The following is a 57,671-nucleotide window of genomic DNA, read 5'->3' as shown; positions in this document are numbered from 1 at the left end:
AATGGTGGCGAGAAGGTAGCAAAGAGTTTTTGTAGTCGGAGAACAATAATGATTTTAAAAAAAGATGCAGAAAAATTAAAGAAGGCGCGTGGTGTGTCAATTAGATACCACAACAATCTGTCATCAGCAATTCAATTGGCTTTTACTTATAAGGGAGTTCAATGCCGAGAAACCGTTGGATATCAAGTTAACCAGCAAGGCTTGAATGCTGCAAGCAACTTGCTGGGTGAGATTAAAAATAAAATTGCGAAAGGCACTTTTTTCTATGCTGATTATTTCCCAAAATCAAAAAGGCTTGAATTATTTGGTGGTGCAGTAACTGGCGCGACTGTAAAAGATTATGTTGATAGATATATTGAAAATTCTGAAGAGCGCGGGTTAGCGCCATCAACTGTGACAGGTTATAAAAAATCACGAAATGGTTTAAAACCTTTATGGTTGGTTAAGGTTACAGAATTGGACCAATTGATGTTGGTGAACTTTGTAAAGGCTTCAAGTGCCAAAGTAAAGGCAAAGACGATCTCTAACCGACTGTCAGTTCTTCGCTCTGCACTTGATGATGCAATTATCGATAAATTGATTGCTCAAAACCCCGTTGCAGGATTTAAGGTTAGCAAGCATATTAAAGTTGAAAGTAATGTGAATGCTCGTAAACAACATAATGCTGTGACTCCATTTTCTCCGAATGAAATCGATAAGATTGTTGGAGCTTCCGAAGGAACCGTAAAAGCAATTATTCAGTTTTGCAATGAAACTGGTGTTCGTTCCAGCGAATGGGTTGCACTAAAAAAGCAGGATGTCTGTTTAATATCTCGTGAGGTTACTATTTACGAAGCTGTGGTTGAAAAACAAACAAAGGGAACGAAAACAATTAGTGGGAGGCGTTCAATTCCGATTTCTCAGGAAATTGCAGACCTTCTCGAAGAAGAAATGGATAAACATGACAGTGATTATGTTTTTCTTAATAGCTTAGGCGAACACTGGAACCAAGACTCTTTTAGAAAGCACCAATGGTCTAAAGTTTTAGAAAAGGCGGGGGTGAAGTATAGATACCCATATCAACTCAGGCATACCTTCGCTACACGCAACATATCGGAGGGTATCAATTTATGGAAGTTGACTAAACTCATGGGTCATAAATCACCACAGCAGCTTTATCAACACTACGGTAACTTCATTGACGCATATGAAAAAAAATCAAAACGGGAGAATGCAGCTTAAAAGCGTATATTCAGCCAAGACAAATAGCCAAAAACCATTGCCTTTTTAAGCAGTGGTTTTTGGCTATTTGTTTACTAGTCAGTTTTTAGGTGCGATTTTATCGTTTATCCAATTTTGAATATCTCCACGTCGCCATGCAACAGAACGCTCTGATAACTTAATACTTAAGGGAAATTCTGAATTTTTCATAAGGGTGTATATAGTTGAACGGGATAGCCCAACCATATTAATAACTTCTTCGCGTCTTATCAGATCGTTTGGACTTGTCGGGCGAAGTGAAGGTGTTTCATTTTGTACTAACTCTTTTATTTGTTCATAGTTAGGTTGCTGAACATCATTACTTTTAATTAGTTTTTTAATGGAGTCAATTTGACTAACGAGGTGCTGAAGTTCATCAATGGTATGCTTAGAGCGTAACTCTATATTATCGAGTAACATAACAATCGCTTTTTTATCTTTGGAATTCATGTTTATCATCAGCTATTAAAGAGACTTTAGGCTAGTAGTAAACAGTAAATGTGGCGATTTTCTCGTGCATTAATCGTGTGTTTTGACTTGTTTTCGATGAATAACAAAAATGCATAAAATGCTCTAAAGCCCTTTAAATTTGTGGTGTGCAGTAAAATTGTGGTTTGCAGTGGGTTACTAGTGGGGGTTTAGAAGTAAAAAACCGCTGTAAGTCACGTATTTCGTGCTATACAGCGGTTTTAAAGTGGTGGAGCTGGGGGGATTTGAACCCCCGTCCGAAAAGCCTCGACCTTTGGTACTACATGTTTAGTATCGTCTTTTAGTTAACCTTATACAGCTCGGACGAACACGATCTGCAAAGGCGAGGCCGCTTAGTTTTAGCCCTTCAACCCCGGCCAGGGTTTCCGTAGCGAGTCCGTGTAGGGTGACACTTCAGAACCGGGTCCACAGACATACACCGGAGAAGTGCTAGCGGGCTATTATGCCGCTAGAGCGTAGTTATCGTCGTTTGCGATTACTTTAAATTGCGGCTTTTTTACGAGGCCAACCGCACCTCGACATGCACCTCGGGCGTCTTGAATTCCGTCGAATCCTAATCAGCCCCTGAATTTGGTATCTCATTCAGAGTGTCCGTGCAGTATAACTGAGTAGCCTATTCATACTCAAGGCATTAATCGGGAAATTTTTGCTAAGTGCTTTTGAATGCTGAATTTTCAAGCAAGAAAAGTCAGTTTTTATACATATTTTTACATTTAATGCATACATTATCTTAACATAGTACAAAAGTTGTGCTGAAATAGGAGACGTTGTTACCCTTCTTCAAAATAACCTGTAGCAACACATAACTATAATAACAGGCAGTTTTTTACAGGGTTTTTCAGATGTCGATGTTTTCATTCGATGAACAAAGCGGCTATGTCTCTTTGTGTGAGCATCCTCGAGATGCGGGTTTTCCTACTACGAGTTCTCAATTAATTGAATTACTTGAGCAGTCTCCTTATGCCAGCTACGAATTTATCGACGCTAATATTGGTAAGTTGTTTATACCTAGCAACCAATATCAAAACCAATCTTTAGTGGTTGCTAAAGCGGTTGATGCTCACCTTGAAGTTAAAGTTGACGCTAAAAACATGGTGGTTGAAGCAAACCTAACAACTGCCCGTGGCGGTAAAATTGTGAGCATGGGTATGGCGCAAGAGGTGCTTACAGAGGCAGGTGTTATTAAAGGCATTAGTATGCGGGCGCTTGATACCTTTTTAGGCCAACAATTTAAGCAACCACCGGGCGCCCATTACACCGCAATTGTTGCCCATGGCAGAATGCCTAAAGAAGGCACTGATGCTAAATTCGTGCGCTTATGCTCTACAGCACAAGACCGCGTTCTTAGCCCGCAAGCGACCTCTGGCGGTAAAGTCGACATGCGTAATTTAGGTGCCATTATTACCGTTAAGCCGGGTACACCATTAATGCAACGAGTTCCTGCAACACCCGGTGAAGATGGCTTTACTGTGTTTGGTGATGTGATGCCTGCAAAACCTGGTAAAGATTTACCTCTTGAGCCATTCGAAGGAACGCGAATTGATCCAAACAATAGCGATATGTTGATTGCCGATGCTAAGGGCGTGCCCGTTGCCCTACCCCGCGGAATGCGCGTGGACGACGTATTGTGTTTTCATCATGTTGATGTAAGTACGGGCCATGTCGAATTTGATGGCAGTGTCATTATCAGCGGTGATGTAAAAGATGGTATGCGCGTCAAAGCCACGGGTGATATCACTGTTTTAGGCTTTGTTGAATCAGCCACAATTGAAAGTAAAAGTGAAGTCACCGTGATGCTTGGGGCTGTTGGCAGAAAACGTGAAAACGTCGAGAACTTTACCTGCAACATCACGGCTTCGCGCACTATCTCTGTTGGTTATGCCCAGTACTGCCATATAAAAACAGAGCAAGATTTATTCATTGAACGCCAAGCCTTGCATTGTGACTTAAGCGCTCGCCGCCTTATTCGAGTCGGCAAAGCCAATAACCCGCGAGGCAAAATCATTGGTGGCAATATTTTAGATGCGATGCGAATTGAAACCGGTGAGCTTGGTGCGCCATCAGGCACTAAAACACGGGTTTTTATAGCTCAGTACTGGCATGATTTACGTCAAAAGCAGCAACAAATTAATGACTTTGAAAAGTTATTAGCGACAAAAGCGGCAGCCTTACAACAAGCTCGCAAAAAGGCCAGTAAAATACCAGACCCAGCCCAGCGTGCGCATTACATTAATAAGATCACCGCAAGCGAGCAGCAGATTAAAATTAAAACGGCCAGCACGAAGAAAAAGAAACACTTAGTGAAAATTAAGATTGCGCGCTTATTAGCAACAAGCCGCTTAAAAGTGAATGAATTAATGCATCCTGGGGTGGAGCTTAAGATAGCGCAAGAGAGTAAACAGTTTTCACGTATTTACCCTCCTAACATGGTACGATTTTTTGAAGGCAAAATTACTCAGTCGTTTTGACGGCTGAGTCTTGCTCTTCTTCTGTCGCTTCAGTTTCAGGCAATGGCCAACCGCCGAGTTGTTGCCAGCGATTAACGATTAAACAAAACAGTTCTGCTGTGCGCTCGGTATCATAAAGTGCTGAGTGAGCTTGTTTATTATCAAACTCAATACCTGCCGCCCTACACGCTTTAGCTAATACTGTTTGCCCTAATGCAAGGCCTGCCAGTGATGTGGTATCAAAGCTAACAAACGGATGAAATGGCGTGCGCTTAATTTTACAACGCTCAATGGCAGCATTTAAAAAGCCGTGATCAAACGCTGCATTGTGTGCTACTACCACTGAACGCTGACAACCCGCTGCTTTTTGTGCCTTGCGCACAACTTTACAGATTTCTTTAATCGCTTCTTCTTCAGGCACTGCACCACGCAGAGCAGAAAAAGGCTCAATACCATTAAATTCAATGGCCGCTTGTTCGATATTAGCGCCTTCAAATGGCTCAACATGAAAATGCACAGTATGATCAATACTTAACACACCGTCGTCATCCATTTTAAGTACAGATGCAGCAATTTCTAATAACGCATCGGTGTCTTTGTTAAAACCTGCAGTTTCAACATCAATCACAACGGGAAAAAAGCCACGAAAGCGTTTTGCGAAAAGAGTTTGTTCAGTATTTTCCATAGTCTTCTTGGTTTGCCAGTGTAAGCTGGCTATTATGTCAAAAACCACGGCTACTCTGCTAGAGTAAATAGTGTGAAATCGCAGATTCTTACTGAGTTTTTAGGCACATTACTTGCTTTATATTATTCAGCTAGCCCTGTGTTTAGTGCGCTAAAGCAATTAAACACAAAAATTGCCAATTATTTGGCATTGATGATTTGTTGGAGAATTACCGTGATGAAGCTTTCATTACTTCCTTTAAGCCTAGGCCTATTAACCTCAGTTGCAAGTATAAATGCGCATGCAGCCATGCGTGAGTATACCGCTAATGCAGATATGTCGAACTGGCAAATGGTTAAAACATCTCGCTTAGAATGCCAATTAAATCATGAAGTTCCTTACTATGGTGAAGCAATTTTCAGCACCACTGCCAGTAAAAATAAAGACGTAAACTTTAACCTTGATATGGTCGTACGCCCAGACAACTACAGTATTGCTGGTCTAAAAGCCGTACCACCTAGTTGGCGTGCAGGTATACCTGCTCGCGACTTGGCGAATATGAAACTATTACGTAAGTTTGACGGCGAGCTTGGCAACAAAACTGCTTGGGAAATGCTCACCGAACTTGAAAAAGGTTACCAACCGACATTTTATTACCAAGACTGGCAAAACAGTGCCGATAAAATTGCCGTTGGTTTATCGAGTGTCAACTTTAAGCAAGCTTATTGGGCGTTTTTACAGTGCCGAGATGCAATGCTGCCTTACAGCTTTGAAGATATTTCGTTCACAGTGATGAACTATGAGCCTAATACTAGCAAGCTGACTAAATCATCACAAAAACGCTTAGATAAAATTGGTGAATACTTAAAATACGACACCAACATCGAATCTATTTCAATATCATCTTACACCGACAGCTACGGTGGTCGCTGGAACAACCTCGAATTATCAAAAAAACGCGCTAAAGCGATTAAGGATTACATTGTTAGCTTAGGGGTCGATGAAAGCAAAGTAGATACCGATGGTTACGGTGAAAAGCGCCATGTAGCCAGCAATGACAACATTTTAGACCGAAACAAAAACCGTCGTTTAGTCATTCAAATTGCAAAAATGTAGCCGCCGAAGCGGCTACTAGCTTTAACTCATTTCTACCGACTTCACGCGCTTAAAGCGCTTTAACCACTTATCGCCAAACTGAAAAAATGCAAGGCTAATCATAATGATGGTCGCGCCAACAATCAATGCTTGGTCAATGGGCTCATCATTAAGTAAACCACCAATCGCGATTGCAAAACTTGGTGTGATCAGGGTTGTTAATGCGACCGTGCTGGCATTCAACTTCTGCAATACATGAAAATACGCCAGCGCACCAATTAATGAACCAAACACGCCTAAGTAAACAATTGAGTACAGTGATTTTGCACTCCACATCTGGCTATTAAGTTGGCCATCTACCAGCAACCAAGTAATAAAAAACAGTGGTGTTACAAAAACCAACGCACCAAATGTGGTGGCGATTGGATGAATAGCAATTCTTACCCGTTTGATCATGACACCGCTCAAACTAAAAAAGCACACAGCCATAAATACATATAACAGGCCACTAAGCTGCTCTACCCCACCTTGAATATGGCGTTGGCTTACTAAAAATAAACCAATTAAGGCACAGCCAAGTGCGCCAAGCTTAATGGCGCTAAACTTAGGTTCGTTCAAGATCTTTTGCGCAAGTAAGCCCGATAAAATTGGCGCAAGGCCAAACATCAATGATATTAACCCTGAAGGCACTGTTTTAGCAGCCATGTAGCTTAATAACATGCCGCCAAAAATACCTATGCTTGAATAGCCATAAAGGAATAAAGCACGACGATGCCAGGGCACTCGAATATTGGCAACAGCAACGACAAACGAAGCCAACACCAGCCCCACCAGCATGCGTAAAAACACAGCCAGGGTTGGTGCTACCGTTTCACTACTCCAAACAATACCCAGTGGTGTTGTTGACCAAATCACCACCATTAAAAAATATGAGGCTTTAACAGGCACAAGCTTATTCCTTTAAAAAGGCGAAAAAAGCGGAAGAGAATTTAATTGGGAAATAACCAACCGCTAAGAACGCGGTTAGTAAAACTTACTTAATTAACCGCAGCACATAACAGACCATACGACTGATGAGGTCAGGCGCATACAATTGTTTGTTGGTCGTTGGTTTAGCTGCATCATGGTATTTAATAAAGTAAGTTGAAGAAGCTTAAGAATCCGCCTAAATGGTGATTTTGTCAACACGAATACTCATGCTATTTGGCAAAAAGTTATTTGCTGATTTCAACAGCCTGTTTGCACATGTAAATCATAGGTTACATTTAATTTCTTTGATTTATAACAAAACTATTTAAGTTTTGTTAAACAAGTTATATCTTGCTTGCCTCTCACGAAGTTTAAGGGGCAAAAAGTGCTTAAAAATAAAACAATAGGTAGCATGTTAATTGTTGCTGGCACCACCATAGGTGCAGGGATGCTGGCATTGCCTATCGCCTCCGCAGGGCTTGGTTTCACAACAGCGTTATCACTAATCTTTTTAACTTGGGTTTTAATGACCTACACAGCATTGCTGATGCTAGAGCTCCATCAATATGCCGACAGAGATGCAACCCTCAATACGTTAGCTAAGTCATGGTTGGGTAAACGTGGGCAATGGGTCGCTAACTTTTCAGTGATGTTTTTGTTTTACGCATTATGCGCTGCGTATATCGCAGGTGGTGGTGCGCAATTACAAGAAAAGCTCAACAATGGTTTATCGCTTTCTTTAGCGCCGCAAGTTGGCTCAGTAATTCTGGCTGTTGTGATTGGTACTGTGGTGACACTTGGTACCAGCAAAGTCGATAAACTTAACCGCGTACTGTTCACCATTAAAGTGTGCGTACTAGCCAGCTTATTTTATATGCTGACGCCTTATGTACACGGCCAACACTTACTTGAAATGCCGATTGAACAAGGTCTGATTTTATCTGCAATCCCGGTGGTGTTTACCTCGTTTGGTTTTCATGGCTCTATTCCATCGATTGTGAAATACGTGGGTTTAGATATCAAAACACTTCGTAAAGTAATGGTGGCAGGTGCAGCATTGCCTTTAGTGATTTACATTTTTTGGCAATTACTTAGCCAAGGTATGATGAGTCAAAGCGACTTACTGCAAAGCCAAGGTTTACCGGGATTTGTAAGCAGTGTTGCTAGCATCGCTCAAAGCCCACATGTTGCCACAGCAGTAAACATTTTTGCTGATTTAGCGTTGGCCACGTCTTTCTTAGGCGTGAGTTTAGGTTTATTCGACTTTTTTGCTGATGCATTTAAAAAAGGTGATGGCAGTAAAGATCGTATCAAAACAGCCTTGATCACCTTTTTTCCACCGCTAGGCTTTGCGCTATTCTATCCACAAGGGTTTATTATGGCACTTGGCTACGCCGCCATTGCGCTGGTTATTTTAGCGGTGTTTTTACCGGTTGCTATGGTCTATAAGCAACGAAGCAGCAAACCTGATGCGGGTTACCAAGTTAAAGGCGGTAATATTGGCTTAGCACTGGCCGCCCTGTTTGGTGTGCTTATTATTAGTGCTCAAGGTTTACAAATGGCGGGGCTTATTCCAGCGATTGGTTAAACAGCCCACCAAATCAAAAAAAGCACCCGAGGGTGCTTTTTTTGTACCTATGTTTAAGGTTTAATTAAAACACCATTGCCTTACCACGGCCAGATGCTTCAGATGCCGCATCTAACTTACCGTCTTTATTGATGATCACATGCATATCACCAAAATGGCGTTCATCAAGTGTATAACCCATCTTCTCAAGCGCTTTAACAACCTTTGGTTCAAGGCCGGTATGGTATCTAATCACATTTTTAGGCCATAACTGGTGATGAAAACGTGGGCTGTCTACCACTTGCTCTGCAGTCATATCAAATTCAACCGCATTTAAAATAGACTCATACACAGAGCTAATTATCGTGGTGCCACCCGGAGAACCAGTTACCATTTTAACTTTGTTATCCTGAAGTAGAATGGTCGGTGTCATTGAGCTCAACATACGTTTATGAGGTTGAATTTCGTTAGCTTTACCACCAATTGCACCAAATACATTCATCACACCTGGCTTGGCACTAAAATCATCCATTTCGTCATTCAAAATAAATCCTGCTCCCGATACAACCACACCGCTACCAAAACTTAAGTTGATGGTCGTGGTATTAGCAACGGCATTGCCCCACTTATCTAGGATAGAAAAATGCGTTGTTTGCTCACTTTCGTGTAAACCTGGTTTAATGTTCTCAGTTGTTGAAATAGCATCTGGACGAATTGTACTTGCACGATTTCTAAGATAATCATCTGCAAGTAGAGCGGTTTTTGGCACCTCATAAAAATCAGGGTCACCTAAATATTCAGCTCTGTCGGCAAATACGCGTTTACCTACTTCAGCCAAAATATGAACATAGGTGGTTGAGTTGTGCTCAAGCTTTTCTTTTGGCTTTGCAAGGTCGTACATTTTTAGCCATTGTAAAATAGCAATACCACCTGAACTTGGCGGTGGCGATGTGAGCACTTCGTAACCGCGCCAGTTACCCTTAATTGGTGTACGCGACTTAGCTTGATAAGCTTTTAAGTCTTGCTCAGTAATAATGCCGCCGTGTTGCTTCATAAACGTCGCAATGATCTTCGCTGTCTCACCTTCGTAGAAACCTGCTTTACCTTGATCACGAATACGTTTCAATGTGGCGGCAAGTTCCGGCTGTTTAAATACCTTATTTGCTTTGGCATCGGCAAAGTAATCAGCAAAGTTAATGTTTACCGATTTTTTGGCCATTCGCGCAATGTAACGCTCGATACTTGCGGCTAGCTTAGGATGCACAATAAAGCCCTGCTCGGCTAATTTAACCGCAGGCTCTAGCAGAGTCTTCCACTCTAAGCTGCCGTGCTTTTGATGGGCAAGCCACATTCCAGCAACACTGCCCGGAACTCCACTTGCGTGAATACCGTAAACAGACATGTTATCAATAACATCGCCTTTATCATCAAGGTACATATCGCGATGAGCTGCAGCAGGGGCTGTTTCGCGGTAATCTATAAAATCACCTTTGCCATCTTTTTGGATCAGCATAAAGCCACCGCCACCAATGTTACCGGCTTCTGGTAAAGTAACCGCTAATACAAACTGTGCCGCAATTGCCGCATCAACGGCGTTGCCGCCTTGCTCTAAAATAGCCCGCGCCGTATCACTGCTGTAACTATCTGGCATCGCGACAGCCGCTTGCTTTGCAAAGCTTGACGGATGAAAGAATATCGCGGTAACGATCAACAAATGTGCCGCGTATTTGACTAAATTTGCCATGGTACTTCCTTTTTCTTGATGTTATTTTGACCATTTAGACATGTGAAACCCATAAGGTCAATTAGTTACGGTTAACTTAGCTAAGCTGCTCTTTAGGACATGAATAAAGTACTGCAGGTAATTCACCTTGCTCATCTTTATGGGTATAGTTTTTTACAAACTTAAGGCCTAGTTTTTCCATCACCTTTATTGAGCCTAGGTTATCTTTAAGTGCTGTGGCACTGAGCGACTTTATTTCTTCTGGCTCGCTTACGGCTTTAGCAATGGCAAGTGCTGCCTCAGACGCATAGCCTTTGCCCCAGCTCATTTTTTTAAAGCGCCAGCCAATTTCTAAATCACTAAAATCAGGCTGTTCAAAAAAGCCCATAGGCCTGACTAATACCCAACCGATAAATTCATTGCTCTCGATGATGTTTACTTGCCAAAGCCCCCACCCTTTTTGCTCATTTTTATAGGCATTCAAGCGTGGAATAAACACCTCTTTAATGGTCTGCATAGTGGATACTTTGCCACGAGTTAAATGTTTCATTACCTCAGGGTCGTTATCGAGCTCATAAAGTAGCTCGGCATCATTTTCATCCATTAACCGAAAACTTAATCGTGCTGTTCTAGCTATATTCATTTTTTATTGCTTATACTGCTTAATAGTTGATTAACCATTAGAGAAAAATATGAACAAATTAGCAAGCTTAGTTTTATTAGGCTGTATTGCCTTAACGGGTTGTGATGACGCAGAGCAAGCCAAAAAAGATGCCAGCGAAGCAAAAGATGAAGTAAAGCAAGCCCTAAATGATGCTTGGAGCGACGTAAAAGACGCCACCAATGAGTTTAACGACGACTCACTGCAAGAGTTACTCGAAGAGAGTAAGAAAATGGGCTTGAGCATGTATGACGACGGTAAAGAAATTGCCTTAGATGCATGGATTGAGAGTAAAGAAGCGGCTGGTGAGCTTTCTGAAAAAACCAAACAAAAAGCAAAAGAACTGGCTGAAGAATTAAGAGAAGCGCGCGAAAAACGCGAGCAAGAGAAAAATAATTAAAAAGAAAGGGCAAGTATTTACTTGCCCTTTTTTGTTAGTAATTAAAGCTCAAATTCTTTTTTGAATTTTAAGCCAAATTCACTTCGGTCATTGCTGCGCATTACGCCAACAAAACCAGATTGTTGTAAACGACCCACATCGTATACTTCGTTTAACACGTTCTCACCGTAAAGAGTCACTTCAAAGTCACCGTTCGGGTTTAAGTAAGAAATGTTGAAGCCCACTAATTCACGAGAATCAATGTGTTCACTTTGGTTGTAAACTGATTGACCTTGCATATCGCTACGGTATGAGTAGTTAGCGTTTACTGCCACTGTGCCACCGTTACTTAAATCAATGAAATAAGAAGGTGCGACCATCACAGTCCAACGTGGTGTTAGTGCTGGTGAGTCACCTTTACCAATACCTAATACACCGTCATCTACTTCTGTGATTTCTGAATCTAGGTAACCAATTGCGCTACGTAGCGTAAAGTCATCAGTAAATGCGATTGTTGTCTCAAGCTCGATACCTTGTGCTTTAGACTCACCCGCATTTTCTACGATAGTAACGAAACCGCCACCTGCAGTTGGATCTGAGAATGGTAATGCCAGATCTGTGTAATCAGTAACAAACACCGCTAGCATCATAGATACGTCTTCATGTACTTGACCTTTTAGGCCAAGCTCGTAGTTAATTGCTTTTGTTTCATCGAAAGAAACAAATTGATCAGGGCCACCAAATGGACGCGGTGGGAAACCACCTGTTTGATAACCTTTTTGAATTTGGCCATACACGTTCATGTTATTGCTAAGCTGGTACGACGCATTTAAATCCCATGTTACCGCATCAAAATCTGCACTCACGTATTTACGTGTCGCAAACGTTGGGAATAAGGCATCAGCTTCTTTTTTATCTTTTGAATAACGTAAACCACCGCCCACAGTTAAATCGTCGCTTAGGTCATAGCTCGCATTGATATAAGCTGCGTATGAGTTAGTTTCTTGGTTGATATCAAAGTAACCGTAATCACCAAAAGACGCTGTAGTACCATCATTCAGAAGACCATCAGGTGTGTTGAATGGGCTAAATACAAACGGGCCAGAGCTTGTGAAGCCATCTTCATTAAAGAAGTATAAACCAGACACAAAGTCCATGTTATCGAAGCTACCGTTTAACTGGATTTCGAATGAATATTGATCTGCGCCGCCTTCTTCAGGAAACTCTGATAAGTTAAGGGCAACAGCGTCATCATCAAGACCCCCTTCGTATTCTGAGCTACGGTAGCTGGTGATGAACTTAGCTGTATACGTATTATTGATATCCCAGTCAGCGGTTAATGAAGTACCCCAGCCTGAATAAGCCGTCGACTCAATACCCGCTACCGTCGTTGCTAAGTCATCAGGATCGCTTGGTAACATGTCTTCAGTAAGTAATGGGAAATCACCATTGAATGGGTCATTCGGATCAAGTGGCGCCGTTAGTTCAATTGTGTATGGTGATTGGCCTGATTCGTTATCAACACCATCAATTGAGAACACAAAAGATAAGTCGCTGTTTGCTTGCCATTTAAGCGCCATACGACCACTTAACTCTTGCTCTTCACCAATTTCTTTTTCTGGGTTTGCAAGGTTAATCGCTTCACCTACACCATCGCGTTGCTTATAAGACACGCTTGCAGACATGCTTACAGTGTCGGTAAGGCTGTTATTAAAGTAAACGTCACCGGCTAAACGACCACGGCTACCTACTTTTGCATTTGTAGTCACAATGCCTTCATCACCAGGTTGCTTAGTAATAATATTTACTGCACCACCTAATGTGTTACGACCGTACAAAGTACCTTGTGGACCACGTAATACCTCTACACGCTCAACATTTGGTAATGATAAGTTAGAGCCCATTTGGCGACCAAGGTAAACGCCATCTAAGTAAACACCTACACCCGGATCAGTTGTGATCACGTGGTCTTGTAAACCAATACCACGAATAAATACAGATGCATGGGCCGCATTACCTACACCATAACGAGTGATGTTTAGGTTAGGTACATATTTGCCGATGTCTTCTAGGTTGCTCATGTTCGCTTTATCAATCAGGTTTTCACCGATTGATGTCACTGCGGTTGGCGACTCAAAAATGCTTTCTGTACGCTTACGCGCTGTTACTTCGATTTTTTCGAAAGCATCTTGTTTAGCAGTGGTTTTTTCTTGCTCAGCAAAAGCTGAAGTAGATAATGCAGCAACAATAGCTACAGTTAACTGTGAGAGGTGACGTAATTTCAATTAAAACTCCAAAGGATACCGTGTGTGTGTATTTTTACCCGTAAATTTCAGGCATAAAAAAAGACGCTTAGGTATAAGCATCTTTCCTCTGGAGGGGCATTATATGTCAGTTTTGTGAAAATATGTATAATTTTTTTGATTTTTATCAAAAACTGTATAAATAAACCACATTATCATCCCATATTCGAATTATAAGTCACTAAACTTTTTACAAAATAGTAAATAAAAATAAATGTTTAGTTCTGTATTACCGCAATAAACCTGTCATTTAACACAATTTCTATGAACAAAAAATGAACGCGATTTTTGTTATTATTCATAGAAATAGAAACCAATTTCAGAAATTTCTCAGCTTCCAAAGAGTACCTGCCTCAGGTAATGTTTAATATCGTGCTGCCAAGTTAGCAAAAGCTAACTAAACAAAAATGTGCGCAAAATTTTCCTCTGTTGGAATTTCATTTTTTAAACGTAATAATCAGCAACTCAATTTACTTGTTATCATTTACCGATAGTTTTTGGCGTGAATATGGATTTTCTTTTTAATAAAAACGCGGCTGATTCTGTTTCATCAGCTTCAATTCTTCCTTACTGTATTGCGAACGATGATAAAACTCTGTTGCTTAATTACGACTCTTTAGACACTTTGACCAACCGTGAATTAATAAGTGAGTTTATGAAGACGCATGGTTATCATCATCTGGTAATTTTTAATATGCCTGATAGAGCGGATGTGTTGCCATTAAAAGACTGGCCAAAGCTAAAAGGGTTATTTTTTAAAAACACCAAAACAGATATTTTTGAACAAGGACTGCAAGAAATTAAAAAGGGATCCTTGTGGTTTCCAAGAACGGTGAGCGATAAATGGATGAGAGTGATGCTCGAAACTGAGCAAAAAAATCAAATTCAATCAAATAACTTAACGTTTAAAGAATCTAAAGTACTGCACTTGCTTTCTTCTGGCGCGACTTGCCCTCAAATCGCCGATGCTTTATTTATTAGCGAAGCGACGGTGCGAGTTCATTTGCACAAGATTTACCAGAAGATTAATGTTAAAAACAAACAAAAAGCCTTACAGTGGTGTGAAAGGAACATGAATAAAATCAATAAACTTGCGGGCTAATTTGGAAGCGAATTGTATCTTGGTACTGTCCTGCAGCTTGATTACTAAATGCGGCTAATTTTATTTTTAAAGGGATTAAAAAATCTGTCTGCTTTGTAAACAAGAAACTTTTTTTCATTGCGTGATGTAGCTCAATATAATCCCCAGCAAGGGCCAATGAGTAGTTAATCGTATAGCCATTTTGGTAAAACTCATGTACCAATTTACCTTTATTCTCTGACCAAATAGTCATTGCGATATCTGTATTTGCGACAACCAATAAACTAGGTAATAAGCTATATTCCTTTTGAGGTATAAGCTCTCCTAAGTCGATACTTGTACTAGCACTGTTATAACCTAAAAAAGACAGTGCTAAATGCGTCGGAATTGTTACGTCAAAGTCGTAATCTCGTTCATCAAGAGCTTCATTAAATTGATTTTTAAGTATTAGTTTAACTGTATCTTGATACTGACCAGCACGAGCGATGACGCCTCTAGCAATCACAAACCTTAAAGTCATAGAGTTGTCAGAAATAGCGAGGTTATTTAAGGATGTGTTACTAAGAAGCGAGTTTGAATTACCGATAAAATAAGGTATGTGTTGATACTGCCCTAACAACTGTTGATTATTTTCACTCAAAACCTGCAAATAATATGAGCAATTTGTATCGCCCTCTATGAGTACTTTAACCTGCTTTTCAGCGTCTTGGTTTTGTAGTGCTCGGTATTCCTGTAAGTTATCGAATAGATGCTCAATTCTTTGTATCTTTGCAGAGCACTGGCCAAAGCACTCCGTTGTGATGAAGAGAGTAAGAATTAAAAGCACTCCATTTGAAAATCGTTTAATGAACATAAATCACTCCTTTATTATGCAACTGTTGCTTTTCGTCTATTTCGATAATTAATGGCTCATGGCTGATATCTTTTAGCACAATTTGATATTGGCAAGGTTTTAGCCCAGTCAATGCAAAACGCCCTGTTTTACTGGTAAAAAATAAGTAAGGCTCTGCTGCTTGCTCGTCAATGCAACGCGCCTCACCGACTTGCAATGCAAGCGGTTCGTTTTCATTATTTTTTAAAGTTCCCAGCATGGAGATATTGTTCTGCGAACCTACTACAACATCATGGCCGCTTTTATAGGAAGGATAAAAAGTAATATTACCAGCGCCTAGGTCATAACCAGGTGCTAAGTCTTCAACATCAACCCCAATAGTGGCTCTGTCATAGGCATTCATATCGGTGAGTAACACGGTCTGCAGATCTGAGTTAGTGGCTAAATAATCTTCTTCTTGTAAACCTAACTTAATGGTTTTATCCGCTAAACTTGGGTGTGCACTAATCAAAGCAAAACTATTTTGAATAGGCTTACCCACCCCCCATTGAGAATCAGCAAATGCAATACTTGCTGCAGCACTGGCACGACTTTGATGAGACAACAGATTGCCATTTAAATGCTGGTAGTAAGTGCCATGGTCAAAACCTAATGATAATCTATTTGTATTGTATTGGCTGTTAAGATCAAACACGGCTTCGTTATTGTTATTTTTCTCTAAGCCTGCACGTAAATTTAGTGCACCAACAAAGCGCTGATTTTCATTTTGAGTAAACTCCAATCTGGATTTATCGTATTTAGATTGGTGCGATAACTTTAATCTTTGCCTTTGCGAAAACTGATAACTCAACGATAAGTTAAAACTCCACTGCTGATGTTGCTCTGTTTCTTGCCATTGTCCACCGAGTGAAAAATACCACTGATTCGTGTCAATTTTGCCTGAAACAGTTACCCCCGTTGATTTTTCAAACTGTGTTTGCTCATGACGCCTAGAAACATTGGCAAAAATCGACGTTTGTATTGATGTTTCGCTCATAAAGTTGATATTTGCTTGGATAAAGTGCTGCCTAGAACTAGCAAGCGAGCTCAATTCATTATTGAAAGCTATCTGATAAAATTCAGGGTTACTGTATTCGTAGCCAATACTGAAATCAGCCCCCGACTGAGATGGCTGCCTAAATGAGCTATAGATAAGCCGATATGCATAGCCTTTAGCATCATCAAGATTAATTGCATTTTCAAATGCTAACTGCCCTATTGGGGTCGCAAATATTTGCTTAAGCCCTAGTTGCAGGCTCTCTTCATTTCCTTGAGCTGACAACCCAGCGGTCCAACTTGTTGAGATACCGTAGTTAATAAAGCCAGAAAATAAAGGCTGATCATAATCGTAGTCTAATTTGTCTGTTAATTGTGCTGGGTAACCAAAGTGAAATTCGTATTCAAGCTGCCCTTCAGAGAACAAATCGAGACCTGTGGTAAGCGAAAAATTAACCTCTTTTGTAACACCCGCATTATCCGTGATCTTTAACACAATGTGATTATTGCCTTCTGTTAACGGAATATCGTCCAGTGAATAAATACCGGCAGGCAAGTTCAGGCGCCTAAATAAACGCTCATCAATATATACTTCAACGGACGATGGGCTATCTAACGTAAAGCGCTGTGATGCACTTGGTCGAATCGTTCTGTCTGAGACAAGTGTAAAATCATGGGCAAGCGACAGTCCAAGGATGCGAGCTGTTGATTGAAAATAACTGCCCGCACTGTAATTATCACCCAAGGAAAAACGCATGCCATGAATGGGTAAATCATGTATTACTCGAGTACCTAATCGTTTAAAGTTATTGTCACTTTGCGTATCTACGAACTGGGCTTCGTTTTCTATAACCCAACTTTTTAAGTTTAATACTGCTTCAGGCCTAATCGTTAACTGCTTTTGCTTTATATCTTGGGCTTGATTCGATTGATACACATAGCTGGAATACACATTAATGTAGCCACTGTAGTTTGCGCTTTTAATTGCTTGCTGCTGGTTTCGTTTTGACACTGCAGCAATACTTTTTTCTTTGATTATGCTCAGTGGCAAGGTTATGTTTAAGCTAAAATCAAGCATTTCGAACACAACACCAATGCCAAGTGTTTGAAGCTCTTCAAGGTTTACCAAGCCTTTTTCATCAACAAGCATTTCTATGTGTTCAAGGGTTTGGGTATTTACAATTGGTCTTAAAAACACCATCAATTCTGAATGCTTTAATAGCAAGGTGTCATCTGGGGTCACCAGTAAGGAAATGTTTGCTTGAGGTTGCTTATTTAAGTAGCAGCTCACCGTGAGCTCAAGCTCTTTTGAGGTGGTATTTATTTTTGCATAGGCAAAACCTGCATTAAGCAAAAACATACACACAGAGCAAAAAAGCAAACTACTGAGATAGCGCAACGTCTGGCGAGATAACTTCTGCATTAACGCTATCCTTTAACGGGATGAGCATCTGCTGTTTGCTTTCTGGCGCAAAGAACACGTCATAACCCGATGCTTTTAGTTGTTGTTTTTTAAATGAAGCGGTTTTTTGATGAGGCAAATATATCGTAAGATCATATTCGCTCAGGCGGGCGGCGCCCTTACCATTATTTGCTACCGTTATTTCACAGCTGTAATTACTACATAAGCTTTTTTCGACAATAAGTTCAGGTAAAAAGCTCTCTTGATGTACATGAACAATTAAATTCACATTAAGCAACATCATTAGTTGTGGCTCAAACGCATTTGTAGGCTTTGAAAGTGGTTGCTCTACTAAACTAATTTGATAAGTTTTATCAAGGCTCGGAGCATCACCAACCCAACGCAGTTGAATTCGTTGACTTTCACCTCGGTGCAAAAGTAATGTCGGCGGAAAGACCCAAACAGGGCTATTTTCTTGATAACGAAACATTGGCTTTGAGCCAGAAAAATCAACCTCAAAGACTTCAATATCAAAGGCAACTTCACGATTAAAAACGTTATGTATCGTACTATAAGTTACTTGCTGTGGCTTAGTTGGATCTAAGGTTAGAACCATTGGGCTTACTTCCACAGCAGCGCAGAATAGTGAATTAAATAAAATTAAAATAGCAAAGATACGCATTAAAACTGTACCTTTAACTGACTTTGCTCAGCTTTAAACTGTGAAGGTACTTTTAGGAAGACCTCTCGAGTAGAGTGTGGCAATAAGAGCTTACCTGATAAAGAACGACTTAATTCCTCACCTGCTAAGTTCACAGTGTCATCATTTTGTTTAATAAGCCAAGTTGCTTTAGATAAACGCAGTAATTTATTGCCTTCATTTTTTAACAGCACTTTCCAAAGCCCTTCTTGATGTTGCTGTTTTTGTTCAATTACAAGCTTTGCTTTAGCTCCTTTAGGTACCACGGTGAATAGTGTTCGAAAACTAGTTGCTATACCAACACCTGACTGACTCGATTCACCTGTATCAATCATCACTTGGTCAACGCCAATCCTGTATGATTTTGAGCTTGCTAAAATGGGGTCGCCCACATAGCGGATTAGAATTGATTGAGATTTTCCTGGTGGGATTATGGTTGTCATTGGGAGAATGAAAAAGTCTACTTCGTTTTGTACTAGCTTCTCTTCTCCTGACGGTTCAATCTTTAGGTCAAATGCTGTTAACTCAATGGCGAGCGAAGACGATGAATTGTTCATTACACGCAACGTTTGTTGCGCCCCAGAACCATTTGGCGCAAGCTCTGCAACCATTGGCTGCACTTGAAATGCATCACAATGAAACGTAAGAAGAAGTGAGAATAAAAAGGTAAGTTTATGCATCATCTTTCCTTTGATGATAAGGCAGCCTTTGACTGCCTTAATTAACTTAGTTAGCTGTAACAGTTAGCATCAAAGTATCTGAGTAGGTACCAGAGTAAACTGGATCTTCTGTAATAGTCAGCACAATCGTGCCAGGAACACCCCCTGCTGCCAATGCTGCAGAGCCAGGTTGACTTTGCTCTGCGCTTTCATCGTTATCACCGTCATCTGCAATAAGTGTAAAAGCAAATGGTGTCGCAGTTAGCGCAGCGGTATAACCTACGCCATCATCCTCGTCATCAGCATTTTGCAAGTGCCCCTCAGAGGTTGTTAATGTCAGTGTGGCACCATCTGAGTCATTGCATTGCAACTCAAAATCCAGTGTAGTCGTTTGATCTTTAGCAATGCTTGGAAAGTAAGTAGATGTATCTAAATTACTTACCTCACATACAGAGGCTACAGAACCGCTGATATTAATGTTTTCAGCAAGCGCAGCGCCAGACGACAACATTGCAATTGCAGATAATGCGATTAGCTTTTTCATTCCACTATTCCTTATAAAATTATTAGCGACTACCAAACACCACCAGAGGCAATGGTTGGGGTCATTTCTATGCGTAAGATATCCTTGTATTCACCCGCATATATAAGTGGTTCGGTAAGCTGAAACTGCAAATCCATCACTCGCTTAAACAAAATATCACTCACTGAGAATACTTGTTTGTTGTGAAGTTGCTCCGCCATATATGACTTTTTTAGCGCTGTATTCACAATTGACAAGCTCATTCTGTAGTTGTTAATTACATTGCTTTGCTGATGACGTAATCCACCATTTTGAGAGTGTATAGACACCTTCATAGGTGTATTGCAGTTGACTACCAATACCGTGTTAACTAAGCCACTCTCTGAAAACTGCAGTTCCGTCGATTGTGCTTCAAACCCACACTTTGCACTAACCTCTCCAGTTAGCGTCAAACTCACATCATCAAATGCAAAACAGGGATTAACCACACAAACTACTAGTAAGATCGGTAATAGCTTCATCGTTTAGCCACTTCACTTCCATATGAATTATCTCGTTAACAGTTTTAGATTATGTGAATTAGGATTTTAAAATTGTTGAATTTTGCTTAGATGCGTTTAAGCCGTTGACTTCGCAGTTTGATTAAGTGAATGAAAATTAAACGCCGAGATACTCCCACTAAAGCGAAAATAATTAACTCATTGCTTTTAATATCAAAAATAACTTGGATTTAATGATGTGCAGATTTACTTGATGGTTTTTCGCTAATTAATTCAAAAGTAGTTGATAAACCTAATTAAACACTATTGAACTAAAACTGGTTCAATAATGGTTTTAGATCATTAAACAAACTCTTTTTGATTGAATAACAAACAAATAATGGTCTATGCTTTTATTTGACCCCATTTTGCAAGGAGCAAACTTTGAAAGTACTCACCCCCTTACGTGCTGCAATTGTAATGGCAGTCACAGCAGTCTCATTGACTGGTTGCCAGCTTACCTCAAGCGAACTACCTGCAATCAGTAATTCAGGTACAAAAAACTCAGGTCACGTTGTGTGGCATGATTTGATCACACCAAATTTGTCACAATCTCAAGCATTTTATAGCAGTGTGTTTGGTTGGCAGTTTCAAACCGTTAACGATAGCTATACGCTGGCATCATTAGATGGAAAATTAATTGCAGGTATGGCAGAACTTGATAATAAACAAAATGCCAGCCATTGGCTGAGCCTTATCAGTAGTAAAGACATCGCTGCCGTTAGTGAAAAAACGATCGCAGCCGGAGGTAAAGTCTTAGTAAGCAGTACCGAAATTAAAGGCCGTGGCACTATTGCTGTATTAGAAGATCCACAAGGGGCTGTTTTTTCACTGATCAATACAGTTAGTGGTGACCCTGAAACTCATCAAACCGATAACGGCTGGATTTGGCAAGAAGTATGGAGTGATAACCCAGAGCAGAGCAAAGCCTTTTACCAATCACTTGGTAATTATTCAGCACAAAGTAAACCGCTTAAAAATGGCAATTACAGCTACTTAGCCTTAAATGGCACACCTGCGATTGGCTTTGTAAAAAAACCAGATACCGAGATAGGTAACACATGGGTGAATTACATTAAAGTAGCCGATGTTGAAGCGACCCTATTAAAAGTAACCGCCGCAGGCGGCATAGTTCTAATGGCACCAAATGACAAAGTACGAAGTGGCAGCATCGCAATTATTCGTGATCCAGCGGGTGCTGGTATTGTAATTCAGGAGCAAATGTAATGAATAAAAAAATGATTCGCTTAGCTGCTCTTGCGGCTGCAGTTTTAGTTTTAAATGCCTGCACGCCCTATGCAAGCCTAGATATTAATGCGCCATTTAAAGTAGGTCCTGTGTACGTTAACCCAAGTATTGGCATTGGCGGTACACTTTAATCAATTTCAGGGCGCTGCGTTTTAAACAAAGCGCCCTATCATTAGTGTTTTACTTTTAAGCGCTGTACCTGGGTCAGCACATCTTCAGCCTTGGCGCCTAGGTAAACGTAAATTGCCAGTGCAATCAACAGACCTACCACAGCAAACATCATCAATACAGCAGGTATAACGTACTCAGTTTGCCCGAGTGCTGCTTTAAACATGGTTAGTAAGGCTTCTATCGATACTGCAATCAAAATTGTTGAAATAAAACGTGTGATCGTTCGCCTTGTTGAGCTGTGGCGAAAAATATCCTTATGCATGAGGATTTCTTCTTCTAGAATTGTTTTGCCTAAATCAAAAATGGCCAGCGCTAAAGTAACAAAGATAATAATGGTAAATGGTTTAAGTGGGTCTGACTGAGTGTCTTCGCTTATAACTAAGTCCACCATTCCAGCAAACACTTTATATAACAAATAGAACACCAAGCAGAACAAGCAAGCGACAATCAGGCCGTAACCAACCTTAAAGTAAGGTGTCATTCTAGCTCGCTTGGTGTCTCCCATAATAAATTCAATCAGTTCAGTTAAACACACATCTATGACTAAAAACTGCTGTTTATCGTTGCCTGAAGGGATTGTTTTGATCACAGAGATACAAAGATGCTTAGTCGCAGTCGAAATATATGGCGAAGTAAAGTGCGGAACAGGCGCAGCAGAGGCGACTAAAAAATAAGGTCGAGCGCTTAAATCTTGCCCAGCTCCAACATGACCTAGTTTCTTTTTGTACTGACGCTTAAAACAAACATTATCACCTTGCTGAATGCCTTGCTCATTCAAACAATATTGCAATTCTAGAAATGGATATTGATTGACAAGCTGTTGATACGCTTGCTTGTTAGTCAACGATGCCTGAACACTAGCAAGTATAGAAAGAAGCAGTTCATGAATAAGCTGTTGTTGCTCTTCATAGCGTTCTATAGCACTTAAATAACTCATTCTTGCCATCTTGCTTCCTTAAAGTAGTAGAGATACCAACTCTAGTTAAGCAAGGAAGACTCCAAGTTTTATTTCACTTAATAATCAATTAGTTAATTTCGGGCAGGGGAATGGCATTAGAATAAAAGCACTATAAAGGTGCGCATTTTGTTTTATGAAGCACTAAAACGAAAAAAGCTGTAACTCAGTGAGTTACAGCTTTTTAATTTTGGTGCGGATGGGGGGACTTGAACCCCCACGGCCGAAGCCACCACCCCCTCAAGATGGCGTGTCTACCAATTCCACCACATCCGCATACAATTCTGTATGTTGTTAAGCTTAACGTTTACTTGAGGAGTGAAAACTGCTTAACGCTAATTAGCAAAGCTAATTAGTTAGGTACGTCAGACGTTTTATCTTCTGTCGCAGGCACATCAGATTGTGCTGGCGTTACAGTTTCAACAGCTGGCGCAGCTTCTAGGTTTTCCCACTCATCAGTCTTTTTGATTTGACCTGCAGTAAGGTTACCTAGAACAATACTTAGTACGAAGAAGATCGTCGCTAAGATTGTTGTTGTTTTAGTCATGAAGTTACCAGCACCTGATGAGCCAAACACGGTACCAGAAGCGCCAGCACCAAATGATGAACCCATATCTGCGCCTTTACCTTGTTGGATTAAAACCATACCAACTAACGCTAAAGCAACAATTAAATAAACTACTAATAAAATTTCGTACATCTTATACGGTCCCTTTTGCACTTTCACAGATAGCAGTAAATGAATCTGCTTTAAGACTCGCGCCACCAATAAGGCCGCCGTCTATATCTGGTTGTGCAAATAATAATTCGCTATTTTTTTCATTCACGCTACCACCATATAAGATGGTTAATTGCTGTGCTACGTCGCTATCTGAAGAAGCAATCTTCTCGCGGATAAACTTGTGCACGGCTTGCGCTTGCTCAGGAGAGGCAGTCTTACCTGTGCCAATGGCCCAAACGGGCTCGTATGCTACCACAGAATTCTTCAGTGCTGCTACACCTAATTTGCTAATTACAGCATCAATTTGAGCTGCAACCACTAATTCAGTTTCGTTTGCTTCACGTTGCTGCTCGCTTTCACCCACACATAGGATAGGAGTTAAGCCAACTTGCTGCGCTCGCGCAAACTTATCTGCAACAACTTCATCTGACTCACCGTAAATGCTACGACGTTCAGAATGGCCAACTAACGTGTAAGCTGCGCCTAGATCTTTGACTAGCTGAGCATCTACTTCACCAGTAAATGCGCCGGCTTGGTTTTCAGAGACTGTTTGCGAACCAAACGTTACGTCTTGTTGCTGCAAAGAACTCAACAATGGGAATGGTGGAAACACCACTATATCCAGTTCATCCGTTTGAACATTTTTGATAGCAGTTGATAACTGTTCAACAAGCTCTAAAGAGCCGTTCATTTTCCAATTACCTGCGACCATCGGCTTACGTGTTGCCATTATTCCACTCCACATTAGAAAGCGGGCAAGATACTAACTCGACTTGCCCAAAGTTACAAGAGGTTATTGTTATGCCTCGGTTTGTTTGCTCACAGTTTCGACAACTTCAGCTATTTTACGTGCACTATCAAGCACAACTTTTTCCTGCTCAGCTTCAACCATTACTCGCACAACAGGCTCAGTTCCTGATTTACGAAGTAATACTCGGCCAGTATCACCTAACTGTTCTTCAACGTGCGCTACCATATCAACTACAGCTTGATCTTGTGTTGGGTCGGTACCTTGTGGGTAACGAACATTGATCATTTTCATTGGGTATTTTGTAAAACCAGCTCCTAAGTCTTGCAATGTTTTATTCTGCGCAACCATTGCTGCTAATACTTGCAAGCTTGAGATAATGCCATCACCCGTGCTGATTAAATCAAGGTTTAATACGTGACCTGAGCTCTCGCCGCCGATTTTCCAGCCTTTTTCTTGCAGTAACTCCATTACGTAGCGGTCACCCACTTTGCTGCGAGCAAACTCAATTCCACGAGCCTTTAAGGCGTTCTCAAGACCCATGTTTGACATTACCGTACCGACGACACCACCACCTAAAATATCGTCATTTGCAGCTTGGCAAGCAATGATATAGACAATGTCATCGCCATCAAAAACTCGGCCATTATGGTCAACCATCATCACACGATCACCATCACCATCGTAGGCAATACCAACATCGGCATTGTGTTCTAATACCTTGCGTTTAAGGGTTTCAACATGAGTTGCACCACACTCTAAGTTGATATTTACCCCGTTTGGCTCACAAGCATGACAGATAACATCCGCGCCAAGTTCACGCATTACTGAAGGTGCAATGTTATAAGTAGCACCATTAGCACAATCGAGAACAATTTTTAAACCTTCAAGCGATAAGCCTTGCGGAAATTGGCTTTTGCAGAATTCAATGTAACGACCATCAGCAGTTTCTAAACGACGCGCTTTACCAAGCTTATCAGAAGCAACACAGGTCATTGGTTCATCCATCATGGCTTCAATTTCAAGTTCTACTTCATCTGCAAGCTTTAAACCACGACCACTGAAAAACTTAATACCGTTATCATGGTAAGGGTTATGAGATGCACTAATCACAATACCCGCTTCAGCACGGAAAGTTTGCGTAAGATAAGCAACAGCTGGTGTCGGCATTGGGCCTAACAAAACAACATCAATACCAGCAGCAATTAAACCTGCCTCAAGTGATGTTTCGAGCATGTAGCCAGAAATACGGGTATCTTTACCAATAATGACTTTTTTTGTGCCAATTTTTGATAATACACGCCCTGCAGCCCAACCTAGCTTTAAAGCAAATTCAGGTGTGATTGGAAACTCACCCACCATGCCACGAACACCATCTGTGCCAAAATACTTTCTTGTGTTACTCATTTGAAATTCCTCGATCACATGCTTGCCAAACCGCTAGCACGTCAGCTGTTTCTTGTACGTCATGAACACGAATAATTTTTGCGCCATTTTGTGCTGCTATCAGCGCGCCCGCAAGGCTTCCCGCTAAGCGTTCATGTGTGTCTCTATTTAATAAATTACCAATCATCGATTTACGAGAAAGGCCTGCTAGTACCGGTAAATTGAATTTATTAAATATATTAAACTCTTTAAGTATTTGATAATTATGAGCCAAAGTCTTACCAAAGCCAAAGCCCGGGTCTAAAATAATACGTTGTTGCTGAATGCCCGCTTGCTCACACACGGCTAAACGCTCTGCAAAGAAATCATTAATATCATTAAACAAGTCATTATAATGTGGGTTACTTTGCATAGTACGAGGCTGACCTTGCATATGCATTAAGCAAATTGCCACCTCTGGGTATTGTGCCAGTACCTCAATTGCACCAGGTTCTTGTAACGCTCTAACATCATTGATGATGTCAGCTCCTGCGATTATCGCTTGGCGCATTACTTCGCTCTTGCTGGTATCAATCGAAATAATACAATCACTGCTTGCTCTAAGCGATTTCACTAAAGGAATAACGCGTTCAAGCTCATCTTCAAGAGATACATCAGGTGCCCCTGGGCGGGTAGACTCACCACCTATATCAATTATTTTTGCGCCTTGATTTAATAACGTATGAGCTTGTTTGACAGCGCTGTCTAGTTGGCAAAAACTACCGCCATCAGAGAATGAGTCTGGAGTGACATTTAAAATCCCCATCACCACTGGGGAATCGAGGTGTAATGTGCGACCTCGAGGTAAGTTAAGAACGGTCATTGAACACCTATGCTATAAATTAGCGTCAATTGCGCATTTATTATTCTAGATAACAGTTTGAAAATTGCGCATTTTTTGAAATAAAAAAGCCCCGACTAGCGGGGCCTTTCTGTGTCTAATTGTACCGACTATTCGGCTTTGTCATCAACATTTGTTTTTGTTTCTGATGATTCTTCTGGCTCTTTTGTGTCTTTTTCGACAACTTTTTCAGCAGAAGGAGCTGGCTTTTTATCATCTGAGCGACGGTCATGAACATCACGCGGCTCACGTACAGGCTGACGTGCCATTAAGTCATCAATTTGACCCGCATCAATCGTCTCGTACTTCATTAGTGCATCTTTCATCGCATGTAAGATATCAATGTTATCTTTAAGGATTTGCTCTGCACGTTGATAGTTACGATCTGAGAATAAACGAACTTCTGTGTCGATCACTTTTGCAGTTTCATCAGACATGCTCATAGAACGACTGCCGCCGCCACCCATGTACATTTCGTTTTGGTCTTCAGCGTAAAGTAATGGACCTAGTTTTTCACTAAGACCCCATTGAGTAACCATTTTACGAGCAATATCGGTTGCACGCTCAATATCGTTACTTGCACCGGTTGTCACTTTATCTTCACCGTAGATTAGTGCTTCAGCAATACGACCACCGTAAAGACTAGAGATCATTGACTCTAAAAGCTCTTTTGAGTGGCTCACACGGTCTTGCTCAGGCAAGTACATAGTGACACCAAGCGCACGTCCACGAGGAATGATAGACACTTTATAAACTGGATCATGTTCAGGTACCATGCGACCAACAATCGCGTGACCTGCTTCATGGTAAGCAGTCATTTCTTTTTCCTGCTCACTCATCACCATGGTCTTGCGCTCTGCACCCATCATGATTTTATCTTTTGCAGCGTCAAACTCTGCCATGCTTACAACGCGTTTGTTACCACGAGCTGCATATAACGCAGCTTCGTTAACTAAGTTTGCAAGATCAGCACCAGAGAAACCAGGCGTACCGCGCGCAATAACTGCGGCTTCTACGTTGTCGCCTAGTGGCACTTTACGCATGTGAACTTTAAGGATTTGCTCACGGCCACGAATATCAGGAAGACCAACAACAACTTGGCGGTCAAAGCGACCAGGACGTAATAACGCAGGGTCTAATACATCTGGGCGGTTCGTTGCTGCAATAACGATAATACCTTCGTTACCTTCGAAGCCGTCCATTTCAACAAGCATTTGGTTTAGTGTTTGCTCACGCTCATCGTGACCACCACCCATGCCAGCGCCACGTTTACGGCCTACTGCATCGATTTCATCAATAAAGATGATACAAGGAGCTGCTTTTTTCGCTTGCTCGAACATGTCACGTACACGTGATGCACCAACACCTACAAACATTTCTACGAAATCAGAACCTGAAATTGTGAAAAATGGCACTTTAGCTTCACCAGCTACTGCTTTAGCAAGTAACGTTTTACCCGTACCAGGAGGACCAACCATCAACACGCCTTTCGGGATGCTACCACCTAGCTTTTGGAATTTTGATGGGTCACGTAAGAAGTCAACCAGCTCAGTTACATCTTCTTTCGCTTCGTCACAACCAGCAACATCAGCAAAAGTAGTTTTAACTTGGTCTTCACTCATTAGGCGCGCTTTACTCTTACCGAAAGACATCGCGCCTTTACCGCCACCACCTTGCATTTGACGCATGAAGAAAATCCATACACCAATTAGCAGTAACATTGGGAACCAAGAGATTAAAATGCTGGCGAGGAATGACTGCTCTTCAGGCTTAACACCTTTTACATTAACGTTGCTTTTTAAAAGATCATTCAAGATGTCTTTATCATACATAGGCATGATAGTTTGGAAGCGTTCACCGTTAGTCTTAGTACCTGTGATAGTACCTGATGTGCTTTCTATTGAGACCTCTTGGATAGCGCCACTACGAGCGTCGCTTACAAATTGAGTGTAACTTGTTTGGCGATCTGCCTGATCACCACCATTAAAGCTCTGAAACACTGACATTAGCACAACAGCAATGACCAGCCAGAGTATTAGATTTTTCGCCATATCGCTCAAGGAGTTAACCTCTTGTATCCAATTAATTTAAATTCAACTTAACGCAGCACAACTGTACTACAGTTTGTAGCCTGTCGCCACTATATAAACTTCCCGAGAACGGGCGCGTGATGCATCGGGCTTTCTAATTTTAACCGCTTTAAAGCTATTACGTACATCCTGCAAGTATTGATCAAATCCTTCGCCTTGGAAGACTTTGACACAAAATGCGCCATTTTTCTTTAAAACTTGGTGGCACATGTCTAATGCCAACTCAACTAAGTACATACTACCAGCTTGGTCAACAGATGTATTGCCACTCATATTTGGCGCCATATCAGAAAAAACTACATCAACATTTTTTCCATCAATACGCGTTAAAAGAGCATCAAGCACCGCTTCTTCACGGAAGTCGCCTTGTAAGAAGTCGACACCTGCTAATGAATCCATAGGTAAGATATCACAAGCAATTACTTGGCCTTTATCACCTACTTTTTCTGCTAGATATTGCGACCAACTACCTGGCGCAGCACCTAAATCAACCACTGTCATTGATGGTTTGATTAATTTATCTTTGTTTTGAATTTCGTCTAATTTGAATACCGCACGAGAACGCCAACCTTTCTTTTGCGCTTCGTGAACATAAGGATCGTCGAAATGTTCTTTCAGCCAACGCTTAGAACTGGCTGAATGTTTTTTATTTGCCATAAAATTAATACGTAACTAATTAGTAATATTCTCTAGATGGCGTTAGAATACCCTTAATTCAAGCCATATTCAGCAAAATTTGTAACATGATGAAATTATCGAACAAACAAAAGCAGTTTTTAAAAGGCCAAGCGCACAGTTTAAAACCTGTTGTATTACTTGGTGCAAACGGATTAACAGAAGGCGTTTTAGTTGAAATTGAAAGCGCTCTAGAAATTCATGAGCTAATCAAAGTTAAAGTTCCTACAGATGAACGTGAAACTAAAACATTGATTTTTGATGCAATTGTTCGCGAGACAGGCGCAACAAAACTACAAACAATTGGCCACACAATTGTATTGTATCGTCAAAGCGAAGAAAAAAAGATTCAATTACCACGCGGTTAATCCTGCCTTGTGAAATTTCGAATCAGAAAAAGCCAGCAAATATGCTGGCTTTTTTGTAGGCAAAAATAATTTTGCATTAATTTGTAACTAAACTTTTTTCTTAAACTATTTTTGTTCTCGTGTGTATTTAAGTACCCGATTAATAAACTCGGTGGTTAGCTCATTAATTAACCCTGTTTCTGCATTGAGAACTAAGCTAAACCCTATGTTTAAATGTGGGAATACCACAATATCGCTGCGATAACCTTGTACCCAACCACTATGGTAATAAAGTACTTCATTATCATAGTTATAAACACGCCAACCCAATCCATAGTATGCGTCTTTAACATGACTTCGCCAAACTCGGCGACGCGTCTCTTTTTTTGTATGTGTATAAGGACGCGTTTGTTTGATCAATGCTTCGAGTGGTAATACATCTGGGTATTGTCCTAGCTGCGCATTTAACCAAATAGCCATGTCATTTGCGCTGGCGTTCACACCTGCAGCTGCAGGCACTTTATAGTAATTTTTCTTTAAACGAGATGTATACCAACGCTTTCTACCGCGTACATGAGGATGAGCATAGTTGTTGTCTTTAACCATCCCCTCAAAACCAACACTGGCATCCACCATTTTTAAAGGCGCAAAGATATATTCTGAAATCCAATGTGAGTAGTCCATCTGTGTTGATTGATAAATCACTGAGTCAATCAAACTAAACATCACATTTTGATAGCCGTAGCACTCGCTTGGTTTGCAGATAGGCTCAACAGTCAATAGCCGCTCGACAATATCTGGGTAACTCATACGCGACTCAATTAGGTTATCGTATGCATTAGGTACTAGGCCACTAGAATGACTAAGGATATGATAAATTTTTAAGTCATCTTTGTAAGCAGTATTAGAAAAAGCAGGAATAAACTTACTTATTGGGTCATCAATATTAAACTCCCCTTGCGCTGCAAGTTTAGCAGTTAATGAGCCCGCAAAGGTTTTAGAGACTGATGCCAATCGAAAGCGAGTATGTTTATCGACTCTACGACCTTTTTCTATTTTTGTTCGACCAATACCATTAATAAAATCATCATGACCAATATTTACAATCGCCAATGAGCCACCAGGGATCCCTTTACTTCTTAACTTACGAGTAAGGTGTTTATTATAATCAGCAACGAAAGTTTGCCATTGCTTATCACTCGAAGCAGCTTCTCCGCTAACAAAAAGCAATAAAAAAGAAAAAAGAAAAGGAATTAAAGATAAGCTGTACTTCATTATTTATTTTTTTAAGTCTGTTTAGGAAGTTTCTTATAACATAATATCATGAACTTTTGCCTCGACTAACGTACAATACGCGTAATCTTAAATATTTATGGGTAGATTAATCTTTATGCGCTTACTTGTAGTTTTGTTTTTTACTTTAATTTCAGCTGGTTGTGCCCTTAAACCTGAACCTGCACCATTACTTTCGATGCCAAAGAAACCAAGCTTACAAAGCCAACGTTTTCAAGTAGAGTATAAAACAGAGCATGCGGCCCCTAAAGTAAAGTCGGTGCAATTGCCTGCACATACTGTGAGTAAAAATCAAACTGTGGTGATAGTTGCCGACAAAACCAGTGTGACTGATACCCTGTATGGTCAGCTTACAGAAGCACTTGCAGCCAAACAATTAAAGGTTGTAGAAGATGGCACTAAAGCAGATTATACCCTATCTATTCACCAGCTTGATCTTGAACTGATTGAAGACACAGAATATCAATTAATCAAACCTGAAAAGCCTCTGCCTTTATTTGACGAAGTTGCAAAACAGTTTCCCGTTCAGCAATGTGCGACTATTTTAGGTCAAGTAAGCATGCGCTTAACTCACAAGCGAACTGGTGATGTTGTGTGGTTCGCAAAATCATCGATTGATAGCGCAAGTTTTCATCGTGAGCCACTAATTTATAGCTTTGTACAACAGCAAGTAATCAAGAATGAACTTGAAGTGGCGAGCTTTGTGCACGAGCAAAACTCGGAACAAGCTCGCATGGCGCGAATTAATCAAGAAGTAACAATTCCTGCTTATCAAACTATCACGCAAATGACAGCCTTAAAAAAAGAGCAAGGCCCGTGTAACCGTACAGAAATTAGTGCACTTACACCTATGATGCAGTACTACCTGAGCAGCATTTTAATCGATAAAATTAAAGTTCAGTAACTAACTTTTGCTGTTTGTCTGCCCATAGGCAAACAGCTTCCCTCCTTGAATTTGCAACACTTTCTTACACTTCCAATTTCTGTCACTACATTTTTTTACAGATTACAGGAACTCCTTAACAATATACTATAAGCTATTACCCTTTCTCACAGACAAGGAAGCAACGTTGCGAGCTTACAGTGCCCTATTATTGATATGTTTAACCTTGCTTAGTAACACAAGCCAAGCAAGTAACCGCTATTATGCAGACAATACTCTAGAACCTAGCCAAGGCTTTGCGTGGGACTGGGGCATCGGGTTAGGTTACTACGTTGAAGACTCTTACCTTGTAGGCATGGACTCATATAATGATGGCATAGAGCCAGATGTACACCTCGCAGTTTCTTACGACAGCTTTTACCTCGATTACGACCAAAGCCAACTTAGCGGCGGTTTAACATTAGGTTACAGCGTTATCGATAAATTTGAATGGGGCTTAGATATTGTCGGCACCAACATTCAATCTGGCTTTGATGAAACAGGCTTAAATATTTATGGTAACGAAGTAATTAAAGAGATTGAAGGGATCAGAACACGCGACTACGACTTTGATGTAGGTCTTCGCCTATCACGTCGCTTTGAAAACTCGCAAATTTCATTTGAATACCTGCATGATATTTCAGGGGCACATAATGGCTGGGTAATGAATTCTTTTTTTAGCCAGATCATTCCTTGGCGAAATTGGGAGTTTCGCTCTGGCGTTGGCTTAAGTGCCTACTCAGAAGACTTTACAAATTACTACTTTGGCATTTCAGAAGCTGAAGCGCTAGAAACTCGCCCTGTATATAACCCAGATACCTCTTACAGCCTTATTTTTGAATTTCATGCAGAATACCCAATTAACAGACACTGGGTGTTTTTAACTGGTTGGTTATCGACTTGGTTTTCAAACGATATTCACCAAAGCCCTATAATTTCTCAAGAGTATCAGCATAAAGCCAAGGTAGGCGTGCGTTATGTTTTCTAAGTATTATTTGTGCTTTACCTTATTACTGTCAGGGCCATTACTCGCTGAGCAGCAATCTGTAGGTAAGAAAGATATTGAAAATGCGTTAGTTGCCCTGCCCGACACTTGCGTAGCGCTGCGTGAAGGCAGAAATTGCTACGCAGAAGTTGATTTAACATGGCATCAAGAGCAAGTTGGTAACTACTGCTTACGTAATGCACAAAGCAAGCACATTATTCAGTGCTGGTTGATGCAACAAAAGGGCTTATTTAGATACCAATTTGATTCAGCAGAAACCATAGGTTTTGAACTTATAAGCAGTGATAACGGTAAGGTTGTTGCAAGCACTGAAATACAATTACAGTGGGTCTATCAAAATCGTCAGAAGAAACGTCGTTGGCGACTGTTCTAAGCAGGAGTAAATAATGGAACATTACGGAACTATCTTATTAGTAGAAGATGATATTTCTCTCGCCAATTGGGTTGCGGAATATTTAATTGAACAAGGCTACCAAACAACCATATGCCAACGTGGCGATCAAGTGGTTGAACAGGTGCGTAAAACAAACCCTGACTTAGTTTTGTTAGATATTATGCTGCCTGGTCAAGACGGTATTAGTGTGTGCCGTGATCTAAGACAGTTTTATCAGGCCCCGATTATTATGCTAACAGCGCGTGATGATGAAATGGATGAAGTGATTGGCCTTGAAGTTGGTGCCAGTGATTACATGATGAAACCCGTTCGCCCTCGCGCTTTATTAGCACGTATAAAAGCAGCACTTCGCTCTAAATCAGATACACAAGAATCAAGCACAAGCTCTGAGCTTATTAATGTGGGTAAGTTATCAATCAATACTGAGTCACGTACCGTTTACTTTAATAATGATGAGGTTCATATCTCAAGCGCTGAGTACCTACTACTGCATTATTTAGCAAGTAATGCAGGCCAAGTGGTTTCACGTGATGCAGTGTTTAAGGCAACGAAAGGCCGCGAATATGATGGCTTAGACAGAAGTGTGGATGTGCTGATTTCATCATTACGTAAAAAATTTAATGATGACCCTCAGCACCCTGAAAAAATTAAAACTATCTGGGGCAAAGGCTATTTACTTGTTGCCACCGCTTGGCAATAACGACTCGCGCCTGTGAAAAAGTTCTATATCTCACTTCTTGGTAGTGCTTTACTTTCAATCATCGTGTTGGGTTGGCTAATTGATGCTTTTAGCCAACAAACCCAAGCACCTCAGGATGTGTTTTCTAGCGAAACACAAATGATTAAAGGCTTTGCAAAGCAACTCGCTAAGTATGATGCTAAAGATCGTGAGCAAGCTATTGCGGATATTAACCAAAACTTTGCTGTGCAACTAGAGTATCGCCCTACACAGTCGCTTGCGCTACCTCATTCATTGTTAACACAAATGACCCAACCTAGTGGCCTTATCCTCGAAGATCAGCAAGGCTACTATTTACTTTACAGTGAAGCCGCTTTAGGCACGCACCACTTAAAAATGCGTTTAGATAAAGACTTAACACACGAGCAAGGCAACGATGTATTACTCACCTTGTTGTTCTACGCTGGGTTATGCGTATTTATGGGCTTTATCATTGCGCCACTGGCCAAGCGTTTAACGGTATTAAACGAAGCGGCACAACGCTTCGCTAAAGGTGATTTAAAAAGCCGCATTCACTTATCTCACTTTACCTATATCAAAGATGTTGAGCTGACATTTAACCGTATGGCGAGTCAAATTGAAAAACTTCTTGATGAGAATAAGTTAATGGCATCAAGTTTATCTCACGATATTCGCACACCTATCGCCTGCTTAAGGTTTGGCCTTGAAGCAGCGCAAGACTGCCCTAATGACGAAAAGCGCCTTGAGTATCTTGCTCGAATGGAAAACGACTTAGACCAAATGGAGTCTATGCTAAAAAGTTACTTGGCATTTGCAACCCTTGAGCAAAAAGCGAATCAGTTGACCTTTAATCATTCTGATCTAGAAACCTATATTCTTACTTTAATTCATCAAATTGAGCCCAAGCTTGAACAACAAGGCTTGCGCATTAATCACCTCGTTGAAGGCGGTGATATTTGTGCTGATTTACACTGGTTAGCTCGAGCCATTGTTAATTTATTAAGTAATGCTTGCGACTTTGCTGAATCAGAAATTTTACTCAGTGCTACGAGTACCAGTGAATCCGTTACCATAAAAATTGAAGATGACGGTCCGGGTGTCAGCGAACAAAACTGGCAAAAAGTATTTAGTCCATTTTTCCAAGAACAAACACATCGTAACCGGGATGGAGAAAGCTACGGGCTTGGCCTTGCTATCGTTGCGAAAGTTGTTGATTGGCATCATGGCACGGTCGAAGTATCAAAAAGTAAGCAGCTAGGTGGCGCCTGTTTTAGCTTATGTATACCCAAACCATCTCAAGGTGCGAGTTTCAGTTGGAATTAAAAGCGATTTAGGCAAGGCATTGATTGCAAACAATAGTGGTTCTATGGTTAAAATCAATAACGCAGTATAAATCGCTTTTAAACCAACCCGTTGGGCGTTTCACAGGCACTTACTCTCATCGTTGTTACTTTTTAAAAGGGACTGCCATTCTTGCAAAGTAACGCCTTGATATCAAGCACCTGTGAAACGCTGAATTCTGCATCTTGAGGTGGCTTGGGTATATACAAAATAAAAGCCACTAAAGCGGTTTCATTTGTGTTAATTGTTTCGTATTGTAATGCGCAATTGCACGAATTCTACGCTGACAGCTCGCACATAACGAAGAACAACCAAAATGCGGATGATTAACCCTTTTTATTTAGTGTTAATTCGAGTAGATTGTCAGCGCCGTCACAAATAGAGAAGTAACAATAATATGAGCGCATCACGTGGGGAGTTCAGCTCCCGCTTTGGATTTATTATGGCTGCAGCAGGCTCTGCTGTTGGCTTAGGAAATATTTGGGGTTTCCCAACACAAACTGCAAGTAATGGCGGTGCCGCGTTTTTAGTGGCTTATTTAGTGTTAGCATTTTGTCTTGCTTATCCTGCTTTAATGGCTGAGTTAGTAATTGGTCGTCATGGTCAAGCTAATGCCGTCACTTCACTTCGAAAAGTAACGAATCAAGCATGGCAAAAGAAGTTCGCCTTCATGGTGGGTTTTGGCGGTATTATTTGTGCGGGTCTAATTTTAAGCTTCTATGCGATTGTGGCTGGCTGGATGCTGAGTGCGACCCTCGAACCCGTTGCGCAATTAGCCGGTCAAGAGCAAGCTAGCACTTGGCTTAGTGAGCAGTCACTATCAAGAAACCTTTTATTTACTGCTGGATTTATTATTCTAACCGTCTCTATTATCTCTAAGGGTGTAGAAAACGGCATCGAAAAGTGGTCTAAGCGCTTAATGCCTGCCCTGTTAGGTATTTTGTTTATGCTAATCATCTATGTAATGACGCAAGATGGCGCAATGGAAGGTCTAAAGGCGTATTTAGTGCCGGACTTTTCATCGATTTTAAACCCTGAGTTATTAGTGAATGCGTTAGGACAAGCATTTTTCTCATTGTCGCTTGGTACCAGCGTAATGATCATCTACGGCTCATACATTAGCAAAAAAGAAAACCTAGTATCGTTAGGCGCTTATGTGACTTTAATCGATGTGTTCATTGCCTTTGTAGCCGGTTTACTCATTATTCCAGCTATGTATGTTGCTCAAGCTCAAGGCGTACAAATTTTCTCTGCTGAAGGCGCTCTACTTTCTGAAGATACCTTAGTATTCCAAGTTCTGCCGGCACTTTTCACTAGCATGGGTGATGTGGGTATTTTTGTTGGCTTTGCTTTTTTCGCGTTAATGAGTATTGCAGCGTTAACCTCATCAATCTCTATGCTAGAAGCACCGGTTTCTTATGCTGTTGAACGCTTTGCGCTTAAGCGTGTGCAAGCAACATGGATCATTGGCGGCATTATTGCGCTCATTAGTTTTACAATTGTCTTTAACTTAGGCACCTTGTTTGGCTTTGTGATCACCTTAACCACTAAGATTGGTCAACCGATTCTAGGCTTAATGTGTTGTATTTTTGTTGGTTGGATTTGGCATCGCGCGTCACTGCTAAAAGAAATTCAACAAGGATGCCCTGAAGCTGCCAATAGCTTCTTCTGGAAAGTATGGCCATGGTATATCAAGTTTATTTGCCCACTAGCCATTTCGCTCGTATTTGCTAACTCTCTGCTAAGCTAACAAATGATTATGTTTGAAGTGGCCATTTAGGCTACTTCAAACACATATCCTGATGTGGAATGCCATCTTCTAGGTAATCATCCCCGACATTTTCAAAACCAAATTGCTGATAAAACCCTGTTAAATAACACTGAGCACCAATCATAATCGCTTTGTCAGGCCAATGCTCTTTACATGTGTCTATCGCAGTTTGCACCAACTTACTCGCCAAACCTTCACCACGAAATTGCTCTGCTACCAGCACACGACCAAATGCGCTAAATTGCTCATTCTTTTTATAGCATCGTGCATAGGCTGCCACTTGTTGATCTTTAAACAAGAACACGTGCTGGGTCAGTTCATTGTTATCTACTTCGTCAATTTCTGGGTAAGGACAAGTTTGTTCTACCACAAAGACATCAACCCGCGCCCGTAAAATGGCAAATAATTCATCTTTACTGAGTTCACTATAACTTTTAACAGAAAACATAACTCTCCTTTTTGAAGACAAAAAACCCAGCCGTAGCTGGGTTTTAACTAACTTAATAGCAGTTAGCCTAAGCAAATAATCGTTCTAGCTGATCACACAGCTGCGACAGGTTTACATGATCATGTTCAATAGTTAAATCGACATAACCATCCCCTCTGAAAGCACGGTCAAGTTCGATTAATACATGAGTTTTGTGCGCTTCGGGCACAAACGACAGCTCTATCTCTTGTAGACCAAATAAGCTTCGGCTATTTGGGCGATACTCTAACTCTTGATAACATCCTGAATGCGATTGAAAAGTCGGCGCTCTCAAGAAGCCTTTTTCAACATCCGCTTTTACTAGGCTAAAGCCAAGTCTATCCATCGCTTCCATCAACGTGCTTACGGCATCGTTAGGATAAATATGAAGTGCATCACGATCAGTTGGATCAAGTGCTAAATCAATATCCAAGCCTGTTTCAAGCCACACATGTGATTGGTTATAACCAGCATTAATTTCAGTGATCGGTGTTTCTGAGTGCAGTCGCGCTTCAAATGGAATATGTTTTTCAGCACCTGCTGCAATCGTGCCGATATCTGTAATTCGCCACTTTTCAATTACATGGTTTGTAAAGTACTCACCATCTTCACCTTCGACTTTAACACGTGTCATCAATGCTAAGTCTAAACCCGATATGTCTTGATCAACATCGCCGCCTTTAATAACAATAACGGCATTAAATTTTTGACCCGGTTGTAAATGCTCTGTCTCAAGTACAGTGTCAACTTTTGCTGCACCAATACCTACTGATGCAAGGATTTTCTTAAACATCTTTTCTCCTTAAGCCAGCTTCTAACCTATGGCTTAAATTCCTTTGTTAATGCATCTTAACCACAATTAAAAGCTAATGTCAGCGAAAAAATGATGCTTTTGGCGGATTAATCAATAAATCATGTATAAGTGCTTATTTTTTGAACTCTTCTTGCTCAATCTTGTTTTCCAATAACGAATATTTCGCTACACTTCTAGCAAATGAAGTAAAAAGAACAATTATGGAATTAATCTACTTTGCTACCGCGTTCGTTTGTGGCTTTGCTGTTTACCAGTTAAGGCTCCCCCCTCTTATCGGCTTTTTGTTAGCGGGTTTTGCACTTAACCTATATGGATATAAAACAACCGAGCTGCTCAATACCTTAGCAAGCTTGGGTGTTACTTTATTATTGTTTAGTATTGGTCTTAAACTCAAAGTATCTAACTTAATAAAACCGCAAGTTTGGGCGCCCGCTTCATTGCATATTGTTCTGAGCAGTACGCTATTTAGTGGTTTCATGTTGTTATTGGGGGCCCTTGCACTGCCGTTATTTAATGAGCTTACTTGGCAAAGCGCATTGTTAGTCGGCTTTGCTTTTAGCTTCTCTAGCACCGTGTTTGCCGTAAAAGTACTTGAAGAACGCGGTGAGATGGCAAGCCTCCATGGTAAAATCGCCATTGGTATCTTGGTTATGCAAGATATCTTTGCCGTTATCTTCTTAGCTATAAGTACGGGTAAAGCCCCGAACATTTGGGCGCTGGCATTATTAGTTGGATTACCCATTTTACGCCCTGTGATGTTTTGGGTATTAAACCGCTCAAAGCACGGTGAATTATTACCTCTATTTGGCTTTTTCTTTGCGCTAATTATTGGCTATCAAGCGTTTGAATTTGCAGGTCTTAAAGGTGATTTAGGTGCGTTGATCATCGGTATGATGTTCGCCTCACACAAAAAAGCTGGTGAACTATCAAAGTCACTCCTTAATTTAAAAGACGTGTTGCTGGTTGGCTTTTTCTTAAATATTGGCTTGAATGCTGAATTGACAAGTCATGCTGTGATTGTTGCTCTCATCCTTATTTTAGTCCTGCCAATAAAAGTTGCACTTTATTATGTACTAACAAACGTGTTTAAATTACGTGCTCGTACTTCTTTGTTGAGCGCATTTAGTTTAGCTAACTACAGTGAATTTGGCTTGATTGTCTGCGCCGTTGCAGCCACCAGCAATATGATCACATCTGAATGGCTGGCCGTAATGGCTATCGCTGTGTCAATCACCTTTATACTCGCATCACCATTAAATAAACGCTCGAATGAAGTGTATGTAAAAATAGAACATTGGCTACTAAAATTTGAAAGTGACAGCCGTCTTGCAGAAGAGCTGCCAGTTAATCTAAATGACACTAAAATCGTAATCTTTGGTATGGGTCGAATTGGTACAGGTGCCTATGAAACAATCAGTCAAACTCACCCTAACCTTGTTGCTGGCATTGATATTAAGCCAGATGTTGTCGATAAGCATATTAAACGAGGCCGCCGGGTGTTACTTGCTGATGCCACTGACCCTGACTTTTGGCAACGTGTAAACCACTCACATGTGGGTATGGTGATGCTTGCAATGCCAAAACACATGCAAAATATTTTTGCCTTAGAGCAACTTCGTGCTTCTGGTTATGAAGGTCAAGTTACGGCGATTGCAAACTACCCAGATCAGCAAAAAGAACTAGAGGATATGGGGGTCGACTCTACTTATAACTTCTATTTAGAAGCTGGTAGCGGCTTCGCTGAGCATGTAAAACAAAAACTTTTCTCTTAATGTAAAAAATAATTCTCGGTACCTTTTCATGGTACTGAGAATTATTTTCACTGTATTCAGTTAGTTGGCTAACTAGTTTTCACGACAAACCAAATCAGTCCCTTTATTGGGTCAAGCTTATTTACAAAGCTTTACATCCAGATTAGCAATCAGGCTAAAAAAAAGAGTAGAATTAATTCCAAGGTGCTTAGCTAAGTATCTATTTTTAACACAAAAAAGTTTAACAGTGTTGTGTAGTACCGCTGTTTTTAATTCAGCACTGTTAGATGGATTGAGGTTGTTTAAATGAAAGATAAGTTTACCAACGAATTTTTAGCAAACACGGATGACGCACGTGCTGGGAAACTTTCAGATATACAGCAGCAACTTGATGAGTTACAAAATAATGGCATGACTGCAATGGATATCAGAACAGTGCTATTCAACAAGATGCTCGATGTATATCAAGTTCCAAGCGATCATTTTCTACGTAATGGTGAAACACCAGAACGAATCGACGACCCAGCTATTGTCGTTAAGCTAAATAAACTTGGCTTCACGAAAAAGCGTCGTCACCAACTACACTAATACGCCGTAATTAATTAGTGGTTGTTATTCTGAGGGCCTACATCCCTCACTAAATAGGCTGTTTCTTGCCCGTCACAGCCTATTTTCTCTCTCCTTTTTACCGTATCATCTAGCTTTAAAATTTCTTTGAGATAAAGATGGATACAGCTCAACTCAAACGTGCCATAAATACTAAGATGCCATTTGGAAAGTATGCTGGTCGCCCTTTATTGTTGCTGCCAGAGCCTTATTTAGTGTGGTTTAAACAGCAAGGATTTCCTGATTCCCAGTTAGGTGCACAGCTAGCCATGATGTATGAAGTGAAGCTCAATGGCCTTGAAAAAATCCTAATGCCATTATTAAATGAAAAATAATTAAACTTTTTTCGAACTTTTATATTCAAGTGCGGTCTATTACTTTGCTACTTGTTTATTTTTGGTTTTAATCTTTAAAAAGCGCCCTAGGCGCTTTTTTTATGCATGCAATTTAAAGCGAGTTACTTTTAAACAAATGAATAGTAAATTTAGCTCCACCTAATGGTGAGTCACACACCTCAGACTGCCCTTGATGCCAACTAACAATTTTAGCGACAATGGCAAGCCCTAACCCAAAGCCCCCTGTTTTCTTGTCACGACTTTTATCTAAACGAGTAAATGGCTTAAAAATACTTTGCCACTCAGATTTAGCGATTCCAGGACCATCGTCTTCAACACTTATTTGTATTGAATCCCCTAATTCTTCAAGACTTACATGAATTTTATGGTTTGCGTATTTTTGTGCATTGCCTAATAGATTTTGAATACAACGCGCCATAAAATGCTCGTCACACTCGTAGTAAAGCTGCTTGGGTGCAGTCACTGCTACCTCTATATCAGTAGCAAACTCGAGTTTATTCACCACACTATTGATAAGCGCTGTTAGGTCACAGGAACGGGGCTTTAAGCTTGGTTGGTGTGAATCAAGTCGTGCGTATTCAAGCATTTCTGACACCAGTGCTTCAAGCTCTGCAATATCAGCCTGCATGTTATCAATGTATGTATACGACTTTTCATTCTCGATTTGCTCTTCGAGCATGGCAACAGCAAACTTTAAACGCGCAAGGGGCGTTCTAAACTCATGAGAAACGGAAGAAGTTAGCTCTTGCTGCGCAGCCAGTAGATACTGAATACGCTCTTGCATCGCGTTTAGGGTATCAGTAATCGGCAGAAAAAATGATTTAGAGGCATCCTGAAGCTCAAAGTCTTGCGCCCCTCCCACGGCTTCACAGGCGAGCGTCAATTTATTAAAGTCACGCCAAAGTAGCAAACTCCAAAGTCCAATTGGTAGGCCAATCACAGTTAATAATAAAAAGTATGGCCAAACGGAGCTAAAGTTTGGATTTTCAACTGAAAGTGGGCCTACATGTAAAAGCTGAGTGTCATTAAGAGCTATGTACCAAACCACTTTTTGTTCTTGATTGAACAAATACAGGTAATGGTCATTATTGAGCTGTGTTTTTAGGTCTTCAGGAAGTGCTAGATCGGTAAGATTAATTATCTCGCTTTCGAATTCTTGTTGGAGTGTCGCTAAGCCACTTTCAGTTTGGCTTAATAACCACAGAGATTTACCAAATTCTTGGTCTAGGGCTATTTGCTGTTGCGTTTCTTCGTAGGGCCATAACTGCTCTATGACCCCACTAACTAGAAACAGAGAAACTATTATATAAAGATATAAACTAGCAAATAGTTTCCCCATTAAAAATTACATATCCCATGCGTCAGATACGAAAAGGTAACCCTGTCCCCAAACTGTTTTAATTCGGTATGGTTTATCACTGTTATCACCTAATTTCTTACGGATACGCGATACACGTACGTCAACGGTTCGGTCTAAACCATCATATTGACGACCAATCATGTGTTGATGAACATGCTCACGACTTAACACTTCACCAGCATTTGACGCAAGCAACCAAAGCAGCTCAAATTCATGAGAAGTCAGTGTAATTTCACTGCCTTTAAGTGTAACAATGCGGCTAGTTTTATCAATGGTTAAATCGCCAAAGCTAAGCTCTTCTGGCGCTTTGTTTGTAGCTTGACCGCGACGTAACAATGCATTGATACGTGCTAACAATACACGAGGTTCTGCAGGCTTAATTACATAATCATCTGCGCCAAGTTCAAGGCCAATCACTTGGTCAAAGTCCTCACCTTTAGCTGTCAGCATTAAGATAGGTAAGCTAAATTTATCACGTACCTGACGGCAAACGCTAAAGCCATCTTTACCCGGTAACATGACATCTAAAATCATTAAATCAACTGGGTTGTTTTCAAGGTATTCAAATACTTCGTCGCCGCGTTCAAGGACCGCAACATCCAACCCATTATGTTGAAGGTAATCACGTGTTAACTGCTGTAAGCCGAGATCATCTTCAACAAGTAAAATCTTTGCCATTGGTTGCTCCTGAATTAAAAAAAGCTCCACGGTGAGCGTAATCTACGCCTCGTTGTTTTTGCTTCTGTGCTTTGCACTTCGACTTTTGCGGTCGCAATTTTGCTCCCCGTGTGCGGATTGACTAAGGAGTATATTGTTTCAACCTGAACCCGCGCTTTATGGCTGTAAAGCCCTTTTTTGCTGTCGTTCCAGCATTGAATTTGTTGGTTATTTTGAAACAAACACAGATCTTGAGGCAGCTGTGTTTGCCAGCTGATTTTTAACTCAAGATCACAAAATTCGTGCTGTTGTAATACAACACACACTTTTGGCGTGATATCAAACTGAGTCGCTTGCGCATGGCTTGGGGTAACCCAAATAACAGCAGCAAACACACACAGACTAAAAACAAAATACTTCATATTAAAAAATATGATTGAATCCTATAAATGCAGTCATCGAGTACGTGTGTTCAAAAAGCGGACTGTCATCCACGGCTGAGTAGTCATAATATGCTAAATGAAAACGAAGAGAGTTAGCCTCACTCAGGGGCCAACGGGCGTCGATTTTAGCATAAGGTTGCCAACTACTGCCAACATCTATTTCCCCATATGAGGACTCTTTAGCCGATAAACCATAAAAATAATCATTTAGTCTGGCTGATTTGTACCAAACCCCTAAGCTAGGTGCGACAGATAGGTTTCCTATTCGGTGATGTGATTGCCATTGTAAAGCACTACGAAGGCCTTTATAAACGCCCGAAACATCGGCCAGTGCCTGTAAAGAAATCACATGATTATTATTAATATAGTGATAGCTTAAGCCAGCATCTAATGCCCATCGTCTCTTTTTAATATCGTTCGTAGATACTGACTTTTCTGCCAGTTCATTACTGGTGGTCGACTCAACAATAAAGCTATTCGATGTTTGCAGTGCAAAAACATTGCTTGGGTGAAAATCTATAAAGAAGCGAGTCTCAGGGTTGAACTCGGTTACTAAATTAACAACATGAGTATCGCTTTCTTGGAATGAATAACCTAAACGGCCATTATCAAAGAACCATTTTTCACCATAAAAAGCGATTTCAGGCAGCACAATTAATGGTAAGTTATCACCACCACGAAGTGGGTTCGTGATCACCCCAGCTCCCGTATTAATACTTAGGTGCCACTGCTGGGTATCGATCTGTTGATTTGCCACACGGCTTTCACGTTCAGTGCGCGTTGAGTCATCAGCGCTTGCTTGACTTACTAGCATGCCTATCAAGACACAAACCGCTGCGCACATCCTGATCGTTTGAGATTTCATTGTTATTTTACGACCAAAGGGGTTTTGCAATAAGAGCATAATATCAAGATGTGAACAAACTGTCGTTGCAAGGTTACAACTATTCACAAATTTGATACATATATCGGTTAAGTTTGTTACTCTTCGACGATTTCGATACGATTTCGGCCATGCTCTTTGGCTAAATAGAGTGCTTTATCGGCTTTTGCTATGAGTTGTTCTGGATTACTATTTTTAGCTTTTATAGCAATACCAAAGCTAGCAGTGACTTGGCTTAACACCTTATTAGATTTAGGCTCTTTAATCTGTAATTTAGCGACAGCATGACGCAGCTGCTGAGTAAAATTAGTCATGTCACTAATACTGGCAAACTGTGCGGTGAAACAAAACTCTTCACCACCATAACGATAGGCCTGACCAACGCTAGATACATGTTTAAGTAGTTTTGCTGAAACTGCACGCAAAACTTGGTCTCCTTTTTGATGACCAAAAGTGTCGTTAAATTGTTTAAAGTGATCGATATCAACCATAGTAAGAACAGTGACTTCAGCTAAGTCATTGGTTTGACAAAACCGCGTGATATCTTCATCAAACTTACCGCGGTTATAAAGCCCTGTAAGCGGGTCTTTTTCGGCTTTACTTCTAGACCTGACAAGCTCTTGTTTTAATTCTGTAATTTCTGAGTAAGCCAGCGCAAGCTGATTTTGAAAATCTTGTGCACGACTTTGCAAAGCTGCCGACTCGTCACTTAAGCGCTCTACACAATCAAGTACATCATCAAAGCCGCTTTCCTGACTGATATCTGCACTAGTTAGTGTGTTACGGCATTCTTGCAGGGCTTCATTAAAATCTGCTGAGTAACTAAGTGCTTCATTGATATCTTGGTGGACTCTGCCTACAACATCATTAAAGCCGCCAGATAGCTGATAAAATAGTGCCAAGTCGTCCCGAGATAAATACTTGTTGAAAAGGTGCTTTGCCTGCTCATGGCTACAGGTATTGTATTTTTTAATAATACTATCAAGCTCTTTATTTAAGTCTTGATTCTTTTCACTAACATAGCAATACCAAAGCGCATAATTAAGCGGTGTAATTGGCATTTTGTATTTTACCATTAAGGGAATTGCGAGCTTCAAACAATGGCTCGAGTAGCTTAAAGAATGTTCGGCTTGCGCTGAGAGTATCATGAGTCTAGGCCATGAAAATTTTATTATTTAAATTAAGTTAACAACACTAAAAGAAAAATCAATGAAAAAGGATTTTAGCAGTGTAAAACCAGCAAAAAACACGAATATTTTTCACAAAAACCAATACTAAATAATTAATAGAAATAAACCATTTGTATCAACATAATATAGTTAGCAGTAAAGTGTTAGTGACTAGCTCTTAAGCTAGATTGCTTGCTGAGTAAGCGATTGAGCAATACTCCAAATTGCGTTGAGTGCCGGATCATGGCGCTCCTTATTTAAAACAGCTAGACCAATTTCAAATCCTGCAATAGTCTGCTCTGCATCACTCACTATTTGTACTTTATCTTTGAGCGGGCTGTTATCCAGTACAATTTTTGGCACCATGGCAATGCCTAAACCTAAGCTCACCATAGAAACCATGGCTTCGTGGCCAGCAACCTGCGCATATATACGGCCATGAATATTCTTTTTACGCCACCACTGCTCAAGCCGCTGCCTAGATAACCCCTGCTCAGCAACAATAAATTCTAAATCTGACCAATCAATTTGTTCACTGGCAGTTAGCTTTTCGCTGATCGGGCACACTATTTTTGGTGCTATCAATACTAATGGTGAGTAACCAACGCTGGTAAAGGCTATTTGCCCTGGTAACTTTAAGGGTTTTGCAGCAATTGCCATATCTTCATGGCCATCTAAAACACGATTTATTGCAAGAGCAGGATCACCGGTATTGAGGGTAATTTCAATATATGGATGCTGCATTCGCAGTTGCTCAAGTATTTGGTGTAAAAAACTATAAGAGGCTGTTACTGAGCAATAAATACTGACATTGCCATAAACATGCTGTTGCGGCTCTTGTACGTTAGCCTTAAAACGGTGCCAGTTAGCCAGCGTCGCATTTGCGTACTCAATAAATGACTCACCCTCGCGAGTTAATTTGACGGTGCGATTATCCCGATTAAACAGCACTACCCCAACTTCTTCTTCAAGTTGCTTGATGTTGCGGCTCAAAGTGGGCGCACTGATATGACAAAGCTCACTGGCCCTAGCAAAGTGCAGCGTCTTAGCTAACGCCAAAAAGTAATTAAGATGTTTGTGATCCATACCGCCACCATTTCATTTTATGAAATACTTTAATTCAAATATATCATTTTACGCAAGGTAAAAAATTGCATAGTGTTAATACATACAAAGAACACCACGTCGGTTCTTTGATTTTCTAACAAAATTGTATTTATAGGACACTAACAATGGCGAATTATTTTAATACTCTTCCTTTAAGAGAGCAGTTAGCGCAATTAGCGCAGTGTGAATTTATGGACCCAGCAGAGTTTGCTGATGGTGTAGACGCTTTAAAAGGGAAAAAACTCGTTATTGTCGGTTGTGGCGCACAAGGCCTTAACCAAGGTTTAAATTTACGTGATTCTGGTTTAGATGTTTCTTATACTCTTCGTGAGTCAGCTATTGCTGAGCGTCGTCAATCTTTCTTAAACGCATCTGAAAATGGTTTTACTGTAGGCACATATGAAGAGCTTATCCCAACAGCAGATGTAGTATTAAACCTAACGCCTGATAAACAACATACGGCTGTTGTCACTGCCATCATGCCGTTAATGAAACAAGGCGCAACACTTGCTTATTCACACGGCTTCAACATTGTTGAAGAAGGCATGCAAATCCGTGAAGACTTAACAGTAATCATGGTTGCACCTAAGTGCCCTGGTTCAGAAGTACGTGAAGAATACAAGCGTGGCTTTGGTGTACCAACATTAATTGCAGTTCATCCAGAAAACGACCCTCAAGGCCATGGTTTAGCGCAAGCTAAAGCATATGCAGCAGGTACCGGCGGTCATCGTGCGGGTGTATTAAAATCCTCATTCATTGCAGAAGTTAAATCTGACTTAATGGGTGAGCAAACGATTCTATGTGGCATGTTACAAACAGGCTCACTACTTTGCTTCGATAAAATGGTCGAAAAAGGCATTGATGCAAGCTATGCGTCAAAACTAATCCAATACGGTTGGGAAGTGATCACTGAAGCGCTTAAGTATGGTGGCGTGACAAACATGCTTGACCGTTTATCAAACCCAGCAAAAGTGAAAGCATTTGAATTAAGTGAAGAGCTTAAAACAATTATGCGTCCACTATATAACAAGCACATGGACGATATCATCAGCGGCGAATTCTCTCGCGGTATGATGGCTGACTGGGCTGAAGATGACGCGAAATTACTAGCATGGCGCGCAGAAACTGCCGAAACTGCATTCGAAAAGCAACAAAATACCGACCAAGAGATCAACGAACAAGTATTCTTCGATCAAGGTATTTTAATGGTTGCAATGGTTAAAGCAGGTGTTGAGCTTGCTTTCGAAACCATGACTGCGGCAGGTATCATCGCTGAATCTGCTTATTATGAATCACTACACGAAACGCCGCTTATCGCAAACACTATTGCTCGTAAGAAGCTTTTCGAAATGAACCGAACTATTTCAGATACTGCAGAGTATGGCTGTTACTTATACAACCACGCGTGTTTACCGCTGCTTCAAGACTTTATGAAAGGCATCGATACAGATGTGATTGGTAAAGGTCTTGATAGTGCAAGCAACCAAGTTGATAACCAAACCTTGATTGCGGTGAATAAAGCCCTACGCGAGCACCCGGTTGAAATCATTGGTAGCAAGCTACGTGGTTACATGTCAGCAATGAAGAAAATTGTTTAACCCTGGAAAGTAAGTTTCGCTTGTTAGAAACCAAGCCCAATTGCTTATATGCTTTGGGCTTTTTTTTTGTACCTACATTGATTCGTCATCTGTAAAGTGTATGCTAAAATTACTGACTTAAATGTTGTAAACTAAGACACTTTCATGGCGTTAAATCAACTCACCATTACTAAAAAAATTACACTGCTTGGCAGTTCAATTGCCCTCATTGTTGCTGCGTTAATAGGCGCAACAGCGATATACAGTGCAAAACAAATCATCGAACAACGAATGATTGAATCTGAGCTACCTAGCAAACTTCAAGCAATTGATAACTATATTACTCACGATATAAATCAAATGATCAGTGCAGCTGAGCAACTCTCTAGTAACGAGTTTGTATTAGAGTGGGCGCGTTCAGGCAATACTGATGATAAAACACTGCTAAAAGAACTTAACCGCCTTGTTAAGCAATACGATTTAGCAACCGCTTCGTGGGCTAATCGTGAAACTGCACAATATTGGAACCAAGACGGTTTCTTGCGCGTTTTAACTCAAGAACAAGATGGTTGGTTTTTTGCGTTTACAAACACCGCACAGCCTTTTTCTATCAGCATCTATCAAGAATCACCGACTGATGTGAAAATGTTTGTAAACCACCAGCAAACCAACGGCATTGGTTTAGCAGGTCTTGCTAAAAGCATTGACGATATGCAGGCTATGCTGCAGCGCTTCCAAATCGAAGAAACCGGCTTTGTATTTGTTGCCGATAAAAACGGCCTCATTCAGCTACATAAAGACGAAAACAAAGTCGCTAAAGCTAACTTAGATGACGTTTATAAAGCAAGCATCACGCGTACTCTGCTAACGCAAAGCGACTTCAATTTACAAGAGATTGATCTCAACGGTGAAGCAACCTTAGTGGCAGCAAGCCCTATTAAAAACACCGATTTATTTGTTATTGCCCAAGTACCTAAGCACGAAGTGTTTTCGAGTATTCAGGTTTTACAATGGCAAATTATTAGCTTTGCAATAGTGATTGCGCTGATCGCAAGTTTTGCTGGTTTAGTGCTTGCACGCACGCTTTCATCGCCGCTGTCGAAAATGGCTGAGTTATTCACCCGTTTAGGCTCTGGTGATGCTAACTTAGCATATAGACTTCCTGACTCTGAGCAGCCAGAACTTGCTAACTTATCTGCTGGCTTTAACCAGTTTATCTCTAAGATTGAAACTGCAATCAGCCAAGTAGCTCAAGAGAGTAGTGAAATCAGACAAAGCGCTGATCATGTGTTTCAGAAAGCACAAAAGAACTCTGAAGCGCTCGATAATCAAAAAGAGCAAACTATCTCGGTTGCTGCGGCGATTAATGAAATGGGTGCGACAGTGCAAGAAATTGCCTCAAGCGCAGCGAACACGGCTAAGCTCACTGAGAATAGTAAGCAGAACACTGAACAAAGCCATACTCAGGTAACGCAAAGTAAAGAAGCGATAATAGAGCTGGCATGTGATATCGATAATATTACCGAGCAAGTAAACGAGCTGGCAAATAAAACGCAAGCTATCGCAAGTATTGTTGACTCTATCAGGGGTATTTCTGAGCAAACCAACTTGTTAGCACTCAACGCAGCGATTGAATCTGCTCGTGCCGGTGAGCACGGCCGAGGCTTTGCTGTTGTAGCTGATGAAGTAAGAGCGCTTGCAAATCGCACTTCACAATCAACAACTGAAATTCAAACTATGATCAGTGAGCTTACCAGCACCTCTGATTTAGTGGTTAATCACATCAATCACTCAAAATCACAAGCTCAATTAAGCGTTGATGCAATGCAGAGCTCTGTTGAATTACTTAATGCCATTAACGATGCTGCCAATGAAATAAACGATATGGCAACCTTAATAGCAACTGCGACCGAAGAGCAAAGTAATGTTGTGGCAGATGTCGGTCGCAATATTGAACAAATAAGTGACATTAGTGACAACGTCATGCGTGAACAAATTGACAGTGAACAAGCAATCAAAGACTTAGCGAACAGTGCGCAAACCCTTGATGACCTTGTTGCGACGTTTGATAAACGCTGACACGTTTTGTAACAGTTAACCCTGACCCTTTTTCATTCACGGCCTATACTTAAATGGTATTAGGCCAAGAATTAAGAGGGTCAGATGAAATTACCTAGCATTGTTTTAGCCTCAAGCTTTTGCTTATTAACGGCGTGTAGTAGTACAGAAAATAACACCGCTCCCCCACCACTTGCTTTGACTCAAAGTAATACGTTTACTCAAACCCCAGTTGAAACTCAACAAGAGATTTTTGCATTAAGCGAACATGTAAAAGAGCAACTTGATAGTGCTTTTCCAAAAGACAGTCGTTCATTGCAAAGCACTAAACGTTTGCTGAAGTTCCTACTGCAAAATGGCGATGCGTCTTTATCTTATCAATCTGGTGCTACCTTAACGGCTAATCAAGCCTACTCAAATTTAAACGCCAACTGTTTATCGTTATCGATTTTAGCCTATAGCCTTGCTGACTACCTCGGCCTTGAAGGACAATTTCAAAAAGTGCATATCCCAGAATATTGGGCACTTGATAATGGCTTTAATTTACTCACAGGCCATATCAACTTAAAAGTAAGTGAGGCTCAAAAACTTGTGGTAAATAGAAAAGTCATTTACCCAGAAGAGCGCTCTTTAGTGATAGACTTTGACCCTAACAGCCGCCAAGAAGCGTTTAAAACCAGCAACATCAATAAAGCCCGCATCACAGCAATGTTTTATAACAATAAAGGCGCAGCTGCGATGCTAAAACATGATTATGATACTGCTTTTAGCTATTACAAAGCAGCAGTTGATATTGATAGCAACTACTCAGGTGCATGGGGCAACCTTGGCGTGTTATTCAGATTAACGAGTGACTATAAAAGTGCAGAAACAGCCTACCAATACGCGATTAGTTTAGATCCAGATAACAACACCGCATTAGGCAATTTAGCAAGACTCTATAACCTGACCGATCGTAAAGAGCAAGGTCAAGCTATATTAGCCAAGCTTGATAATAAACGCCAAGCAAACCCTTATTACCATATTTCTTTAGGAAATGACGCCTATACAACCGCCCGTTATCAAGATGCCATAAAGCACTACAAAAAAGCCCGTGACTTAAATCCAACCCTGCATGATACTGATTTTGGTTTAGCGAGAACCTACTATCAATTGGGGGACTTAAAACTGGCTAAAAAGTATTTAACTATGGCAAACAATAAAGCAGACTTTGATCATGATAAACAGCGTTACGAGAGTAAATTACAAGCGCTTCGCTCGCATACTGCAAAGCTTATTGATTACCGCTAGTGCTTTACTGATAAGCACTGGGCAAGCATTTGCCAATACAGACTTAGAACAAGACATCATAACGCTAACATCGCCTCAATTTGCAGGGCGAAAAACGAATACCGAGGGCGCGAAATTAGCCGCTGACTTCATAGTAGAGCGCTTTATAGCTCTTGGCTATTCTGTTAATGAACAAAGTTTTACTTATCAATCAGGATTCTTTAGCAAGGCTACTGGGCGGAACATTATTGCGTCCCAAAATAGCCGCTGTGAAAACTGTAAAAAAGTTATTTTTACTGCCCACTATGATCACCTAGGGCAAAAAGGCAGTCGGCTTTATCCGGGTGCTAATGACAATGCCAGCGGCGTTGCCGCTTTACTTTATTTAGCTGAGCACTTTGCACAAAGCCCCCAGCCCTATCAATTAGTTTTTGTTGCAACAGATGCAGAAGAAAATGGCCTACATGGTAGCGAGTACTTGGTATCGACACTTAATAAAGACGAAATCAAACTTAATATTAATTTAGATATGCTCGTTGTGAACCCACGAAAACCGCGTATCTATGCGTTTTTAGATAAGCAATCATTAGCGCAATATCAAGCTGACATTAAACTCCTATCTGATGAGCAGCTAACCTTTATGGCAACTAGCTCGTCAGCAAGACTGAATCGATTATTTGATCTCAAAGTTGATTGGCGCAGAGCAAGTGACCATTATTCGTTTGCTAAAGCGGGGATCCCTTATATTTACTTTGGCATCGGACACGATAAACATCATCATCAAAGCACCGACACAGCGGCGCACATTGACTTTACATTGTTCGAATATGCCATGGCGAAAATAGCCCTATTTATTGAAAAGCTTCCAAGTTAGTTATTTGGGTAGTTCAGAAGTTAAAACAAACTGCCTTTTTTGTGCTTTGCTGAGCTTTTTTACGCTTATTTCAAGTTTAGTTGCTTCACTACGATTACCTACCTGCTGTTGATAGATAAGTGTTAAAGGCCCTTTGCCTTTAAGATTTTTAGCCCCTTTCCCAGCTTGATGCTGCATAAAACGCTTTTCAACGTTAGTGCTGATCCCAGTGTACCAATGACCTAAACGTGTTTGCACTATATACAAATGCCACAGAGTCTCTGAATTTTCGTTGTTTTTTATAGGCTGCTGTAAACTTTCTGGGTTTGCTGTGGTCAAATCTGTGCCTCGTGATTGTTAATCGCATTTCAGTAAAAACAATTACTGAAAAGGGTTTTACCTTCTGTGACTAATCGGTATCATGCAGTGTATAAAAAATAAGGATTCAAACAAATAATGCAGTCGTTTAAAACTTTTTCTTTTTGGTTAGTACTTACCCTTACTTTAAGTGCTACAGCAGGGTGTTCAAGCTGGGTTTACCGAATCAACATTCCTCAAGGTAACTTCTTAGAGCAGTCAGATGTAGATAAGCTACGTGTAAATATGACTCGCGAGCAAGTACTGTATGTACTAGGCAAGCCAGTAGCTGAAGACTCATTTGATAAAAATACCTGGCACTACCTGTACGTATTCAACCTTGGTCGCAGTAACGAGCAACGTAAGTCACTCACTATTAACTTTGAAAACGATAAGCTCGTTTCGTTATCGGGTGACTATGAACAACCTAGCGAATTTAATACACCTTTAGAGCAAGAGTAATATTAATTCGAATTAATTAAGGGTAGCCTAAGCTACCCTTTTTTATGCCTTATTAAGTGGACGCCCACCTGTAATCTTATTAGCACGGCCCTCTTCTTTGGCTTTCTCAGCCCGGCGTCTGCGTGCATCCTTTGGATCAGCAATAAGCGGTCGATAGATTTCTATGCGATCGCCATCTTTTACTTCTTGATGCAGTTTACAAGTACGATTCCAAATCCCAAGCGTTAGGTTATTTGCGTCTATTTCAGGGCACTTATCAATAATACCTGACTTAATCACCGCTTGCTCAGCTGTAGTGCCTACTGGCACTTCTACCAGCAAACTGGTTGCCGTTGTTGGTAAGGCAAAAACCACTTCAACAGTGATCATGGGCGAACTCCATATACAGTTTTAGCACGTTGTGTAAATGCATTAACCATGTTCTTAGCGACTTCGTTAAATACTTTACCGAAAGCCATCTCAATAAGTTTACTAGCAAATTCAAACTCAAGGTGAAGCTGAACTTTACATGCTTTATCGTCCAGCGGTAAAAAATGCCATTTACCTTGCAGCTTTTTAAATGGGCCGTCGACTAAGCGTAGTGCAACAGTTTGCTCATCAATAAAGGTATTTTCGGTAGTGAACCACTTTTTTAAGCCGGCTTTTGAGATCTCTAAACTGGCCGTCATGCCACTGGCTTGTTGTGTAACGATTTTAGCATCAGAGCAATGTGGTAAAAACTCTGGATAAGCATCAACATCATTCACTAAATCAAACATTTCTTTGCTGCTGTACATTACCAGCGCACTTTTTTCTATTTGCGGCATATTCACTCCCAACTTTGTCGGCGAATTTTAGCAAGCTTTGGCTATTTCCCCAAATTTTAGTAACACGAAAATATCTGCAAAGCCTTAAAAAAGCGATGTAAAAACGCTGTTTTTCCGTATAATATGAGCCACTATGGCTAAGAAAAAATCATCTAAATCGACAAGTAATACCATCGCGCTTAACAAAAAAGCGCGTCATGAGTATTTTTTACACGATAAGTTCGAAGCAGGGGTTGAACTACAGGGCTGGGAAGTAAAAAGTATCCGAGCTGGTAAAGTAAACATCTCTGAGACTTATATTCACATTAAAAACGGCGAAGCATTTTTACTTGGCAGTCAAATTCAGCCTCTCAACAGTGCTTCTACTCACGTAATTTGCGATCCTTTAAGGTATCGTAAGTTACTTTTAAATAAGCGTGAAATCGATCGTCTTATCGGTGCTACAGAACGCGAAGGTTTTTCATTAATCGCGACTGCAATGTACTGGAAAAAATGCTGGGTGAAGTTGGAGTTCCACCTTGCTAAAGGTAAAAAGATGCACGACAAACGTGAAGACGGAAAAAATAAAGATTGGGCGCGTGAAAAAGAACGCCTGATGAAACATAAAGCTTAATTTATGAAATGAGCCTAACCTTTTTGGTAGGCTCGTACCCCTTATCAGTCCTGACTTTCTCTACTTAAGAACCTTAACCCCTTAATAAACCCATACTTTTTTGCTATTTCATTCGCCACCATTTACATGATATCAATCTTTGTCGTGATTAATTCACAACACTTTCACAATTATACAAGGATTGAAATATATGAAGAACACCCATCGCTTTATACAACGACCTCTCTATGCATTTACAGTTGCAGCATTAGCAGGCACAAGTTTTATGTCAGCTGCTGCAGAGTCAGATGGAGCTGAAAAGGTCGAGCGTATTGAAGTTACAGGTTCTCGCATTAAGCGCTCAGATATTGAAGGGCCATCACCGGTTCAATCAATCAGTCGTGCAGACATCGATAACATGGGCTACGACAACCTACAACAACTATTAGAACGTATGCCAGTTGCAGGTAATGGTACTTTCTCTACTCGCGGTAATAACCAAGACTCTACAGCTAATGGTGCTGCAGCAGTCAGCCTTCGCGGTTTAGGCTCAGACGCAACATTGGTACTTATTAATGGCCGTCGTGTATCTATTAGCGCTTTTGCTGAAAGCATTACTAATTCGTTTGTTGATATCAACTCAATCCCTGTCTCTGCGATTGAGCGTATCGATATTTTAAAGGATGGCGCATCAGCTATTTATGGCTCTGATGCAGTTGCAGGTGTAGTTAATATCATCTTAAAGAAAGATATTAACGGCCTAGAAGTAAACCTTGGATATGGTGGCACTGACGGTCCTAACTACGAAGAAAAAACAGCAAGCCTAGTTTGGGGTACAAGTACAGAAAAAAGCAGCGCATCAATTATTATTGATTACTTTAACAACACTGCACTTTCTTCTGATGAAATGGGACGTCTAGGCACAGCAAACCAAGAACCATACGGTGGTATGGATTTTCGCTCATCCCGTGGTTTCCCGGGCTACTTCTATGTAGATGGTGAAAAAACAATTGATCCAGCCTGTCCGGCAGAAAATGCAACTGCAAGTGGCAGCTGCTTATTTGACTACGGCCCATTTGGTTATGTAACCCCAGCATCTGAGCGTGTTGGTGCTATCTCGCAATTTGAATATAACTTCGACAATGGTATTTCAGCTTTCTTAGAGGTTGCAGTACAACATAATACGTCGCAAGCAGCAGGTGCACCGACGCCTCTTGATGAAGATGCCGGTTTAACCGTGCCAGCAAGCCATCCTAATAACCCATTTGGCCAAGATATCGAAATTGGTCGCTACAGAACGGTAGATGCCGGCCCTCGCCAATGGGATATTGAATCAGATACGCTGCGTTTTGTTGCGGGCTTAAAAGGTGAGATCAGTGACTGGAGCTGGGAAGCAGCAGTTCAAAAAGGTCGCAGTAAATCAATGCAAACCGGTGACAGAAGCCAAGGTTGGGTGCGCACTGATTTCTTACAACAAGAAATCGATGCAGGTAACTATAACCCATTTGGTGGCACCTATAATGACCAAGCAGTGATTGACCGTATCACGACAAGCTTAGTGCGCCGTGGTGAGTCTCATATGACTTCATTTGATGCAAATATCAGTGGTGAAGCATTCAGCTTTGGCGATGATGTAGTAATGATGGCTGCTGGTATTGAATACCGTGAAGAAGATGTGAGCGATATTCCAGACGACCAATTCCAACGTGGTTTAATCTTTGGTACGGAGTCTGTATCAGCTGCTGCAGAACGCGACCAATACGCAGCTTATATTGAGTTTTCGATTCCGTTAGCAGATAACCTAGAACTGCAATTAGCGGGTCGATACGATGACTACAGCGATTTTGGCTCAACAACAAACCCTAAAGTAGCTGTTCGCTGGGCACCAACTGATTCAATCACTGTTCGTGGTTCGTGGGCTCAAGGTTTCCGCGCGCCTTCACTGGCACAAATCGGTTTAGGCCCATCTGAAGAGAGTCAGTTCTTTGTAGATACTTACCGTTGTCAGGCAACTGGACTTGACTGTAATGCGCTTGATTACAATATTCAATTTGCGGGTAACCCGAACCTTGAAGCTGAAGAATCAGAGTCATGGAATGTGGGTTTCATTTGGGCACCTACCGCTGAATTTGGTTTTGGAATCGATGTATGGAGCATTACACAAGATAATAAGATTGACGAGCAAGAGTTCGGCCCTATTTACGATAACAACTGTAATGACCAAAACAGCACTGTGTGTGTGCGTTTAGCACCACAAAATGGTCAGAGTTTAGGTGTAATCCAAAAAGTTTACAGCACCTTTGAAAACGTCTCATCACAAGAGGTATCGGGTGTCGATGTATCGGCTAACTACACACATGCGATGAACGATTACGGCTTCTTAAAATTCAATTTAGAATGGGCTTACCAAAACGAATTTAAGAAAGATGGCCGTGATTACACTGGCGAGTACCGTTACCCTGAAAACCGTTGGATTTTCTCAACAAACTGGGAAATGGGTGACTTCAATACTAATGTAAACGTTAGTTACACTGGCGAGTTTGAAGATACACCAGATATCGACTTTGACGGTAATTTAGACTTTGATAGCAACACATCACGTATGGTTGATTCACAAACGCTAGTTGATTTACAAACTGCGTATAACTTCTCAGAGAAAATCAAACTTTCTGTGGGTGTGAATAACGTATTTGATGAAGATCCTCCGTTTGCAATCGGTGATGGTGATGGTGACTTATACGGCTATGTATCAAGCGTACATAACCCACGTGGTCGTTATTTCTATACTAAGCTAACAATGCGCTTTAACTAATCTCATTGAGCTTAAAAACAAAAACCCGCCAATTGGCGGGTTTTTTAATTCTTTAACTAAGGCCTAGATTATAGGTCGCCTTCGTTTTCAGAAAGGAATTTAGCAACACCTGCAGGGCTTGCGTCCATACCTTTTTTACCTTCAGTCCAACCAGCTGGACATACTTCACCATGCTCGCTGTGGAACGCTAGCGCGTCAACCATGCGGATCATTTCGTCAATGTTACGGCCTAGTGGAAGGTCGTTAACTACTTGGTGACGTACGTTACCTTCTTCGTCGATTAGGAAAGAACCACGGAAAGCAACACCTGCTTCTGGG

57 protein-coding genes, 1 tRNA gene and 1 other RNA gene (1 of these 59 only partly in view) are annotated in these 57,671 nt (G+C 40.9%); 25 read left to right on the top strand and 34 right to left on the bottom strand.

Annotated elements, in window-relative coordinates:
- The first annotated feature begins 48 nt into the window (after positions 1-48).
- On the top strand, positions 49-1,221 hold the full coding sequence (locus MTF66_RS14085) for a tyrosine-type recombinase/integrase (protein WP_248527516.1): 1,173 nt from the start codon (positions 49-51) through the stop codon (positions 1,219-1,221).
- 78 nt (positions 1,222-1,299) lie between these two features.
- Here the strand turns inward: MTF66_RS14085 and MTF66_RS14080 are convergent, their stop codons facing one another.
- Together MTF66_RS14080 and ssrA are read right to left on the bottom strand one after the other, a co-directional pair.
- Entirely contained in the window at positions 1,300-1,689 is a 390-nt protein-coding gene (locus MTF66_RS14080; protein ID WP_248527515.1) for an AlpA family transcriptional regulator, read from the bottom strand.
- Positions 1,690-1,934: 245 nt separating this feature from the next.
- Positions 1,935-2,293: a transfer-messenger RNA gene (gene ssrA / locus MTF66_RS14075) on the bottom strand.
- 277 nt (positions 2,294-2,570) lie between these two features.
- Here ssrA and MTF66_RS14070 point away from each other — a divergent pair.
- A complete protein-coding gene (locus tag MTF66_RS14070; RefSeq protein WP_248527514.1) occupies positions 2,571-4,196 on the top strand; it encodes a FapA family protein in 1,626 nt (541 codons plus the stop codon).
- Here the strand turns inward: MTF66_RS14070 and rnt are convergent.
- On the bottom strand, positions 4,180-4,860 hold the full coding sequence (rnt, locus tag MTF66_RS14065) for a ribonuclease T (RefSeq protein ID WP_248527513.1): 681 nt from the start codon (positions 4,858-4,860) through the stop codon (positions 4,180-4,182). The two genes, MTF66_RS14070 and rnt, sit on opposite strands and share 17 nt — an antisense overlap.
- Before the next feature lie 216 nt (positions 4,861-5,076).
- Here rnt and MTF66_RS14060 point away from each other — a divergent pair, with 216 nt between their 5' ends.
- A complete protein-coding gene (locus tag MTF66_RS14060; RefSeq protein ID WP_248527575.1) occupies positions 5,077-5,955 on the top strand; it encodes an OmpA family protein in 879 nt (292 codons plus the stop codon).
- 21 nt (positions 5,956-5,976) lie between these two features.
- Here the strand turns inward: MTF66_RS14060 and MTF66_RS14055 are convergent, their stop codons facing one another.
- Positions 5,977-6,882 (bottom strand): DMT family transporter, encoded by a 906-nt coding sequence (locus MTF66_RS14055; RefSeq protein WP_248527512.1) that lies wholly within the window; start codon positions 6,880-6,882, stop codon positions 5,977-5,979.
- Between the two features lie 406 nt (positions 6,883-7,288).
- On the opposite strand from MTF66_RS14055, the gene MTF66_RS14050 reads away from it, so the two are divergent.
- Positions 7,289-8,491 carry an aromatic amino acid transport family protein gene (locus tag MTF66_RS14050; RefSeq protein ID WP_248527511.1) on the top strand — a complete coding sequence of 401 codons (1,203 nt, stop codon included), beginning with the start codon at positions 7,289-7,291 and terminating at the stop codon, positions 8,489-8,491.
- A 64-nt stretch (positions 8,492-8,555) separates the two neighbouring features.
- Here the strand turns inward: MTF66_RS14050 and ggt are convergent, their stop codons facing one another.
- Positions 8,556-10,214 (bottom strand): gamma-glutamyltransferase, encoded by a 1,659-nt coding sequence (ggt, locus tag MTF66_RS14045; RefSeq protein ID WP_248527510.1) that lies wholly within the window; start codon positions 10,212-10,214, stop codon positions 8,556-8,558.
- A gap of 76 nt (positions 10,215-10,290) precedes the next feature.
- Positions 10,291-10,836: a GNAT family N-acetyltransferase gene (locus MTF66_RS14040; RefSeq protein ID WP_248527509.1), complete on the bottom strand. Its 546-nt coding sequence runs from the start codon at positions 10,834-10,836 to the stop codon at positions 10,291-10,293.
- A gap of 49 nt (positions 10,837-10,885) precedes the next feature.
- Here MTF66_RS14040 and MTF66_RS14035 point away from each other — a divergent pair, with 49 nt between their 5' ends.
- A complete protein-coding gene (locus MTF66_RS14035) occupies positions 10,886-11,254 on the top strand; it encodes a hypothetical protein (protein ID WP_054561854.1) in 369 nt (122 codons plus the stop codon).
- 41 nt (positions 11,255-11,295) lie between these two features.
- Here MTF66_RS14035 and MTF66_RS14030 read toward each other — a convergent pair whose 3' ends face one another.
- Positions 11,296-13,518: a TonB-dependent receptor gene (locus MTF66_RS14030; protein WP_055196989.1), complete on the bottom strand. Its 2,223-nt coding sequence runs from the start codon at positions 13,516-13,518 to the stop codon at positions 11,296-11,298.
- A 526-nt stretch (positions 13,519-14,044) separates the two neighbouring features.
- Between MTF66_RS14030 and MTF66_RS14025 the strand changes: the two genes are divergently transcribed.
- On the top strand, positions 14,045-14,638 hold the full coding sequence (locus MTF66_RS14025; RefSeq protein ID WP_248527508.1) for a LuxR C-terminal-related transcriptional regulator: 594 nt from the start codon (positions 14,045-14,047) through the stop codon (positions 14,636-14,638).
- Here the strand turns inward: MTF66_RS14025 and MTF66_RS14020 are convergent.
- Genes MTF66_RS14020 through MTF66_RS13995 form a run of 6 tightly spaced genes read right to left on the bottom strand, consistent with a single transcriptional unit; the run spans position 14,619 to position 20,289 of the window.
- Complete coding sequence (locus MTF66_RS14020) at positions 14,619-15,470, bottom strand: hypothetical protein (protein WP_248527507.1); 852 nt, start codon at positions 15,468-15,470, stop codon at positions 14,619-14,621. The genes MTF66_RS14025 and MTF66_RS14020 overlap by 20 nt on opposite strands.
- A complete protein-coding gene (locus MTF66_RS14015; protein ID WP_248527506.1) occupies positions 15,460-17,907 on the bottom strand; it encodes a fimbria/pilus outer membrane usher protein in 2,448 nt (815 codons plus the stop codon). The genes MTF66_RS14020 and MTF66_RS14015 overlap by 11 nt, the downstream gene beginning before the upstream one ends.
- A complete protein-coding gene (locus tag MTF66_RS14010; protein ID WP_248527505.1) occupies positions 17,867-18,568 on the bottom strand; it encodes a hypothetical protein in 702 nt (233 codons plus the stop codon). The genes MTF66_RS14015 and MTF66_RS14010 overlap by 41 nt, the downstream gene beginning before the upstream one ends.
- The gene (locus tag MTF66_RS14005) at positions 18,568-19,266 is read right to left on the bottom strand and encodes a molecular chaperone (RefSeq protein ID WP_248527504.1); all 699 of its coding nucleotides are present in this window, start codon (positions 19,264-19,266) and stop codon (positions 18,568-18,570) included. The genes MTF66_RS14010 and MTF66_RS14005 overlap by 1 nt, the downstream gene beginning before the upstream one ends.
- A gap of 46 nt (positions 19,267-19,312) precedes the next feature.
- On the bottom strand, positions 19,313-19,789 hold the full coding sequence (locus MTF66_RS14000) for a hypothetical protein (protein ID WP_248527503.1): 477 nt from the start codon (positions 19,787-19,789) through the stop codon (positions 19,313-19,315).
- 29 nt (positions 19,790-19,818) lie between these two features.
- Positions 19,819-20,289: a hypothetical protein gene (locus MTF66_RS13995; RefSeq protein ID WP_058585432.1), complete on the bottom strand. Its 471-nt coding sequence runs from the start codon at positions 20,287-20,289 to the stop codon at positions 19,819-19,821.
- Between the two features lie 402 nt (positions 20,290-20,691).
- On the opposite strand from MTF66_RS13995, the gene MTF66_RS13990 reads away from it, so the two are divergent.
- Both MTF66_RS13990 and MTF66_RS13985 read left to right on the top strand, forming a co-directional pair.
- The gene (locus MTF66_RS13990) at positions 20,692-21,534 is read left to right on the top strand and encodes a VOC family protein (protein WP_248527502.1); all 843 of its coding nucleotides are present in this window, start codon (positions 20,692-20,694) and stop codon (positions 21,532-21,534) included.
- Entirely contained in the window at positions 21,534-21,686 is a 153-nt protein-coding gene (locus MTF66_RS13985) for a hypothetical protein (RefSeq protein ID WP_165385100.1), read from the top strand. The genes MTF66_RS13990 and MTF66_RS13985 overlap by 1 nt, the downstream gene beginning before the upstream one ends.
- A gap of 41 nt (positions 21,687-21,727) precedes the next feature.
- Here MTF66_RS13985 and MTF66_RS13980 read toward each other — a convergent pair whose 3' ends face one another.
- From MTF66_RS13980 to rlmE, 8 genes are all read right to left on the bottom strand, one after another.
- Complete coding sequence (locus MTF66_RS13980; RefSeq protein ID WP_248527501.1) at positions 21,728-22,672, bottom strand: general glycosylation pathway protein; 945 nt, start codon at positions 22,670-22,672, stop codon at positions 21,728-21,730.
- A 200-nt stretch (positions 22,673-22,872) separates the two neighbouring features.
- Positions 22,873-22,957, bottom strand: a tRNA-Leu gene (locus MTF66_RS13975).
- Positions 22,958-23,033: 76 nt separating this feature from the next.
- Positions 23,034-23,381, bottom strand: a complete 348-nt coding sequence (secG, locus tag MTF66_RS13970) for a preprotein translocase subunit SecG (protein WP_054551698.1) — start codon at positions 23,379-23,381, stop codon at positions 23,034-23,036.
- 1 nt (position 23,382) lies between these two features.
- On the bottom strand, positions 23,383-24,132 hold the full coding sequence (gene tpiA / locus MTF66_RS13965; protein ID WP_248527500.1) for a triose-phosphate isomerase: 750 nt from the start codon (positions 24,130-24,132) through the stop codon (positions 23,383-23,385).
- Positions 24,133-24,201: 69 nt separating this feature from the next.
- Complete coding sequence (gene glmM / locus MTF66_RS13960) at positions 24,202-25,557, bottom strand: phosphoglucosamine mutase (protein WP_248527499.1); 1,356 nt, start codon at positions 25,555-25,557, stop codon at positions 24,202-24,204.
- The gene (gene folP, locus MTF66_RS13955; protein WP_058585436.1) at positions 25,550-26,398 is read right to left on the bottom strand and encodes a dihydropteroate synthase; all 849 of its coding nucleotides are present in this window, start codon (positions 26,396-26,398) and stop codon (positions 25,550-25,552) included. The genes glmM and folP overlap by 8 nt, the downstream gene beginning before the upstream one ends.
- A 128-nt stretch (positions 26,399-26,526) precedes the next feature.
- Positions 26,527-28,467, bottom strand: a complete 1,941-nt coding sequence (ftsH, locus tag MTF66_RS13950) for an ATP-dependent zinc metalloprotease FtsH (protein WP_248527498.1) — start codon at positions 28,465-28,467, stop codon at positions 26,527-26,529.
- 66 nt (positions 28,468-28,533) lie between these two features.
- The gene (gene rlmE / locus MTF66_RS13945; protein WP_058585438.1) at positions 28,534-29,163 is read right to left on the bottom strand and encodes a 23S rRNA (uridine(2552)-2'-O)-methyltransferase RlmE; all 630 of its coding nucleotides are present in this window, start codon (positions 29,161-29,163) and stop codon (positions 28,534-28,536) included.
- An 89-nt stretch (positions 29,164-29,252) separates the two neighbouring features.
- Between rlmE and yhbY the strand changes: the two genes are divergently transcribed.
- The gene (gene yhbY / locus MTF66_RS13940; RefSeq protein WP_054551950.1) at positions 29,253-29,549 is read left to right on the top strand and encodes a ribosome assembly RNA-binding protein YhbY; all 297 of its coding nucleotides are present in this window, start codon (positions 29,253-29,255) and stop codon (positions 29,547-29,549) included.
- A gap of 105 nt (positions 29,550-29,654) precedes the next feature.
- Here yhbY and MTF66_RS13935 read toward each other — a convergent pair whose 3' ends face one another.
- Positions 29,655-30,803 (bottom strand): serine hydrolase, encoded by a 1,149-nt coding sequence (locus MTF66_RS13935; RefSeq protein ID WP_248527497.1) that lies wholly within the window; start codon positions 30,801-30,803, stop codon positions 29,655-29,657.
- A gap of 115 nt (positions 30,804-30,918) precedes the next feature.
- On the opposite strand from MTF66_RS13935, the gene MTF66_RS13930 reads away from it, so the two are divergent.
- From MTF66_RS13930 to MTF66_RS13905, 6 genes are all read left to right on the top strand, one after another.
- Positions 30,919-31,725, top strand: a complete 807-nt coding sequence (locus MTF66_RS13930) for a hypothetical protein (RefSeq protein WP_248527496.1) — start codon at positions 30,919-30,921, stop codon at positions 31,723-31,725.
- Between the two features lie 166 nt (positions 31,726-31,891).
- Complete coding sequence (locus MTF66_RS13925) at positions 31,892-32,731, top strand: MipA/OmpV family protein (protein WP_248527495.1); 840 nt, start codon at positions 31,892-31,894, stop codon at positions 32,729-32,731.
- On the top strand, positions 32,721-33,122 hold the full coding sequence (locus MTF66_RS13920) for a DUF3019 domain-containing protein (RefSeq protein WP_062564316.1): 402 nt from the start codon (positions 32,721-32,723) through the stop codon (positions 33,120-33,122). The genes MTF66_RS13925 and MTF66_RS13920 overlap by 11 nt, the downstream gene beginning before the upstream one ends.
- A 13-nt stretch (positions 33,123-33,135) precedes the next feature.
- Positions 33,136-33,843, top strand: a complete 708-nt coding sequence (locus MTF66_RS13915; RefSeq protein WP_054561866.1) for a response regulator transcription factor — start codon at positions 33,136-33,138, stop codon at positions 33,841-33,843.
- A gap of 12 nt (positions 33,844-33,855) precedes the next feature.
- Positions 33,856-35,166, top strand: a complete 1,311-nt coding sequence (locus MTF66_RS13910; RefSeq protein WP_248527494.1) for an ATP-binding protein — start codon at positions 33,856-33,858, stop codon at positions 35,164-35,166.
- Positions 35,167-35,581: 415 nt separating this feature from the next.
- Positions 35,582-36,934, top strand: coding sequence for a sodium-dependent transporter (locus tag MTF66_RS13905; protein ID WP_248527493.1), 1,353 nt, complete (start codon positions 35,582-35,584; stop codon positions 36,932-36,934).
- Positions 36,935-36,965: 31 nt separating this feature from the next.
- Here MTF66_RS13905 and MTF66_RS13900 read toward each other — a convergent pair whose 3' ends face one another.
- The gene (locus tag MTF66_RS13900) at positions 36,966-37,403 is read right to left on the bottom strand and encodes a GNAT family N-acetyltransferase (RefSeq protein WP_175082068.1); all 438 of its coding nucleotides are present in this window, start codon (positions 37,401-37,403) and stop codon (positions 36,966-36,968) included.
- Between the two features lie 67 nt (positions 37,404-37,470).
- Positions 37,471-38,214, bottom strand: a complete 744-nt coding sequence (locus MTF66_RS13895) for a sporulation protein (protein WP_054561870.1) — start codon at positions 38,212-38,214, stop codon at positions 37,471-37,473.
- 221 nt (positions 38,215-38,435) lie between these two features.
- On the opposite strand from MTF66_RS13895, the gene MTF66_RS13890 reads away from it, so the two are divergent.
- From MTF66_RS13890 to MTF66_RS13880, 3 genes are all read left to right on the top strand, one after another.
- Entirely contained in the window at positions 38,436-40,007 is a 1,572-nt protein-coding gene (locus tag MTF66_RS13890) for a cation:proton antiporter family protein (RefSeq protein ID WP_248527492.1), read from the top strand.
- Between the two features lie 285 nt (positions 40,008-40,292).
- Complete coding sequence (locus tag MTF66_RS13885; RefSeq protein ID WP_248527491.1) at positions 40,293-40,574, top strand: hypothetical protein; 282 nt, start codon at positions 40,293-40,295, stop codon at positions 40,572-40,574.
- A 137-nt stretch (positions 40,575-40,711) separates the two neighbouring features.
- Positions 40,712-40,927: a DUF3820 family protein gene (locus MTF66_RS13880; RefSeq protein ID WP_248527490.1), complete on the top strand. Its 216-nt coding sequence runs from the start codon at positions 40,712-40,714 to the stop codon at positions 40,925-40,927.
- A gap of 112 nt (positions 40,928-41,039) precedes the next feature.
- Here the strand turns inward: MTF66_RS13880 and MTF66_RS13875 are convergent, their stop codons facing one another.
- From MTF66_RS13875 to ilvY, 6 genes are all read right to left on the bottom strand, one after another.
- Positions 41,040-42,287 (bottom strand): ATP-binding protein, encoded by a 1,248-nt coding sequence (locus MTF66_RS13875; RefSeq protein WP_248527489.1) that lies wholly within the window; start codon positions 42,285-42,287, stop codon positions 41,040-41,042.
- Positions 42,288-42,293: 6 nt separating this feature from the next.
- Entirely contained in the window at positions 42,294-42,986 is a 693-nt protein-coding gene (locus MTF66_RS13870; RefSeq protein WP_054562019.1) for a response regulator, read from the bottom strand.
- A gap of 14 nt (positions 42,987-43,000) precedes the next feature.
- Positions 43,001-43,387, bottom strand: a complete 387-nt coding sequence (locus MTF66_RS13865) for a DUF3019 domain-containing protein (protein ID WP_248527488.1) — start codon at positions 43,385-43,387, stop codon at positions 43,001-43,003.
- A gap of 1 nt (position 43,388) precedes the next feature.
- Positions 43,389-44,222, bottom strand: coding sequence for a MipA/OmpV family protein (locus MTF66_RS13860; RefSeq protein WP_248527487.1), 834 nt, complete (start codon positions 44,220-44,222; stop codon positions 43,389-43,391).
- Positions 44,223-44,389: 167 nt separating this feature from the next.
- Entirely contained in the window at positions 44,390-45,352 is a 963-nt protein-coding gene (locus MTF66_RS13855) for a GGDEF domain-containing protein (RefSeq protein WP_248527486.1), read from the bottom strand.
- A gap of 291 nt (positions 45,353-45,643) precedes the next feature.
- Positions 45,644-46,546, bottom strand: coding sequence for an HTH-type transcriptional activator IlvY (gene ilvY / locus MTF66_RS13850; RefSeq protein ID WP_055197018.1), 903 nt, complete (start codon positions 46,544-46,546; stop codon positions 45,644-45,646).
- A gap of 146 nt (positions 46,547-46,692) precedes the next feature.
- Here ilvY and ilvC point away from each other — a divergent pair, with 146 nt between their 5' ends.
- The 4 genes from ilvC (at position 46,693) to MTF66_RS13830 (ending at position 52,345) form a co-directional block, all read left to right on the top strand.
- Positions 46,693-48,165 carry a ketol-acid reductoisomerase gene (ilvC, locus tag MTF66_RS13845; RefSeq protein WP_248527485.1) on the top strand — a complete coding sequence of 491 codons (1,473 nt, stop codon included), beginning with the start codon at positions 46,693-46,695 and terminating at the stop codon, positions 48,163-48,165.
- Positions 48,166-48,309: 144 nt separating this feature from the next.
- The gene (locus tag MTF66_RS13840; protein WP_248527484.1) at positions 48,310-50,223 is read left to right on the top strand and encodes a methyl-accepting chemotaxis protein; all 1,914 of its coding nucleotides are present in this window, start codon (positions 48,310-48,312) and stop codon (positions 50,221-50,223) included.
- A gap of 84 nt (positions 50,224-50,307) precedes the next feature.
- Complete coding sequence (locus MTF66_RS13835) at positions 50,308-51,492, top strand: tetratricopeptide repeat protein (RefSeq protein WP_248527483.1); 1,185 nt, start codon at positions 50,308-50,310, stop codon at positions 51,490-51,492.
- Positions 51,479-52,345, top strand: coding sequence for a M20/M25/M40 family metallo-hydrolase (locus MTF66_RS13830; protein ID WP_248527482.1), 867 nt, complete (start codon positions 51,479-51,481; stop codon positions 52,343-52,345). Before MTF66_RS13835 ends, MTF66_RS13830 begins: the two co-directional genes overlap by 14 nt.
- Here the strand turns inward: MTF66_RS13830 and MTF66_RS13825 are convergent, their stop codons facing one another.
- Complete coding sequence (locus MTF66_RS13825) at positions 52,346-52,663, bottom strand: GIY-YIG nuclease family protein (RefSeq protein WP_248527481.1); 318 nt, start codon at positions 52,661-52,663, stop codon at positions 52,346-52,348. It abuts the gene before it with no gap.
- A gap of 117 nt (positions 52,664-52,780) precedes the next feature.
- Between MTF66_RS13825 and MTF66_RS13820 the strand changes: the two genes are divergently transcribed.
- Positions 52,781-53,143 carry an outer membrane protein assembly factor BamE gene (locus MTF66_RS13820; protein ID WP_054551724.1) on the top strand — a complete coding sequence of 121 codons (363 nt, stop codon included), beginning with the start codon at positions 52,781-52,783 and terminating at the stop codon, positions 53,141-53,143.
- Between the two features lie 42 nt (positions 53,144-53,185).
- Here the strand turns inward: MTF66_RS13820 and MTF66_RS13815 are convergent, their stop codons facing one another.
- The gene (locus tag MTF66_RS13815; RefSeq protein ID WP_058585457.1) at positions 53,186-53,512 is read right to left on the bottom strand and encodes an RnfH family protein; all 327 of its coding nucleotides are present in this window, start codon (positions 53,510-53,512) and stop codon (positions 53,186-53,188) included.
- Entirely contained in the window at positions 53,509-53,949 is a 441-nt protein-coding gene (locus tag MTF66_RS13810) for a type II toxin-antitoxin system RatA family toxin (RefSeq protein WP_054561884.1), read from the bottom strand. The genes MTF66_RS13815 and MTF66_RS13810 overlap by 4 nt, the downstream gene beginning before the upstream one ends.
- Before the next feature lie 133 nt (positions 53,950-54,082).
- Here MTF66_RS13810 and smpB point away from each other — a divergent pair, with 133 nt between their 5' ends.
- Both smpB and MTF66_RS13800 read left to right on the top strand, forming a co-directional pair.
- Positions 54,083-54,562 (top strand): SsrA-binding protein SmpB, encoded by a 480-nt coding sequence (smpB, locus tag MTF66_RS13805; protein ID WP_054551727.1) that lies wholly within the window; start codon positions 54,083-54,085, stop codon positions 54,560-54,562.
- Between the two features lie 265 nt (positions 54,563-54,827).
- Positions 54,828-57,353, top strand: coding sequence for a TonB-dependent receptor (locus MTF66_RS13800; protein ID WP_248527574.1), 2,526 nt, complete (start codon positions 54,828-54,830; stop codon positions 57,351-57,353).
- Between the two features lie 68 nt (positions 57,354-57,421).
- Here MTF66_RS13800 and MTF66_RS13795 read toward each other — a convergent pair whose 3' ends face one another.
- Positions 57,422-57,671 carry the final stretch of a peroxiredoxin C gene (locus MTF66_RS13795; protein ID WP_054561886.1) on the bottom strand. Its footprint extends 356 nt past the window's final position, so only the last 250 of its 606 coding nucleotides appear in the window; its start codon lies beyond the right edge, outside the window; its stop codon occupies positions 57,422-57,424.

Source organism: Pseudoalteromonas sp. 2CM39R (assembly GCF_023161845.1).
Note: the sequence above shows the minus strand (reverse complement) of the source record. Positions and strands in the feature narration are given on the sequence as shown.

Bases quoted from the DNA above. Each gene is read 5' to 3' on its own strand.
- yhbY (WP_054551950.1), top strand. From the start codon at position 29,253: ATGAAATTATCGAACAAACAAAAGCAGTTTTTAAAAGGCCAAGCGCAC.
- MTF66_RS14070 (WP_248527514.1), top strand. From the start codon at position 2,571: ATGTCGATGTTTTCATTCGATGAACAAAGCGGCTATGTCTCTTTGTGT.
- MTF66_RS14080 (WP_248527515.1), bottom strand. From the start codon at position 1,689: ATGAATTCCAAAGATAAAAAAGCGATTGTTATGTTACTCGATAATATA.
- rnt (WP_248527513.1), bottom strand. From the start codon at position 4,860: ATGGAAAATACTGAACAAACTCTTTTCGCAAAACGCTTTCGTGGCTTT.
- MTF66_RS13995 (WP_058585432.1), bottom strand. From the start codon at position 20,289: ATGAAGCTATTACCGATCTTACTAGTAGTTTGTGTGGTTAATCCCTGT.
- MTF66_RS13980 (WP_248527501.1), bottom strand. From the start codon at position 22,672: ATGGCAAGAATGAGTTATTTAAGTGCTATAGAACGCTATGAAGAGCAA.
- MTF66_RS13920 (WP_062564316.1), top strand. From the start codon at position 32,721: ATGTTTTCTAAGTATTATTTGTGCTTTACCTTATTACTGTCAGGGCCA.
- MTF66_RS13840 (WP_248527484.1), top strand. From the start codon at position 48,310: ATGGCGTTAAATCAACTCACCATTACTAAAAAAATTACACTGCTTGGC.
- MTF66_RS14005 (WP_248527504.1), bottom strand. From the start codon at position 19,266: ATGCATAAACTTACCTTTTTATTCTCACTTCTTCTTACGTTTCATTGT.
- MTF66_RS13860 (WP_248527487.1), bottom strand. From the start codon at position 44,222: ATGCTAGTAAGTCAAGCAAGCGCTGATGACTCAACGCGCACTGAACGT.
- MTF66_RS13875 (WP_248527489.1), bottom strand. From the start codon at position 42,287: ATGGGGAAACTATTTGCTAGTTTATATCTTTATATAATAGTTTCTCTG.
- MTF66_RS13895 (WP_054561870.1), bottom strand. From the start codon at position 38,214: ATGTTTAAGAAAATCCTTGCATCAGTAGGTATTGGTGCAGCAAAAGTT.
- MTF66_RS14020 (WP_248527507.1), bottom strand. From the start codon at position 15,470: ATGTTCATTAAACGATTTTCAAATGGAGTGCTTTTAATTCTTACTCTC.
- MTF66_RS13835 (WP_248527483.1), top strand. From the start codon at position 50,308: ATGAAATTACCTAGCATTGTTTTAGCCTCAAGCTTTTGCTTATTAACG.
- ilvC (WP_248527485.1), top strand. From the start codon at position 46,693: ATGGCGAATTATTTTAATACTCTTCCTTTAAGAGAGCAGTTAGCGCAA.
- MTF66_RS13865 (WP_248527488.1), bottom strand. From the start codon at position 43,387: ATGAAGTATTTTGTTTTTAGTCTGTGTGTGTTTGCTGCTGTTATTTGG.
- smpB (WP_054551727.1), top strand. From the start codon at position 54,083: ATGGCTAAGAAAAAATCATCTAAATCGACAAGTAATACCATCGCGCTT.
- ggt (WP_248527510.1), bottom strand. From the start codon at position 10,214: ATGGCAAATTTAGTCAAATACGCGGCACATTTGTTGATCGTTACCGCG.
- MTF66_RS14040 (WP_248527509.1), bottom strand. From the start codon at position 10,836: ATGAATATAGCTAGAACAGCACGATTAAGTTTTCGGTTAATGGATGAA.
- MTF66_RS13900 (WP_175082068.1), bottom strand. From the start codon at position 37,403: ATGTTTTCTGTTAAAAGTTATAGTGAACTCAGTAAAGATGAATTATTT.
- MTF66_RS14060 (WP_248527575.1), top strand. From the start codon at position 5,077: ATGAAGCTTTCATTACTTCCTTTAAGCCTAGGCCTATTAACCTCAGTT.
- ilvY (WP_055197018.1), bottom strand. From the start codon at position 46,546: ATGGATCACAAACATCTTAATTACTTTTTGGCGTTAGCTAAGACGCTG.
- MTF66_RS13815 (WP_058585457.1), bottom strand. From the start codon at position 53,512: ATGATCACTGTTGAAGTGGTTTTTGCCTTACCAACAACGGCAACCAGT.
- MTF66_RS13905 (WP_248527493.1), top strand. From the start codon at position 35,582: ATGAGCGCATCACGTGGGGAGTTCAGCTCCCGCTTTGGATTTATTATG.
- MTF66_RS13820 (WP_054551724.1), top strand. From the start codon at position 52,781: ATGCAGTCGTTTAAAACTTTTTCTTTTTGGTTAGTACTTACCCTTACT.
- MTF66_RS14025 (WP_248527508.1), top strand. From the start codon at position 14,045: ATGGATTTTCTTTTTAATAAAAACGCGGCTGATTCTGTTTCATCAGCT.
- MTF66_RS13985 (WP_165385100.1), top strand. From the start codon at position 21,534: ATGAATAAAAAAATGATTCGCTTAGCTGCTCTTGCGGCTGCAGTTTTA.
- MTF66_RS13800 (WP_248527574.1), top strand. From the start codon at position 54,828: ATGTCAGCTGCTGCAGAGTCAGATGGAGCTGAAAAGGTCGAGCGTATT.
- tpiA (WP_248527500.1), bottom strand. From the start codon at position 24,132: ATGGCAACACGTAAGCCGATGGTCGCAGGTAATTGGAAAATGAACGGC.
- MTF66_RS13885 (WP_248527491.1), top strand. From the start codon at position 40,293: ATGAAAGATAAGTTTACCAACGAATTTTTAGCAAACACGGATGACGCA.
- rlmE (WP_058585438.1), bottom strand. From the start codon at position 29,163: ATGGCAAATAAAAAACATTCAGCCAGTTCTAAGCGTTGGCTGAAAGAA.
- MTF66_RS13870 (WP_054562019.1), bottom strand. From the start codon at position 42,986: ATGGCAAAGATTTTACTTGTTGAAGATGATCTCGGCTTACAGCAGTTA.
- MTF66_RS13930 (WP_248527496.1), top strand. From the start codon at position 30,919: ATGCGCTTACTTGTAGTTTTGTTTTTTACTTTAATTTCAGCTGGTTGT.
- MTF66_RS14035 (WP_054561854.1), top strand. From the start codon at position 10,886: ATGAACAAATTAGCAAGCTTAGTTTTATTAGGCTGTATTGCCTTAACG.
- MTF66_RS13935 (WP_248527497.1), bottom strand. From the start codon at position 30,803: ATGAAGTACAGCTTATCTTTAATTCCTTTTCTTTTTTCTTTTTTATTG.
- MTF66_RS14010 (WP_248527505.1), bottom strand. From the start codon at position 18,568: ATGCGTATCTTTGCTATTTTAATTTTATTTAATTCACTATTCTGCGCT.
- MTF66_RS13880 (WP_248527490.1), top strand. From the start codon at position 40,712: ATGGATACAGCTCAACTCAAACGTGCCATAAATACTAAGATGCCATTT.
- MTF66_RS13810 (WP_054561884.1), bottom strand. From the start codon at position 53,949: ATGCCGCAAATAGAAAAAAGTGCGCTGGTAATGTACAGCAGCAAAGAA.
- folP (WP_058585436.1), bottom strand. From the start codon at position 26,398: ATGACCGTTCTTAACTTACCTCGAGGTCGCACATTACACCTCGATTCC.
- MTF66_RS14015 (WP_248527506.1), bottom strand. From the start codon at position 17,907: ATGCAGAAGTTATCTCGCCAGACGTTGCGCTATCTCAGTAGTTTGCTT.
- MTF66_RS13890 (WP_248527492.1), top strand. From the start codon at position 38,436: ATGGAATTAATCTACTTTGCTACCGCGTTCGTTTGTGGCTTTGCTGTT.
- glmM (WP_248527499.1), bottom strand. From the start codon at position 25,557: ATGAGTAACACAAGAAAGTATTTTGGCACAGATGGTGTTCGTGGCATG.
- MTF66_RS13915 (WP_054561866.1), top strand. From the start codon at position 33,136: ATGGAACATTACGGAACTATCTTATTAGTAGAAGATGATATTTCTCTC.
- MTF66_RS14085 (WP_248527516.1), top strand. From the start codon at position 49: ATGATTTTAAAAAAAGATGCAGAAAAATTAAAGAAGGCGCGTGGTGTG.
- secG (WP_054551698.1), bottom strand. From the start codon at position 23,381: ATGTACGAAATTTTATTAGTAGTTTATTTAATTGTTGCTTTAGCGTTA.
- MTF66_RS14000 (WP_248527503.1), bottom strand. From the start codon at position 19,789: ATGAAAAAGCTAATCGCATTATCTGCAATTGCAATGTTGTCGTCTGGC.
- ftsH (WP_248527498.1), bottom strand. From the start codon at position 28,467: ATGGCGAAAAATCTAATACTCTGGCTGGTCATTGCTGTTGTGCTAATG.
- MTF66_RS13855 (WP_248527486.1), bottom strand. From the start codon at position 45,352: ATGCCAATTACACCGCTTAATTATGCGCTTTGGTATTGCTATGTTAGT.